Here is a 57,671-nt window from a genome sequence, read left to right as displayed (position 1 = left end):
ATCACGTTATTCCATTATGCAATTTTAATGAATGCATCAGTTTGAATTGAAGTCATTGTTGTTGATTGAGCCTGCTGCGTTACCGTTTTTTCAACTGGACGATAAAGCGGGCCCTTTAATCCACATCCCATTAATGTCAACGTAACAAAAAGGACAAAGAGTAATTTTATAATTGATTTCATACAATATCCGCAATTCTTTCTATTTTTTAGAATGCTATCTATATTACACGATAGGCACAATGCTGCAAAGCGCAAATAATAACACCTAAACAAACAGATATACAAAATTGGGAAACTGTGCTGTTTTATCAAAATTAGCGTTATGCTCCACCGTTAAATTATATTAGTGGAGCATAATGTATTTTAATTGCAGATGATGAGTTCACTATTGATTTTCTTTAACTCTAGAGTTTTGAAAATAAAGGATAATTAGCTTTTTCTCCAATTGCTTTTAAGCGTTTTTGGGCGGTAATTATGTTGTCTTGCCATTTTTCATCTTTTGCCCACATTTCAATCACTAAGGGTGCAACATAATTCATAGCACGGAGCGTATTGAAAATAGCGTTAAAATCAACATCTCCTTCACCAATAACCAGATCCCTAAACTGTCCGAGATAATCGGCTTTAACTTTGAAGGTATCTTTTAGATGAACTTGGACTATATGATCACGGCTTAACATAAGTTCAGTGCAAGTATCATAATTCCAACCAGTAATATTACCGACATCAGGATAAGCCATAAAGTAAGGAGAGTCGATATTTTTTTTTAGGATTTCGAATTTACTTAAACTGTTAAGATAAGGCGTATCCATAATTTCAACCGCTAACATCACCCCTGCTCTCTCTGCTTGCTTAACTGCCCACTGCATACCTTGAATAAAGCGCTGATGCGTTTGTAAGTCAGCCGGTTCATAATAAACATCATAGCCAGCTAGCTGAATCACTCTTATTCCTAACTTATAAGCTAGCGTAATGGCTTTATCCATGATGATTTTAGCTTCATTGCGGATATCATTATTGGCTGAACCAAATGGATATTTACGATGTGCACTTAAGCACATGGAATGTAGGGGAATTCCGATTTTTTCACATTGATGCCTGAGTGAATAGATCTCATCGTCAGACCAATTTAATCTGGCACGGCGTTCATTCGATTCATCGATCGAAATTTCGATAAAATCAAATCCTAGGTTTTTAGTTACTTGTAATTTATCTTGCCATGATAACTCGTTAGGTAAGGCTTTTTCATAAATACCAATGCGAGGCGTATTTTTGGCTTGATACAGTGTTTCTGATATATCTTTACTTTGACTTTGCGACATTGTGATAACCCATATTTTATATAAAAAGAGATCATGCAGTCAGTTTCTTCGACTGCATGCGGTTGTTACCAATATTTTGCAATCTGTTCTCTTAATGCATGCGCAGTTTTTTGACCGTTTTCACTAGCCAAAGCACGTCCAGCAATAAACGCTTTGGTTTTAATACCCGCAAATAGATGTATATCTTCAGGTACAATGCCGCCTGTAATTGACAGTTCTAACCCTAAATCAGAAAGTTGACGCATTTTAATTAAATCATCCTCACTCCAGCCAATACCAGCAAGTTCAGCATCGCGTGACCGATGATATATTGCTTGCTTAATGCCTAATTTCCGCCACGCTTTCGCATCATCTAATGTCCAATGACCATATAATTCAATTTGAATTTCGCCTTTAAATTCATCAGCCACTTTTTTACATGCTTCAACGGTTGCAATGTGAGCTGCGGCTGATACTGTTAACCAATTTGCGCCGGCTGAAAACGCCATTTTTGCCAATATCGCACCACCGTCAGTTGTTTTTAAATCACAGACTAAAATATGATTTGGATAGAGCTCTCTTAGCCTTTTTACACTTTGCATGCCTGCACCAAAAGCAAGAATGGTGCCAACTTCAATGATTTCGACAAATCCTGCTACATTTTTCGCCACATCTAAGGCTGGTGCTAATTCGGTTTGATCTAACGCAATTTGTAATTTTGGTGTTGACATGTTTTTCTCCTTATCTCTTTTATTTTTGACCGTAGTAAGCATTCGCACCATGTTTGCGAAAGTAGTGCTTATCTGATAAAGTTTGTTGAATTTTAATTGTCTGATTTAGTTGGCGGGTTGCCAATGCCATCATGGCGATTTCTTCAAGTACAACGGCATTATGTACAGCATCAAAAGCACTTTTACCCCAGCAAAATGGCGCATGTCCCGAAATCACCGCTCCTGGCATTGCGACAGGATCAAGCCCACGGCATTTAAATTCTTCAACAATAACTAACCCGGTGTTTTTTTCGTAGTCAGTTGCAATTTCGCTATCGGTCAATTCACGTGTGCAGGGCACATCGCCATAAAAGTAATCAGCATGTGTGGTGCCTAAAGCAGGAATATCTAATTCAGCCTGAGCCCAAATGGTTGCATAACGTGAATGCGTATGTACAACACCACCAATATCAGGAAACGCTTTATACAGTTCGATATGCGTTGCAGTATCGCTTGAAGGATTCAACCTCCCTTCAACAATGTCGCCCGTTAATGAAACCACCACGATATCATCAACGGTCATATTGCTATACTCAACACCAGAAGGCTTAATGGCAATAACCGCTTTAGTGCGATCAATTTCAGACACATTACCCCACGTAAAGGTGACCAAATTATATTTTGGTAACAATAAATTAGCTTGTAAGACACGTTTTTTTAAAGCTTGATACATAACTCAACCTCCGCTCAAAGCCTGATCAATAACGGCATAAACATCTTCTTTTGAGTTACATCGCCTCAATTTGTCAAGATCAACACCAGTTTCGCTATTTTCATCATCTAAGATTTGGGTCACTTCCATTAATCCTTCCATATGCTGATCAGACGTACTACCAGCAAGCGTTACTAAAACATCCACTGGTTCATCTTCACCTTCAAAATAGACGGGATTTTTTAAGGTAACTAAAGCAAACGCAGTTCGATTTACGCCGTCTTCAGGTCTGGCATGCGGCATAGCAAAATTTGGTGCAATAATAATGTAGGGTCCCATTGTTTTAACGCAGTTAATAATGGCATCGTAATAGGACGGCTCTATCGCTTTTGATGCAACTAACATATCCGTGCCTAGCTTGATAGCTTCTTGCCAGGTTGCAACATCTGCTTTGAGCAAAATAGAGTTATTCTCAATTAATGATTCTTTTAAAGCCATGTTGTACTCCTTTTTTTATTGGAAAATCTATTTAGAAATTACTTGATTAATCAGCTTAATAAGCTCATCACCAAAAGTTTGTGGATTAAGCATATTTTGTACACCTAACGCATACTGACCTTCATTAACTTCAATTTCATGAATAAGATGTTTTGAAGCAACAATAATATCGACATTAGGAAGACGTGATTTATAATCAGTCACTGCACAAGAGTCCATTTCATTCGGGATTCCTTTTTTATTTAAGTAATTGGCAATTTTCATTTTCATCATCATTGAGGAACCTTGGCCACTACCACAGACAGCCAAAATGCGAACTGCGCGATCTTTGCTTGTATCGATATCATCCATTTTTTCAACTACAGCTTTATTGATATCTTGATGTTCATCATTTATCTCTGGTTGATTTTTTTGCATGGCTTCATCCAAACGTAACTGTTTAGCAGCAAAGAACATATAAAGCATGGCTAATGCAATAAGCACATAGATAAATAAATGCGAAATAGATAAACCTTGTAAAATCGGTGGAAATAATATTGCCCAATCAGCCATTCCCATCCAAGAATCAATCGGTGTACCATTTTGTGCAAAAATATAAATGACCCAAGCCGAACCAAACACCTCTATCATGCCCATTACAAAACAAATTTTCATAACGGCCTTCCAACCACCAAAGTGGTTAGCAAAAACACCAATGGTTGCGTTCGAAAAAAACATCGGAATAAAACCAGGAATAATCATGATCGGTGATTTAAAGACAAGTAATAAAGCAATCGCTAAAAATTGTCCTAATGCTCCCCAAATAAAACCAAATACCATGGCATTAGGCGAAAATGCATAAATGGCAGCACAATCAATCGCCAATACAGCATTGGGAATTAATTTTTCTGAAATACCTTTAAAGGCTTCAGACAGCTCAGCAACAAACATACGCACACCACTTACAATCACTTGGATCGCCACAGCAAATTTAAGACCAGTTTCAAAAATATAGATTGTCCAATGAGTTGATCCCGCCATGGTTTGCAAATTATCTAAACCAAAAGAAAGTAAAATAATTCCGAAGAAAAATGTCATAACAATAGTGGTTGCAGCGATACTATCATGAAAAATGTGCAACCATTTAGGTAGTTTTAAATTATCCACCGAATCGTTTTTATTCCCCAGTTTGGGCGCTAATTTAACGGCAATCCATGATCCAATTTGTTGTTGGTGACCAATTGAAAATCCAGCACCACCGGTGACAGCCTCAGTGGGTTTAAACATCATATTCGAAAAGATCCCCCAATAAAGCGCGATAATAACGGCTGAATAGATAATGGTTTCCCACATACTGTAGCCAAAAAGAAAGTAAAATAATGCAATTAAACCGACCTGCTGAAACATAATATGGCCAGTTAACATGATGGTTCGAATACCTGTTATACGTCGAAAAATCACCAACACGATATTAATAGCCAATGCTAACAATACTGCATAACCAACCCATGAATAGTTTTCATGCATGCCATTTTCAACGGCCACCATTGATGCATAGGTATCAATAATAGATCCCTTAATGCCATGATACTCTGCCAGTTTAGCGATAACAGGTTTGAAAGTTGAAACTAACACGCCAGATCCAACTTGTAATAACATAAAACCCACAATGGTTTTGATGGTACCTTTTAAAATTGTTGTTATATCTTTACGTAATAGACAATAACCTAACATTGTTACCAAACCCAGCAACAAAGGCGCCTTTGTCATAACTTGACTATAAAAAATATAAAATACGTTATAGATTACTTCCATATGTTCCTCTCATCAGTTATCGACATTTTTCATTACTCAAACAATACATCTCGAAAATCAAGTTTTATCAAAATTAAAACACATCGATATCTTCCACAATCAAAATAATTCATTCAATGATTATTTTTGATTAATTTGACAACGATCACTTTTCCAAACGATTAATAACCGCACCTGTGACACTCATCACATTTTGATAAAAAAGCACGAGCAAAATTTTAAGTTAAAGTTATTATTATCAATGAATTAGATAACTACTTTAGTGAATTAAATTTTAAAATAATTGACATAAATATAAATGAAAATTATCATCAATTTAAATCACATTTAATCAACAATTATAAAGAGGTTATAATGAACGAGCTATCTCGGCATAACGAAATAGTGGCATTAGTTAACGAAAAAGGTATGGTTAAAGTTACTGAGTTAATTTCACTTTTTGCTATTTCACCCGCAACTGCTCGGCGAGACATCACAAAACTGGATCAAGAAGGACGAGTAAAAAAAGTCCGCAATGGAATTATGCGATTAGAAGAAGTAAAACCAACTTGGGTACCAATTGATAATCACAATACTGACCATTATCACGAAAAAGCACGCATTGCCATACGTGCTGCTAAACTATGCAATAATGAAGAAAACATTATTATAAACTGTGGCTCGACAGCATTTTTACTCGGTCGCGAACTGTGCGGTAAAAATGTCTCAATTATTACTAACTACTTTCCATTAGCGTGTTACTTAATTGAGCATGACCATGAAAATGTCATCATTATGGGAGGATTATACAACAAGACACAAAATATTATTCTTAACCCCATTGCCAATATTACCAATTCTTATGCAGGCAAATGGATGTTTACCAGTGGTAAAACATTAACGCCAACCGGTCTTTATAAAAACGAAATTTTAGGCGCTGTTGCTGAACAGCAAATACTTGAACAAGTCGAAAATTTAGTTGTTGTTGTTGATAGTTCAAAAATTGATAAAAATGCCAATTCAGGCATGCTTTTTTGTCCTGTCAATAAAATCGATATTTTAATTACTGGGAAACAAGCAAATAAGGACGTGATTGAATGCATTAAGGAGCAAGGCGTTAAAGTTATTTTAGTTTAACTATAAATTGTAAAAGGAACAAAGTATGAGTAAAGTGAACGAAATTACCCGTGAATCATGGATATTAAATACATTTCCTGAATGGGGAACCTGGCTTAATGAAGAAATAGAAACGACAGAAGTTAAACCCAACACATTTACAATGTGGTGGCTTGCTTGTACCGGTATCTGGTTAAAATCAGCTGGTAATACAAATATATCTGTCGATTTTTGGTGTGGCACTGGAAAAAAAACACACGCAAATCCATTAATGAACAAACAACATCAAATGATGCGTATGGGTGGCGTGCGTGAATTACAACCAAACTTAAGAACCAGTCCATTTGTTCTTGACCCTTTTGCAATAAAACAAATTGATGCCGTCATGGCAACGCACGATCATGCCGATCATATTGATGTCAATGTGGCTGCTGCTGTCATTCAAAACTGTTCATCTAAAGTTAAATTTATTGGTCCTAAAGCTTGTGTAGAATTATGGAAAAGTTGGGGAGTTCCAGAAGATCGCTGCATTGTTGCCAAAGTTGGCGAAACAATTCAAGTTGGTGACATAACCATTCGTGTATTGGACTCTTTTGATAGAACTTCACTCGTTACTCTACCCAAAGGCGTATCATCTACAGATAAATCTATTTTAGATGGCATGAATGACAGAGCAGTTAACTATCTATTTGAAACAACGGGTGGTTCACTTTATCACTCTGGTGATTCACACTATTCTAATTATTATGCAAAACACGGTAATGATTATAAAATTGATGTTGCATTGCTATCTTATGGCGAAAATCCACGTGGTGTAACAGATAAAATGACTTCAGCAGATATCTTGCGCGCAGCTGAATCACTCAATACTAAAGTCGTTATTCCTTTCCATCATGACATTTGGGCCAACTTCCAAAGTGACCCGCGTGAAATCGAAGTGTTATGGCAAATGAAAAAAGATCGCCTAGATTATCAATTTAAGCCTTTCTTTTGGCAAGTGGGAGGAAAATATACTTATCCAACCGATAAACATAAAATGCATTATCAACATTATCGTGGATTTAGAGATATCTTTACCGATGAGCCAGAATTACCTTATCGCTCATTCTTATAACTCTGCAATTTTATGTTAACTTTAATGTGTGGACTAAAAACAACAGTGTTGAAGCCCACACATAAACTCATTATCTCTAAATGAGTACAACATTAAATATCTGTTCAAAAAATACTGCAACAATTATACATTAATATATTTTTCACGATTTGGCAGCCAACAGTTAACTAATTGTAAGGCGCTTTGCGGATAGTTTGTTTGGATATCATAAGATGCGTGTTGGATTTCACTAATCAAATGCTGATCACGAATCAAATCAACCACTTTAAAATTAGCCGTACCCATTTGGCGAGTCCCTAAAATTTCACCACTACCACGAAGTTCAAGATCTTTTTGGGCAATAATAAAACCATCATTACTTTCACGCATTACTTTCATGCGTGCTTGGGCGACTTTGCTTAGGGGCGCTTGATACATTAATACACAATGAGATACAGCCGAACCTCGTCCAACTCGTCCACGTAACTGATGCAATTGGGCTAAACCTAAACGTTCTGCATTTTCAATAATCATTAAGCTAGCATTAGGTACATCAACGCCAACTTCAATAACTGTTGTGGCGACAAGCAATTGAATTTTTCCGGCTTTAAAGTCTTGCATGACCGATTGCTTTAAATCAGATTTCATTTTTCCATGCACTAACGCAATACTTAAATGAGGTAAACGCGCCAGTAATTCAGCAACCAGCATTTCAGCCGCTTGTGCATCAAGCGTTTCAGACTCTTCAACCAAGGTACATACCCAATATACTTGGCGATTATCTAAACAAGCTTGGTTGACACGTTCAATGATCTCATCTCGGCGAGTATTAGGTACTACAACTGTAGTGATAGGCGTTCTGCCTGGTGGTAATTCATCAATAACTGAAACATCGAGATCAGCATAAACTGTCATGGCTAATGTTCGGGGAATAGGCGTTGCGGTCATAATTAATTGATGTGGATAAAGATTATCTTTAATACCTTTTTCCCAAAGACTTAGGCGCTGATTAACACCAAACCGATGCTGTTCATCAATAATCACTAAACCTAACGAATAAAATTCCACTTGATCAACAAACACCGCATGTGTACCAATTAACAGGGTAATTTCACCATTTAAGATACGCTCATAACGCTGACGCTTATTTTTAGCGGTTAATCTCCCTGATAACCAATCCACAGAAATACCAAGAGGAGCAAACCATTGTTTAAAATTGTGATAATGTTGCTCTGCTAATATTTCAGTCGGCGCCATTAATACCACTTGTCGATTATTTTCTATTGCATTGAGTGCTGCTAGTGCTGCAACTAACGTTTTGCCAGAACCAACATCTCCCTGGATTAATCGCATCATTGGAATTGGTTTTGCCATATCCTGATAAATATCTTGAACCACTCGTTGCTGAGCACGAGTGGGGTTAAAAGGTAATGAAGATAAAAACGGTTTGATAAACTGTTGACTAACATTCATTGCATAAGCTTGTTGCTTTTGATTATCGGTTTTCAACATCAACATGCTTAAATGATAGGCGAGCAATTCTTCAAAAATAAACCGTCTAATTGCAGGGTGTTCCCCATTCGACAATTGCTTTATATCAGTATCTATTGGTGGATTATGAATAATATTTAATGAATCAAAAACAGTGAAATAGCGACTCGCTAGCGGTGTCGGTAAGATTTCTTTTGGTGGGTTACGTTTTAATAGTAGCAGTGCAGTGCGTATCAATTTACGAATAATATTTTGCGTAAGTCCGTAAGTTGTTGAATAGACAGGCGTATATCTTTCTTCATTGCAATCAGAAGCTAACAATTTAGCTTCACGACTATCTTTAATTTTATATTGTGGATGAATTACTTCAGGATAGCTTTTTCCTCTTTTAACCTCACCATAAGCACTTACCCACTTACCTGGCGTTAAACTTGCTTTCATTCCAGCATTGAAATTCATAAATCTTAATATCGCTATTCCTGAGTCATCTTGAATATAACAAACTAACATTTGTTTACGTCTAAAGATCACTTCAGTTTTTATGATACACCCCTCAATCGTGGTATACTCACCGATAGCCACATCACCAATGGCACAAGTCGAAGTGCGATCTTCGTAACGTAAAGGAAAGTGCAACAATAGATCTTTAACAGTATAGACACCTAATGTATTAAACTTTTTTTCTAGACTTTCACCAATTCCCGTTAACTTTATCAGCGGTAACTGGTCAAAAAAACGATTTATCATAATGCCTAATTTATATTTCGTGTAACATTCACTACATCTGGTTGTAATGACATTTTACGAATCAATTCATTAAGTTGCTGAGTATTTTTTACTTCTATCTGCAAAATAACCGTATAAATTTGTCTATCTTTTTCTTCGGTATTTAACCATTGTAGTCGGGTATCGTCATCATTAATAATTGAAAGTATATTCGCCAAAGAACCTTGAGTATTTAAAATATCAATCCAAATTTCGGCTACAAAGCGTTGAGAAATATCTGGCGCCCATTTGAGTGAGATATATTTTTCTGGATTATTTTGATAGCCTGTAACATTTCGGCAAGATTCATGATGCACTGTTAGCCCTTTTTCAGGACTGACATGCCCAATAATGGGATCATTGGGAATAGGATGACAACACTTAGAAAACGTAACCAAGACACCTTCACTTCCAGTGATAACAAGGGTTTTATTTGGCTCTGATTTATTTTGTAACAGCGCTTTATGTTCTAAACCTTTGGCAATAAAATGACTCATAATATTGCCTAACCCAATTTCAGCTAAGACATCATCAAAACAGGACAATTTAGCTAATTCAACCACTCGTTCTTTTTGACTTAATGACAAAGCATTAATACCGCCAGATTTAACTAACGAAAGATTGAGTAAACGTCGACCTAATTCAATTGCATCTTCACGTTTAAGCGTTTTAAGCGCCTGACGAATACGCGACTTTGCTTTGGCACTAACCACAAAATTTAACCAATTCGCGTTAGGTCGACCTTCTGGTGAAGTAATAATTTCAACAGTTTGCCCACTCTTTAATGGTTGTGATAAAGGGTAAGGTTTACGATCAACAATTGCACCAATACATTGATAACCAATATCAGAATGAACTGCATAAGCAAGATCAACTGATGTCGCTCCTTTAGGTAACTGTACAATACGCCCTTTAGGAGTAAAAACATAAATTTCTTTTGGAAACAATTCCGATTTTACGTTTTCAATAAATTCGAAAGAATTACCTACACTTTGTTGCAGTTCTAACAGGCTTTGCATCCAGCGCTGCGCTTTGATTTGTGTGGTCGTATTGTTTAATTCATCCGTTTCATTATATACCCAATGCGCAGCAACCCCCATTTCGGCCATTTGATCCATATCTTCGGTACGGATTTGTACTTCAACCGGAGTGCCGTGTGGTCCAATTAACGATGAATGTAACGATTGATATCCATTTGCTTTAGGAATCGCTATATAATCTTTAAAACGATTAAGACGTGGTTTATACAAATTATGTATTAGTCCAAGCGCGCGATAGCAAGCATCGACATCTTTAACCACAATTCTAAATGTGTAAATATCCATGATAGAATGAAAGTGCTGCTCACGTAGCTGCATCTTTTGATAAATGACATAGATATTTTTTTCAATACCAGTAACTTCTGCGTCAATATGGGCTTCTAATAATCGACCACGTATTTCAAACAAAATTTGTTGAATAAGTTCTTTTCGTGTATTTCTTGCCGTTTTAACTACTTTTTCAAGCACTTTAGCACGATTGGGATGCATTGCAGTAAAGCTCAAAATTTCGAGTTCAGTTTTAATATGATTAATCCCTAAACGATGCGCTAAAGGCGCATAAATTTCGAGAGTTTCTTTGGCAATACGACGACGTTTATCAGGTCTTAAAGCACCTAATGTGCGCATATTATGGGTGCGATCTGCAAGTTTAATTAAAATAACACGCACATCTTCGGTCATGGCAAGCACCATTTTCCGAAAATTTTCAGCTTGTGCCTCTTGTCTGTTACGGAATTTTAACTTATCAAGTTTAGAGACACCTTCAACTAAAATGGCAACATGTTTACCAAATTTATTCGTAATATCCTGAAAGGTGACAGAAGTATCTTCAATAGTATCATGTAAAAGTGCGGCAATGATTGTTTCATAATCAAGCCGCATATTAGCCAAATTTGTTGCGACTGCAACTGGGTGAGTGATATAAGGTTCGCCACTACATCGGAATTGCCCTTCATGTGCATTTTTAGCAAAAAGATAAGCATCTTGTATCGATTCAACTTGTTTAGGTGGAAGATAAAATGCTACAACCTCTTTTAAGCTATCAAAATATTGCATAAGCAATTCCTGTAAAGCTTATTCGTACGAAGGCGTGTTTTCGAGGAGAATCGATTCATGAAGCGTTGCACGCGCTTCTGCCTCTACGTCTTGACGCGTTTGAAAGTCAGCGATATCAAGAATTTGCTTATTGACAAGACCATCTTCAATTTCACGTAATGCAATAACGGTTTCCTTGTCGTTTTCTTCCGGAACAAGTGGTGATTTATTTTCAACTTGTAGTTGACGAGCGCGTCTTGCTGCTACAATAACGAGATCAAAGCGATTACCAATTTTTTCTACTGCATCTTGAACAGTTACACGTGCCATTTTTACCCCTAATATTGTTTACTAAAATGCTTCATTTGAAAGATCCAATATTGTACTTAAATTTGTAGGCAATTGTCTATATTAATATTGCTTTACCTATCGAAATCAAGGGCTCTGAGATAAATAAAAAAACAATCCTTCCGATTTTATTAATGGTCACGATAACTAAATAGATTCATCATCAACTTTACTATTTATTTGTTCCTTACTTTGGACTAATTTAACCGCAAAATAGAGATCATAAGCAAAATCAATATAATTATCATCAAGCTTAATATTCATTTGTTTAAACCAGTTTTTAAGAGTTTTGCGTCGGCCAGATAAGATTAAAATGACGTTTCTTACTTTTAAAGAGTTTACTAATTCATTAATGCCCGACAACACACTCACATCTTTATAAGTAAAGCAAGGAATCGCATCAACAATCACATAATTTATAGACTCATCTGCTTCGTCAATATAACTAATAATTCTTCGTCTAAAATAAGCAATATTGAAATAAGTTAACGGAGAATTAAATCGATAAATCATCGTGTTATTGACTGGTCGTACATCCTGACCTATTGAATGAATGCGACCACTTTCATCAATACCTAGTAATTGATCTTTTGGCCTAAATACGCGGCGTAAAAATAAAAATAGACCTAGCAGTACCGCCAGTGCCATACCTGGAATAATACCAATTACAAGCACTGAAACGAGCGTTGTCAAACTTAAATAAAATGCGTCTCGGTCAAATTTAAAAAAACGGATAATTGTTTGAAAATTGATTAACGACATTGAAGAGTAAATTAAAATCACTCCTAACACGCAAGTTGGAATAAATTGTAAAGGTGAAAGAAAAAACAATACCACTATACCAATTAACATTGCTGCAATAATCGAAACGAGCTGAGTTTTTCCTCCATTGGCATCATTCACAGCGGTTCTGGATGATGTGCCACTAACAACAAAACCTTGGGATAATCCTGCTACAATATTGGCGATACCCAATGCTTTAAACTCAATATCAGCATTGGTTTCGTAGTTATTTTTCGAGGCAAAACTGCGCACCGTTATCATCATACTCACAAAACAGATAATGGCAATATTAAGTGAAGGGACAACTAAATCACGCATTAAACCTTTATCGAAATCAAGCCATGATTCGACAGGTATAAAATCACCGTTCACATTACCAATGATACGAATATTAAAATGATCAAAATTAAACAGCCATGAAAAAAAAGTCATCACAATGACGGCTAACAGCGGCGCTGGATATTGAGGCTTTAAACGCTTTGAAACAATTAAAATTAATAATGTAAAAAATGAAACCAGTGCAGTACCTAGATGAATTTGTAATATTTTAAAAGGAAAATACACAATACGCTCAATCAAATAAGAATAATCATAACTAAAGCCCAATGTTTTGGCTAACTGATCAACCATAATGGTGATTGAAATACCATTCAATAAACCAATTAAAATGGGCTGGCTAAGTAAGTCAGCTAGTGCGCCAAGATGCAGCTTTCCAGCGATGATACACCAGATACCAATCATTATGGTTAATATAACAACTAACTGCCAACGCAAGATTGGATCATTTGCCGCTAACGGCAATACAACGGCAGCAACCACTGCACAAGTGGCCGTATCAGGTCCGACAATCAGCTGTTTAGAAGAACCAAAAAGCGCATATACAATTAAAGGCAAAATGGTCGAATACAGTCCAGCTATAGCACCAACGCCAGTCAATTCAGCATAAGCAATTGACACTGGTAATGAAACAGCAGCAACCGATAAACCTGCCTTAATGTCAAAATTAAGATATTCACGTCTATACTGTAATAGACTGCCTAATCCTGGCATCCATGAATCTATTTTTTGAAAAAAAGCACTGTGAAAAAACCTGCCCATACTGTTCCTTATTTTCCAGCTATGCTCATATTATCAATCAAAATCGAACCACATTGAATATTCGTTCTTGTTTCGATATCATTACCAATTGCTACAATGTTTTTATATATATCTTTAAGATTACCAGCAATGGTAATTTCGCTAACTGGATATTGAATTTGTCCATTTTCAACCCAAAAACCTGTGGCTCCGCGTGAATAATCTCCTGTCACACTATTAACACCTTGCCCCATTAACGAAGTCACAACAACACCTTTATCCAATTTTTTAAGCAAATCATCAAAACCCGCATTAGTTTGGCTTGGTGATACAAACCAATTATGAATTCCCCCTGCATGACCAGTCGAGGTTAATCCCAATTTACGAGCAGAATAATTGCCTAACAAATAAGTTTGCAACACGCCTTGTTCAACAATATTGCGCTTAACCGTTTTTGTGCCCTCACTATCAAAAGGCGATGATCCAACACCTTTTAAAATATGCGGATCTTCATAAATTGTCAGCCATTTAGGAAAAATAGTTTGTCCAACACTATCTAAAAGAAATGACGATTTACGATAAATTGCACCACCACTTATGGCACCAATCAAATGCCTAATGAGTCCAACAGCAACTTCAGCACAAAATAACACTGGAACTTGCATGGTTGCGATTTGCTTAGCGCCTAAATGTGAAATCGCTCTATCAGCCGCTTGCATGCCAACCCAATTTGCTGATTTTAATTCACTAAAATCGCGTGATGAAGTATAGGCATAATTACTTTCCATCTGCCCTGCTTGTTCAGCAATGACTGAACATGAAAGTGAATGTGAACTTGCACAATAACCTTGTAACATCCCCAAACTATTACCATAAACATAAACACCATAGCGACTACTAAAATAGCCGCCATCAGTATTAATTAATTTAGAATGATTGAGCGCAGTTAGCTCGGCTTGTTTGGCCTGTTCAATGGCATTATCAACATTTAAATCACTTGGATAAAACAAATCTAAATCGGGTGGATTAAACGCCATTTGGCTTACATCGCCCAAACCAGAACAAGGATCGGGCGAGGTATATTGCATAATATTAATGGCCATATCCACCGTTTGCAAAATGGCTTGAGAGGACAAGTCATTGGTTGACGCACTGCCTTTACGTTGATCTTGATAAACAGTAATGGATAATGCCCCATCACTATTAAATTCCACATTTTCGGTTTCTCCCATCCGCGTACTTACACTAATACCAGTTGATTGATTAATTGACACCTCAACTGCATCAACACGAGGTTTTGCTTGTTTAATGGCATTAGCAACAATCGCCGATAAATTCTCTTTTTGATGTAAGGCTTCTTTTTTAATCTGTTCAATACTCATTTTATTATTTTCTACAATTCTGCTAGTGATACGTTATAATAAGCCAGAATTGAATATTAGTTAACAAAAGAAATAATATGAATCATAATCAAGAGAAAAACTTAGAACCCAACTTCGCTATTGACACAGAAGATGACGAAATCATCTACGTTAGTAAAAGTGAAATCAAACGCGATGCCGAAGCCCTAAAAAAATTAGGTATCGAGCTTGTCAATTTAAGCAAAAACGAACTGGAAAAAATCCCTCTTGATGAGGATCTTATTTATGCCATTGAACTTGCGCAGAAGATAAAAAAAGAAGGGTATCGTAGACAAATTCAATATATTGGCAAGCTTCTACGTAGCCGAGATATTGAACCTATTAGCCAAGCGCTTGATAAGCTCAAAAATCGCCACAATCAGCAAATTGCTTTATTTCACAAACTTGAAAAGCTACGCGATGACCTGATTGCAACTAGCGATGCTGAAACCATTATGGACTTATACCCAACAGCCGATCGCCAGCAACTGCGCACTTTAGCTCGTTTAGCTAAAAAAGAGCAAGAAGCAAATAAACCCGTCAAATCGGCAAAGCAAATTTTTCAATATTTAAAAGAATTGAGCGATACAAAATAATCTTTATAATGTGCGCTTATTGTTATTAACAAACACATATAAACTTAGATAGAGGATACAAAAATGGGACTTTTAAATGTACCAGCAGGTAAAGAATTACCAGATGATATTTACGTTGTGATTGAAATTCCAGCTAATGCTGATCCAATAAAATATGAAGTCGATAAAGATACCGGTGCTGTATTTGTTGACCGTTTTATGGCAACAGCAATGTTTTATCCATGTAACTATGGTTATATTAATCACACATTATCATTAGATGGTGATCCAGTTGATGTATTAGTCCCAACGCCATACCCACTACAACCGGGCTCTGTTATTCGTTGTCGCCCAGTCGGGGTATTAAAAATGACTGACGAAGCAGGTCAAGATGCAAAACTGGTTGCAGTACCTCACAGCAAACTATCAAAAGAATATGATCATATTAAAGACGTCGATGATTTACCTGAATTACTCAAATCGCAAATCAAACACTTTTTTGAACAATACAAAGCATTAGAAAAAGGTAAATGGGTTAAAGTTGACGGTTGGGACAATGCTGAAGCTGCTCGTAAAGAAATTATTGAATCATTTGAACGAGCAAAAAACAAATAAAATTTAACGCCCGAAAAATAACCACTCAAAAAGCCATAAATATTATTTTATGGCTTTTTTTATTTTTTAAATTTATTAACTTTTCAAATTAGCTAAAGTTGTAACTACACAAATTTTGCTTTTTATCAATTAATATGTAATTTTCTAAAAAATTTGAGAAAAAACTTTACCATAGCTTAAAAAATTTGTGATTAACATCTTGCTTTTGATTATAATTTATGCGGTAATAGCACTGGGTAAACAACAAAGTACAAAATTATGAAAACGACTAACTTTAATAATGTAGATTTGAACGCATTATCATGGTTTTAAAGTTACATAATTAATGTAATGTTAAAGCCCACGCGAGCCAAAAAGGCTAATTATTAATTATTGTTAGGATGTTAGTAAATGAATAAGAAAACAGGTCAAGTAAAATGGTTTAATGAAAGTAAAGGTTTTGGTTTTATTACCCCTGCGGATGGAAGTAAAGATGTATTTGTTCATTTTTCTGCTATTTCAGGTGACGGTTTTAAAACCTTAGCTGAAGGACAACAAGTTGAATTTGCTATCCAAGATAGCCCACGTGGGCCGGCAGCAGCTGAAGTTGTTGTTATTTAATAAATTTAATTATAAAAACGCTCATTTGTAAAAATGGGCGTTTTTTTAGGGTCACATAATTTAATTTTATAAAGCCATAAAAAAAGCGACCCAAGGCCGCTCTTTTAAATCAACTAACTAAAATTTAGTTATTATTTAGCAACTACAGCAATTAAATCTAACACTTTGTTAGAATAGCCAGCTTCATTATCATACCAAGAAACAAGTTTAACGAAGTTATCACTTAATTGGATACCTGCTTTAGCATCAAATACAGATGTACAAACTTCACCTAAGAAATCGGTAGAAACAACGTCATCTTCAGTATAACCGAGAACGCCTTTCATTGGACCTTCAGCAGCTGCTTTGATTGCTTTACAGATATCTTCGTATTTAGCAGGTTTTGCTAAACGGGCTGTTAAATCAACAACAGAAACGTCTGGAGTAGGAACACGGAAAGCCATACCAGTTAATTTACCATTTAACTCAGGAATCACTTTACCTACCGCCTTAGCAGCACCCGTTGATGAAGGGATGATATTTTGAGCAGCACCACGACCACCACGCCAATCTTTATGAGATGGACCATCGACTGTTTTTTGAGTTGCAGTTGTTGCGTGAACCGTTGTCATTAATGCTTCAACGATACCGAAGTTATCATTGATTACTTTAGCTAAAGGCGCTAAACAGTTAGTGGTACATGAAGCATTAGAAACGATATCTTGTCCCGCATAATCTTTATCGTTAACACCCATTACAAACATTGGTGTGCTATCTTTAGAAGGACCAGTTAAAACCACTTTTTTAGCACCCGCTTGGATGTGTTTACGAGCTGTTTCGTCAGTTAAGAATAAACCTGTTGCTTCAGCAACAACATCAACACCCACTTCATTCCATTTTAAGTTTGCAGGATCGCGCTCAGCTGTAACGCGGATTGTTTTACCATTGACAACTAATTTACCGTCTTTAACTTCAACTGTACCATCAAAACGACCATGAGTTGAATCATATTTAAGCATATAAGCCATATATTCAACATCTAATAAATCGTTGATAGCAACAATTTCAATATCTGAACGTTTTTGAGCAGCACGGAAAACAATACGACCAATACGGCCAAATCCATTAATACCTACTTTGATAGTCATAACAATTACCTTCTTTTTAGTGTTTTTAATGTTAAAAATCTTTCCTGTAAACTATCAAATTTTAAAGACTTATTCAAGAAGATTCCTAATAATTAAACACGAATTGATTAAATAGATGAGCCTAAGCGCAGATTAAATAAATTATTGCAAATAAAATCATTGTGTTATTTAACATAACCGCCATCATGATAAGCCTCACTACTATAGTCAAACATCATTCCAAAAAGTTTATATGTGTTATAGATTCAACCGAATAAAAAGTGAGCTAAAACATTTTGCTTTAAACATCCCTGAAAACTACCTTAAAACTAATAACCTCGCTCGGTTGCACGGCCTAAACACGTTAATAATTGTTGATGTTATAATAGGTTAAGATATCTTTTAGCCTTTCGGGTTGTTACCGTTAATTGAACGGATAAATCAGTGATAACTGCAATTGGACTGTCTTTTAAAATAGACAAATATTTTGTGCGGTTATAACGCATCGTTTGTGATTTATTTAAAACAAAGCATCGCCTCGCAAAACCTTCCTGTTTGGCGTGTTAACCTCTCTCAGTTGTTGGCACTTTCTGATGCCGGAATAGTTACTGTATTGACTTTTGGGTGTTGTGAAAATTGGGCTGTTTTTATATAAAAACAGCTTAGATATAATATTAATTATATTTAATTTTTTTCTTGTTTTTTCGATTTCAATTTACATCATCACATACCCTTTTATGTTTTGCGATTTTTAAATTCATTTATTGACACACTTTTCCTTTTAGGGATCATATATAATGATACAATCTTAAAACGCTAAAGCTTTTTTATTAAAATTTATTACAATTTTTATTACCGTTATAAGTACACTTAAATAACAAAATAAGTGATTATTTGACACAAACTAATAAGTAAATAGATTGATTTTTAAAAACGAAAAGAAATAATGCCATGATGAATGAAGACAATTTAACCGACCACACACCAATGATGCGGCAGTATTTAAGATTAAAAGCCGAAAATCCCGATATTTTGCTTTTTTATCGCATGGGTGATTTTTATGAGATGTTTTATGATGATGCCAAGCGTGCCTCGCAGCTTTTAGATATTTCGCTCACAAAGCGTGGCTCGTCAAATGGTGTACCGATTCCTATGGCGGGGGTGCCTTATCATGCGGTTGAAAGTTATTTAGCCAAGTTAATCTCACTAGGTGAATCGGTGGCTATTTGTGAACAAATAGGCGATCCAGCAACAACCAAAGGGCCTGTTGAACGTAAAGTGGTTCGTATTGTTACTCCTGGCACAGTCAGTGATGAATTATTACTAGAAGATCGCAAAGATAATTTACTTGCTTCAATCTGGCAAAATAAAAACCATTATGGCTATGCCACACTCGACATTAGTTCTGGTCGCTTTTATGTTTTTGAATGTGACAACTTTGAGGCGATGCAAGCTGAACTGCAACGTACTAGCCCTGTTGAATTGCTATATCCAGAAGAATTTCAATCCATGCCATTAATTGAAAATCGCCATGGTCTGCGCCGTCGTCCACAATGGGACTTTGATCTTGAAACGGCAAAACAACAGCTTAATTTGCAATTTGGCACCAATGATTTAGTTGGATTTGGTGTAGAAGCATGCAATTATGCACTTTGTGCTGCGGGTTGCTTATTGCAATATGTTAAAGATACGCAGCGCACTGCTCTGCCTCATATACGTTCCATTATCAAGCAATCGACCAATGACTTTGTTGTGCTAGATGCCGCAACCCGTCGCAATCTAGAAATTACCGAAAACCTAACAGGTGGAACACAAAATACGGTTGCAGACATACTCGATAAAACCCAAACGCCAATGGGCAGCCGTATGCTTAAACGTTGGTTACACTCACCAATCCGTAATTTAACAATATTACAAAATCGGCAACAAGCGATTAGTGAATTACAAAATTATATTGATGATGTTAATCCGCTACTAAAACAAATTGGTGATTTAGAGCGTATTTTAGCAAGGCTAGCACTGCGTACCGCTCGGCCTCGTGATTTTGCTCGTTTGCGTGATGCTTATAATCTGCTACCGCAATTACAAAAACTATTGAGTTGCTTAACTTCACCCGCATTAATTGGCTTGCGTGCCAAGATAAATCAATTTGAAAGTATCGCCGATCTATTAACGCGCGCCATTGTTGAAGCGCCACCCGTGATTATTCGTGATGGTGGCGTGATTGCCAGCGGGTATAATGCAGAACTTGACGAATTGCGTAGTTTAGCTGATGGGGCAACCAACTACTTAGAACAGCTTGAAATCCGAGAGCGTGAAACTCTTGGCATTGATACGTTAAAAGTTGGATTTAATGCAGTGCACGGTTACTATATTCAAATCAGTCGAGGGCAAAGCCATTTAGCGCCAATTCATTATACTCGCCGTCAAACGCTGAAAAATGTTGAACGATATATCATCCCTGAACTTAAAGAGTACGAAGATAAAGTGCTCACCGCTAAAGGACGAGCCTTAGCACTTGAAAAGCAACTTTACGAACAGCTATTTGATCTATTAATGCCAGATCTAGCCGATATGCAAATCAGCGCTGAGGCCATTGCCGAACTTGATGTGCTTACCAATTTAGCAGAACGGGCATTAACGCTTAACTACCAAAAACCGACACTATCGACCAATGCTGGTATAGAAATTAAAGATGGGCGACATGTGGTGATTGAGCAAGTTTTACAAACACCATTTATTGCAAACTCGTTATTATTATTGCCAAATAGGCGAATGCTAATTATTACTGGTCCCAATATGGGGGGAAAAAGTACCTATATGCGCCAAGCAGCCTTAATTGTTCTACTGGCTTATATTGGTAGTTTTGTCCCTGCATCTAAAGCAATCATTGGACCTGTTGATCGAATTTTTACCCGAATTGGTGCCTCTGATGATTTGGCATCAGGTCGCTCTACCTTTATGGTCGAAATGACCGAAACGGCTAACATTATGCACAATGCTACAGAACAAAGCCTTGTTTTAATGGACGAAATCGGCCGAGGTACCTCAACGTATGATGGGCTATCTTTAGCTTGGGCCTGTGCTGAGAATTTAGCCAATCAAATCAAATCAATGACACTTTTTGCAACTCATTATTTTGAATTAACCCAGTTACCAGAACATATGCAAGGCGTTTATAACGTCCACTTCGATGCGATTGAACACGATAACAACGTTGCTTTTATTCATGAAGTTTCTGAAGGCGCTGCGAGTAAAAGTTTTGGGATTGCTGTGGCAGGGCTTGCAGGTGTGCCTAAGGCAGTATTAAAACGGGCTAAACAAAAATTGAAAGAGCTTGAAATTATCTCAAAACAATCTGCTAACAGTGGTGTTGATAAATCGCAACTTTCTTTAATTGACAAACCTGAACCGTCAGAAGTGGAAGAAGCGTTAAAAGAGATTGACCCCGATGCTTTAACACCAAAACAAGCATTAGAGATGTTATATCAATTAAAAAAATTGCTATGATCTGAAATAACGCGATAGCTGTTGTATCGCGTTATTATCCATCTAAAAAAGATTTACAGAAGTTATTCAATAAAACACCATCAGATAGTATTTTTTGGCGGTTAAATTTCAATACTTGACGGTGTCTACAATTTAACGCAACTCAACCATGCATTAAGCCCAATTTTTCTTTTTGGACGTTTTACCTATACCGGGGTTCAGACTGTTTGTGGGATCAAGCTCTTGATAGAATTTTTTTAGATCGGCATTAGCGTGATACAAGTGCCCCACATTATGCTCTGCTGGATATTGCGCACCACGCTGATCGAGTAATGCTAAAATCTCTTCCTTGACTTTATCACAATCTACACCTTTTTTAGCAATGTAGTCTTGATGAAACACATAACAGAAAAAATGCCCATAATACATTTTATAAATAAAGTTTTGATCGATGTTTTCTGGCAGTGTTTCAAACCAATCGGTATCATTACGTCGTAACGCAATATCTAACGCAACAATATTTTCTACTGTTTTGCTATGCACGTTGCGATAAGCTGTTGCTGCGCCAGCGGCTGCAAAACGGTGTAACATTGCTGCTTCGGCTTCTTTTTCATTACACAAAAAATAATTGCCATTTTTATTTTGAAAATAACCTTTTAAAAAAGTTTCGGCTTCAGCAATCCCATCATCCGCCATTTTTAAAATAAGATGATGTTTATAACGATCACGATAATCACGTAATGACTTGGGTAAATGATTGGGTAAAAATTTGCAAGCAAAAATAGAAAACCGATCCGAAAAATTTTTAGGGAAGAATGGGATTTTCGCCGTAACACGATCAACCAAATTTTTAAAAACAAACATGCGAGGCATCCTATCCGTACCTAAATTTTTAATGGCTAAAAAGGTCGGTTTTCCATATATAGCGGCAATATCAAAAGCCACACGGTGCATATATTCGCCCGACACAGGCAATGTTTTAAATTGACTTAAAATGTGACGACGAATACCATTTAATTCTTCAATATCATTGGTGCCAATATAAAATACGGCTGATTTTTTCTCTAACGGGAATGTATCAAGGCGCACAGCAAACACCATCAATCGCCCCGCACTACCTGATGCTTCATAATGACGGGCGGGATCTGCATTAAAGCGAGCGGGTGTATCAGCATCAATTTTACGAACATGCTCACAATAATGATGATCATGACCTAAGCCTGCATCACGTTTAATCTCTTTATCGGTATAAGTATGATTTTGTAGGTTCTGTAAAATCGTTTCAGGATCATCCCCGAGTTCAATCCCTAAATGATTCACTAAGCGCAACTGCCCTTGCTGGTCTAATTGCGCAAACACCGCCATTTGGGTATACGCAGGACCACGTTGAATCAGTGCGCCACCCGAATTATTACACACACCACCCATTACTGAAGCACCAATGCAAGATGAGCCAATGACCGAGTGCGGTCCACGATGATATTTTTTTAATTCCTTTTCTAAACGAAAGAGCGTGCTACCTGGCAAGCAAACAACTTGCTCACCATTTTCTATCACTTTAATCCCATCTAATCGACGGGTACTGACAATAACAATAGGCCGATCATAATCATTACCATCGGGGGTAGAGCCACCGGTTAACCCCGTATTGGCTGATTGAGTAATAACAATAACATTCGCTTCCACACACGCTTTTAATACTTGCCATTGTTCAACTAACGTCCCAGGCAGCACAACGGCTAACGCATCACCTTCGCCAAAGCGAATACCTTGGCGGTAAGGTAACGTGCGCGCAGGATCGGTTAAAGTGTGTTTAGCACCAACAATTTTTTGTAACTTATTAATAAATACAGCTGACTCGTGGCTATTCATAGAGATTTTCCTTTGCAATGTTAAATGGCGTTGGTGATTTTGTAATCAATACATCTTAATTGAATCACCTACAATTTACTATGCAATTTTTAGTCAACAACAAGACAGCTAGCTTTATAATTTATTATTATAAACAACAAGATATAAAAAATAGTTGTTTATTTATGAATAAAAACAACGAAGATAGGTTTATACTATCAATCATTAAGGTCACATAATCTTCAATGACAAGCCCTTGCGTTCTTTATAAGATACAAAAAACAACAAAATAAAAAACAAATAAAATCAATTTACTAACTGAATTTTTTTATCCGTACCTGTCTATCCTCTTGACTAAAAAAAGTCCACGCCACAAATCGGCTTACTTTTTGCCCTTGCGCCATGGGCACAATTTTACTATCAGCCACTCTAACCGCTGTTAGCTGTTTTTTTATCAATTCTAATGACGATTTTTTAGAGACTAGCGAAGTAAACCACAAACATTGCTTTTTAAAGGCGACGCTTTCATTAATCATATTAGTAATAAAAGCACTTTCACCACCTTGGCACCACAGTTCGGCATGTTGCCCACCAAAGTTAAGAACAGCTTTTTGGTTTGGATTGGTTAACTTGCCCAAATTGGTTAGTTTTTTTTGGGTGCTTGCTAACGCATCTTGTGCCGAAGCATGAAAAGGCGGATTGCACAGTGTTAGCATGTAAAATTCGTTACGTTTAATAATATGCTTAAAAATCGCTGTACTGTCTTTTTGCAATCGGCACTGCACTGCCCCATTCAAGATACGATTAGCTTGGCAAATTAACGACGCCACTTTAATGGCGGTAGGATTAATATCGCTACCCACAAAAGTCCAGCCATATTCAGCTCGCCCAAGAATTGGATAAATGACATTAGCACCAACACCGATATCTAAAACGCGAATTTGCTTACCTATCGGAATGTTATTTTGGTTGTCTTGTGCCAATAAATCGGCTAAATAGTGAATATAATCCGCTCGCCCAGGAATGGGTGGGCATAAATAACCATCTGGAATATCCCAATAATTCATCTGATAATGATAATATAACAATGCTTTATTTAATATCTTGACCGCCAACGGATCGGCAAAATCAATTGATAAATTACTATATTGATTCTGATTTACATATTGAGACAGCTCCGGCGCTATTTTGATAAGTTGCGCAAAATCATAACCTGTTCGGTGTTTGTTTCGGCAATGTAAGGGGGACTTTTTTAATGGCGTTTGCACGATTTTCCTATTATTCAAAATCAAATAATCGCTATTATAACGGCTTAACTGCGATATGCGAAAACCGAAGTAATAAATTAATCAAGATAATTACTTTAGGCATTTTTGTTGTACTTTTTCAACCGAAAAACGTTCAGAAAAGGCATTGATTTTATTGAAGTTTTTTTGCAAATTATTATCTGGAAAACTTCAATAAAATCAATACTTTTTCTGACAACTTTTTAGGTTATTTTTATATCATTAAACTCCGGATATAACGATGATTACCTAATCACCACATTCAAAAATCTTAACATTCGATAAATTAAAAACACTTTGTTATAATCCCCATCACTTTAAAACCAAAAAAACAAATCCACAATGAAAGCCCTTGTACCTCTTATCATCTTAATCTTCATGCCTTTTGACCTTTTTGCAGCGGGTTTTAACGGTCATGATTTATCACTCTTTTGGGGTATTCCTTTTGTGGGAATTTTGCTTTCAATTGCATTAATGCCACTATTTTTGTCGCGACTTTGGCATCATCATTATGGCAAAGTTATTATTTTTTGGACGATGCTATTTTTGCTGTTTACCTGGTATTCATTTGATTTACCAACCACCGTCAATCTTACCGTTCATGCAATAATAGCCGAATATATTCCTTTTATTTTGTTGCTGCTGGCACTGTTTACCGTCTCGGGCGGAATCTTGATTAAGAGCGATGTGCTTAGCACCCCCAAGCAGAATGTTGCTTTACTAGCAATAGGCACACTATTAGCGTCGATCATGGGCACAACAGGCGCAGCCATGTTAATGATTCGGCCGTTGATCCGAGCCAATCGTAATCGAAATTATTCTATTCACACTGTTATCTTTTTTATTTTTTTAGTAGCTAATATTGGCGGAGGATTAACCCCGCTAGGTGACCCACCATTATTTATTGGTTTTTTAAAAGGCGTTAATTTTGGATGGACTGTTAAGCATATGCTGTTGCCGGTTCTACTTAGCTCATTACTATTATTAGCAATTTATTATGTTATTGATTACCACTACTTTCGTTTGCAATATGGTAATTTATCAGAACAGAATTCCATTTCAAAATCCAAAAACGTTAAAATTTATGGAAAAAACAATATTTTCTTATTAATAGCCATTATTGCCTGTGTGCTAATGTCTGGCATTTGGCATTCATCAGTTAGTTTTACCATCTTAGGTACGCCTATTGCTTTACCCAATTTAATTCGCGATAGTTTATTTATTATCATTACCCTCATTTCAATGCTAATCACCCCTAAACAGGTACGTGCAGGTAACGAATTTAATTGGGAACCTATCATCGAAGTTGCTAAACTATTTATAGGGATCTTTATTACTATCGTTCCGGTACTGACCATGTTACGAGCAGGTAGTCATGGTGCATTAGCCCCAATCGTATCACTGGTAACCAATACGCAAGGTGAGCCAATCAACAGCATGTACTTTTGGTTATCAGGTTTACTTTCTGGCTTTTTAGATAATGCGCCAACCTATTTAGTCTTTTTTAATCTAGCTTCGGGCGATGCCTCGACCTTAATGACCGTGCTAGAAAAAACCTTACTCGCTATTTCGATGGGTTCGGTTTTTATGGGGGCGCTTAGTTATATAGGTAATGCACCTAACCTTATGGTCAAAAGCATTGCATCGCAAAATAAAATTAACATGCCCAGCTTTTTTGGCTATACGAAATGGTCGGTATGCATTTTAATTCCGGTGTTTATTATCGATAATTTAGTGTTTTTTGTGCTACTTTAACTTGGGCAGTAGTCACTCATTAAAGCTATTGTGATACCAAAAAACGCCGTCCTGTATTCACCCGAAATTAGGTAGTGTGTGGCTTAATCCAATCAAGTATAACCCAAGCTTAATTTTTTACCTTTAGTCATGTCATTTTTGTTAAATAGAATTTAAATAACTAGTAATGATTGCCGTGTTTAATTGTTTACTATCTACTTCCTTAGGCGTGAGGCATGACACAGTGTTTAAAATATTGGTGCGTGATATTACCGAATACACATTATTCATTTTAGCCGTTTTACACTTTATGTATAAATCTTGGTATAATGCCGTATTTCTACCTTTACTTGAGAGTTATGTATGTCAAATCAATTAAAAGCAATGATTCAATATCTTCTTCCTAAACAGCTATTAACCGTTATATTTGGGTGGCTGGCAAAAAAACAGTTAGGTAAAGTGACGACATGGATGATTATGGGCTTTTGTAAACTGTATAAAGTCGATTTGAGCGAAGCAAAAATTAACAATGTTCAAGAATTTAAAACCTTTAACGACTTCTTTGCTCGCGAATTAAATGAAGATGCACGCCCAATTGATGCTACGGATAGTGCAGTAGTTATGCCAGCTGATGGAGTAATTAGTCAGTTTGGAACTATTCAAGATACACTGTTATTACAGGCTAAAGGGCATTTTTATTCTTTAGAATCACTGCTTGCTTGTCATCCTGACATGCTCAAGTTTTTTAAAAATGGTTCATATGCAACCACTTATTTATCACCTAAAAATTACCACCGCTTTCATATGCCTTGCGATGGTGTTTTGCGTGAGATGATTTATGTACCTGGTTCGCTGTTTTCCGTCAATAAGGCAACAACAGAAAGCATTCCGAATATTTTTGCACGTAATGAACGTGTAATATGCCTTTTTGAAACTGAATTTGGACCAATGGCGCAAATTTTAGTGGGGGCAACCATTGTCGGTAGCATCGAAGTACCATGGGAAGGAATCATTACGCCACCGCGCGAGGGTGTCATGAAACGTTGGACATATTCAGGTGAAGTCAAATTACAAAAAGGGCAAGATATGGGTTGCTTTAAATTGGGGTCAACAGTGATTACGTTATTTGCATCAAATACAATTGAATTTGAAAGCCATCTTAAAGTGGGTGATGTTACCCGTGTCGGTCAAAAATTAGCAAGTAGGATATAACTTTATGTGGATTCGTGGTTTTTTATGCTTTGCTGCTGTGTTGTTTTCTTCACTAACCTTTGCCGAAGAAACCACGCCCATCATGAATAGTGAGAATGATCTTGCGCAAGTTGTTCATCAATTGAGTGATAAAAATGATGAGCTGCGACAAAATATGGAGTTACAAAAAGCCCATTTAACTAGCATTGTTAATGAGCAAAATAATATCACTACGCAAATTTCCCATGTGCAAAATACACTGGCAACGCTTGACGAGCAAGGTGAGTGGTTGAGCTTTTCGACCGCACTGGGCGAAACCTTGCGTCAACAATTATTGCGCTTACCCGAAAAACCTAAATCACAAGCACTTGATGCTGAAATTGCCGAAGCAAAAGCCCAACAACTTAATTATAGTAATATTTTAACTACCTTAGATACTTACCCAACCTTAACAAGCCCGCTTAATAGTGTGAAAGAGGCTACACAATATCGTCGTTTGCTTCGGGAACAGACTGAATTACTTAAAACACTTATTTCGGGAACCGATACCACCATTTTAGAGTTGACGAAATTAAAAATTGCTAATAAGCAATTAACTAATGCCATTGACGAAGTGAACGATGCTGCTCACCGGTATTTCTTTTGGGTGGCAGATGTCAATCCAATATCGTTGAGTTATCCGATCAATTTAGCGAAAGATGTGATTTATTTCATTTTTTCTATCGATACTCTTTCGCAACTTTATAATGCCAGTGCAGAAGTACTGAGTGCACCCAAACCGTTGTTTTTAATTATTTTGTCATTACTATTTGTGTTTACGCATTTTAAAATGCGCACTAAATATAATACCTTTTTAACTAAATCTGCTAGCCGCGTGGGTAAAGTGACGCAAGACAGTTATTCTTTAACGCTAAAAGTAGTTATCTTTTCATTAATTATGGCGTTACCGGTGCCAATTTTGTGGGCAGTATTTGGTTATGCATTGCAAATTAATTGGGATTATCCTGTTGCATATGCATTAGGTTATGGTGTAAATGCGGCGGCACCTATTTTGTGGGTGTTTATTATTTCAGCACATTTTGCGTCATCCAATGGGTTGTTTATTAGCCACTTTGGCTGGTCTCAACGTAACGTGCGTGCGGCAATGAAATATTATCAGCTTTCGATTTGGCTTGTGATTCCACTGGTGATGATAGTAATGAGTTTTGACGAGTATAATAATCGTCAATTTGCTGCCACAATTGGTCGCACAGCTTTTATTTTTCTGTGCTTTGCTTTAGTATTTATGACTAACGCCATCCATCGCGCTGGCGTGCCTCTTTATATTGATAAAAAAGGAACAGGCGATAATTTATTAAGTCATATTTTGTGGTTTATCTTATTAAGTGCTCCTTGGCTTGCCATTATTGCTGCTTGTTTGGGCTATTTATCAACGGCGCAAGTGTTATTAGGCCGCCTTGAAGCATCAGTTATTATTTGGTTTGCGCTATTGGTTATTTATTACATGATTCGTCGTTGGATGTGGATTCAAAAGCGTCGCATTGAATTTGAACGCACCAAGCAACGCCGTTTAGAACGTATGCAACGGGCAAAATCACAGGAAGATGATCTTAATTCACTGAACGAAAGTGTCGATGAACCGGTTATTAATTTAGATGTCATTAGTGCCCAATCTTTACATTTAGTCAGATCCATTATTATGATGATTGCGCTCATTAGCATGATTTTGCTATGGTCTGAACTGCATTCGGCTTTTGCTTTTATGAATAATATTAAGCTGTGGGGAACCAGTGCCATTGTTAATGGTACCGAAATTGAACAATACATCACTCTTGGTGCGGTATGTATTGCTATTTTAGTGATGACAATCACCGTGCAACTCGTCAAAAATCTACCTGCTTTATTGGAGTTAGGCATTTTACAGCATTTAGATTTAGCCCCAGGAACAGGTTATGCGATTTCAACCGTTTCAAAATATATTACCTTAATGATAGGGTGTATGATTGCGTTTTCGTTTATTGGTATCGACTGGTCTAAAATTCAATGGTTAATTGCTGCACTAGGTGTTGGGTTAGGTTTTGGTTTGCAAGAAATCTTTGCTAATTTTATCTCTGGTTTAATCATTTTATTTGAAAAACCAGTACGCATTGGCGATACTGTGACAATTCGCGATTTGACCGGTAATATCACCAAAATTAATACCCGCGCAATTACCATTGTTGATTGGGATCGTAAAGAAATTGTGATGCCCAATAAAGCCTTCATTACCGAACAATTGGTGAACTGGTCGTTATCAGATTCGATCACTCGGATTGTATTAACCATTCCCGCAACTATCGATGCTGATAGTGATCTGGTAATCAAACTTTTACAACAAGCCTCAGATGAATGTGAATATGTGCTTAACGATCCTGAACCTCAAGTATTCTTAGTGGATATCCAAGAAGGCATCCAGTTGTTTGAATTACGGGTTTTTGCTGCTGAAATGGGACACCGAATGGTACTTCGAAGCACCATACATAAGCTGATACTTGAAGCTTATCGTAAACATCATTTGACGCTACCATTCCCACCATTGCAAACCAATTTAGAAGCATTGGGGCGCAAAAGTGGACGTCGTAGTTATACCATCGGCACGCTTTAGCCAAAGAGTGTTTCTAGCCAAGGCACACCAAACGCACCTGGTGCAAGCAATACAAATGCCCAAACTGGCGCAGAAGCAATATTAGCTAAATTAAATTTGGTGGCTGGCATGTGCATTGCGCCAGCTATTAATGGCACAATTGCGCGTAGTGGTCCAAAAAAACGACCAATAAATACCCCAAATGTTCCATAACTTTGAAAAAATTGTTCGGCACGATAAACTAATTTCGGGTGCTTATTAAGTGGCCATGAAGCAATAACTTGTTGATGATAGTGTTTTCCTAGCCAATAAGACAGTAAATCCCCAAAAACTGCACCCATCGAAGCGGCAACGAATACCGGCACAAACGATATTGCTCCCCCACCGATTAAAGTCCCTGCTCCTAATAAAATGGCCGTTGCTGGAACCACAAGCGAGATGATTGCCAATGATTCACCAAAAGCTAATAAAAATATAATTGGCAATGCCCAAACTTGGTGTTGCTCAATAAACTGCATAATGGCCTGTGTGATTTCGTGTAATGACATAGGGTTAGCTTGTAATTATAAATTGATTATGGTGAACTATTTTACCATAATATTAATTGCTTAACGCTGAGCACGCTATCTATTGATAAAATTTTACATGGCGTTAACGTTTCTAAGGTGATTAACGTTTGAGTCTGTGCTTATAGTAGTTAGTAGTCTTAATTATAACCCAACTAACAAGAGACAAAACATGGCGATCGGTATTGAATCAATTCTAGTACGCAAATTTAAAAACAGTGAAATGCAAAGATCTCAACCTGATGTACTAGCTATCGAAAAGCCAGTTGCGTTAATTTATAACGGTATTTCGCATGTCGTGATGATGGCAACCCCCAAAGATTTGCACTATTTTGCAATGGGATTTTCGTTAACTGAAAATATTATTCAATCGGTTAATGATATTTATGGCATTGATATTATTGATACCCCAAAAGGTATAGAAGTACAAATTGAACTTTCGTCGCGACGCTTTAGTGAACTGAAAGAAAAGCGCCGTAATTTAACTGGGCGTACAGGTTGCGGTATTTGTGGCACTGAGCAGATAGAGCAAGTTTACCAAGTCCCCCCCACTTTGCCACGAATAAATCAAATTAAATTAGCAGATTTTAGTGGCAGTTTAAATGACTTATCGCAAGTTCAACAAGTCGGTCAACAAACGGGTTGCACACATGCGGCTGTGTGGCTAGATCTGAAAGGCCAATTTATGGCGGGGTTTGAAGATATCGGCCGGCATGTCGCGCTAGATAAATTGCTTGGTTTTAGAGCCATGCAATTACCTAACAATCCTAACTATCAACATGGTGTGGTCTTGGTTTCAAGCCGAGCTAGCTACGAAATGGTGCAAAAAACGGCCAAGTGTGGTGTGGAATTTTTGTTAGCGGTTTCGGCTGCAACTTCAATGGCCGTTGATTTGGCTAAACAGTGTCATTTAACTTTATTGGGATTTTTTAGAGGTGATAAAGGGGTAATCTATTCTGGTGATGATCGCCTAGCTTAATGACGATTTTAGTATTAACCCATATTGATGGATCAAATTAATTTTTATCTTAATAAGTTGAATAATAAAAATAAAAAAACTCACTATTTAATTCACTCTAAGATATCGCAATTCGTATCTTTCTTTATTAAGCGAAAATCTTCATAATATACATCACACAGCAGAAATTACTTTTTTTAATTATTTTATAAGTTTATTGTCTAACTGAACTAATTAATCGGTTCAAACTGTTTATTTATTCATTCTATTTTACTTTATAACATTTAATTTTTTGAAAGGATACTATCATGCATCAAACTTCTGATATTCAACAAGCCGTTAACTATATTCAAAAACACACAGACAAAAAACCCACTATTGGGATTATTCTAGGTTCAGGCTTAGGACCTTTTGCCGATACACTTAAAGATGCGGTTCACATCCCTTATGACACAATACCACATTTTGCCAAATCAGCAGCAGTAGGCCATGCTAATGAATTAGTCATTGGCAAATGTGGTGATAAAACCATCGTAGCAATGAAAGGACGCTTTCACTATTATGAAGGATTTTCATTAGATCAAGTTACTTTTCCTGTTCGTGTGATGAAAATGCTTGGTGTTGAAAAATTAATTATCACTAATGCATGTGGTGCAGTCAATACCAGTTTTAAACCGGGTGATTTAATGCTCATTACCGATCACATTAACCTTACTGCTAACAACCCGCTCATTGGACCAAATAATCCTGATTTAGGTGTGCGTTTTTTAGATGTGAGTGAGCTTTATAACAAGCAATTACGCTCAACAGTCCTTGATGTAGCTAAAGAACTTAATATTAACTTACAACAAGGTGTTTATGCGTGGTGGACAGGTCCAACTTATGAAACCCCTGCCGAAATTAGAATGATTCGCGTTTTAGGTGCCGATGCAGTGGGTATGTCAACCGTACCGGAAGCAATCATAGCTCACCATTCAGGCATTAAAACCATTGGCATTTCGTGCTTAACCAATATGGCTTGTGGAATTTTAGATCAACCATTAGGGCACGAAGAGGTCATTGAAACGGCAGAACGCGTTAAAGCAACCTTTTTACAACTTATTACAAAAACGATTGAACGCTTTTAAGTGATACTTTTATATTTGGTTTTCTATAAAAAGTTCACTTTATTTTAGGAATAAACAATGGACATACAAAATAGATTAAAAATAATGATGTTTTTCCAATATTTTATTTGGGGAAGTTGGCTTGCCACTTTTGGTGCTTATTTATTTAATACTTTACACTTTTCAGGTTTTGAAGTATCGATGATTTTTAGCACGAAAGGTTTAGCGGCATTAATTACGCCATTTATTATTGGCATTATTGCCGATAAATTTTTACAAGCTAAATATCTTTATCTATTTTGCCATTCGGTTTGTGCTATTGCGCTTTTTTATGCTGCATCAATTAACAATTCAGCCATTTTATTTTGGGTAATGTTAGGCAATGCACTAGCATTTATGCCGACTATTGCATTATCTAATTCAATTAGTTATCACTGCTTAGATAAATATAATTTAGATACTGTCACTGTCTTTCCTAAAATACGAGTATTTGGTACAGTAGGCTTTATTATCGCAATGTGGACTGTTAGCTTATGCAAATTCGAGTTGAGCAATGCTCAACTCTATATTGCTTGTGCAGCCTCGATTTTACTTGTGATTTATAGCGCGACATTACCCAATATTGCTGTATCTAAAAGTCAAAAACAATCTTGGATTTCTTATTTAGGGTTAGATGCTTTTGTGTTATTCAAAAAACCGGTAATGGCTGTATTTTTTCTTTTTTCTATGTTACTTGGCGCAATATTACAAATCACCAATACTTTCGGTGGCGCTTTCTTGCATGATTTTGGTAAAATTTCAGAATTTAAAGATAGTTTAATTGTACAATACCCAGCTATCTTATTATCTGTTTCACAAATGGCTGAAGTTGCCTTTATCTTGACTATCCCATTTTTCCTCAAAAAATTTGGCATAAAAAAAGTCATCATGATAAGCTTAATTGCTTGGACACTTAGATTTGGTTTATTTGCATTTGGCGATCCAACACCTTTTGGTTTTGTGCTGCTAATACTTTCAATGATCGTCTATGGGTGCGCATTTGACTTCTTTAATATTTCAGGCTCAATTTTTATTGAAAAAGAAGTCAGTTCAGATATTCGAGCTAGCGCTCAAGGACTATTTATGACAATGGTTAATGGTATTGGTGCTTATTTTGGTTCAATTTTAAGTGGTATTGTTGTTGATATGTGTACGCACGATGGCAACAAAGATTGGCAAACAATTTGGTTAATTTTTGCTTTATATGCACTTGTGTTAGGCATTGTTTTTTATTACTCATTTAATTATGACCATACTAAAAGCAAATCTGCCGCATAATCACTTATCCGTTTTGATTCGTTTTTTAATTTAACTTGTTAAAAAGTCTCAGTGGTCGTTTGAAATACACCTCCCTGAAGACTTTTGTTGTATTTTTGTGTCGATAATTTTCGACAATGTTATTTTTAGTGTGACGAGATTTTGATATGAAAGATAATTTTTTAGGTGGTTTTCTGGTTTTTCTAGGCGCATGCAGCTTTGGAGTGCTATCTTCAATTGTAAAAACAGCTTATAAAGCGGGCTATACATTAGGCGAAGTCACGGGTATCCAGTGCTTTTTAGGTATGCTAATGTTGTGGAGTATCCACTTTATTGTTAAAGCTGTACACAAACCCAAAGTATCTGTATCAACTAACACTCCATTAGCAACATCGACAATTCAACGTCCTGAATCAACAAAGAAATGGAAGGTTTGTGCCGTTGGTCTCTTTCCTGGATTAGTAGGTATTTGTTATTATCAATGCGTTCAGTTAGTACCTGCATCAATTGCGATTATTTTATTAATGCAATATTTGTGGATCAGCATTATTATTGATTTTGTTATTTTCAAAAATAAACCTACCATTATCCAAATTGCAACAGTAATTGTGATTATTTTGGGTAGTAGCTTAGCGGCAGGCATGTTTAACCAAGATATTAGTTTAAATTTAAAAGGTTGCTTTTTTGGCTTTTTAGCTGCACTGATGTATTCGCTCTTTATTAGTACTAGCAGCAATATTGGTAATGAATTACCTAAACTTGAAAAAAGTGCTTTAATGATTACTGGCGCATGTTTTGTTACTTTTTTGATTTTTCCTCCTTTGTTTTTCTTCAAACTTGATATTAGCGATAAACTGTATCAATTAGGATTTTTGTTAGCACTACTTGGAACGGTGTTGCCACCTTTTTTATTTTCGGTCGGGATTCCTAAAATCGGTATTTCATTAAGTGCGATTCTTTCGGCTGCTGAACTACCTGTTGCAGTAACCTGTTCATTTTTTTATTTGCATGAATCGGTCTATTTTAACCAATGGATTGGAGTGATCATCATACTGCTAGCAATTACTTTACCTAACTTAAAAAATATAAAAAAATGAGTTAGTTCTAGATTAGAAGGTGGGAATAATCCTGCCTTTTATTGTATTTTTAGTGATTTCAATTCAAATTTAATTGCTATTTGTTTTCAATCCAATATAAATTCCTTTAGTTCATTGGAAGTAATGTTTTAACCATTGAATAAAAATATCGGCTTTCGGGTTATGCTTGCCTTTTGATTTGCAAATATAATAACGTTTTGAACACGGCGCTTCCATTTCGGCAAATGGTGTTACTAATTGTTCTGATTTTAGATACTTGCCAATAACTTGCTTTCTCCCCATGGCAAGCCCCACATGGTTAATCGCAGCCGCAACTGCATAATCAAAACGATCAAAAAAGATATTTTGCAGTATGTTAAAGTCATAACTTAAGGAATAATAATTCCCCCAATTGTTCCATTCATCAAAGTTAGAATCGTAGCCATTATTTTGATTGTCATGTAATAAAACGCAGTGTTTTAAATTATCGACGTTATTATATAAATTATGCTGCTCTGCATAATAAGGGCTACAAACTGGTACGATTGTTTCATCCATTAGGTGATCACAACTAAGATCACCATTATCAAGATCATTATAATATATGGCTAAATCAATACGATGTTGATTAAAATTGATAACTTTGTTTCCGGATAAGACATTTAACGAAATGAAGGGATATTGTCTTGCAAATTGTGATAATTTTGGAATTAACCACGCTTGTGTAAAAGCCGAACTTGAATAAATGGTTAATTGATTTGAGAGTTCTTGATTTTTAATTTCTAATATTTCTTGATTCAAACTATTAAACGATTTTTTAACTACATTAAATAAATTCTTACCATCGTGAGTGAGTTCAATGCGCCGATGAAACCGTTTAAAAAGTTTAATATCGAGCTCTTCTTCTAATTTATTAATTTGATGACTCACTGCACTAGGGCTTATACAAAGCTCTTCTGCGGCTAATGCGAATGATAAATGACGTGCTACTGATTCGAAGGTATATAATTTTGCTAATTGATAACGATTAATAATGCGATTTTTATTTAAAAACTTAAATTTGGTCCCATAGTACATTATTTACTCTCCCTGGCGCGCCTTAAAAAATAATAGATAATCTAAGACACTCAAACTTACATCTCCAAACAAATTTATTGTTCTATCTGTTTAAAATTTAACATTCTTGAGCTATGTCACATTTTTGAATCAATCTAGTTCATCTTAAGGTCAATATTAATCATTTGTCAAATACTTAACAAAAACTTCTAATAACGTTGGTATTTTGATTTAATAATAATGTGAAGTAAAACATTATCTGTTATTTAAAACCATAAAAGACATCTGAATTTTTTAATTGGTTTATTTTTATAAAGTATTTACTTCACTTTAATTGATACAGATAGTTATTGGGGTTTATTTGGTAAAATTGCAAAAGAGAAGTAATGATGCTTAAAGGTATTGAAAAGCTAGTCTATCATCACCATATCTATAAACATCTTGTAAACCTTTAACCAACATTGCTAATGTTTAGCCCAAAAATAAGTGATTTTATAAATTTTACTATTTTTAAAACATTAGCAATAAAAAAATAAAAATTATTGTGATAGATTCCTCATCTTTACCTTGTATGTATTTATGAGATTTCAGGAAGAATCTTTAACAAAAAAATTATTTCTAACAACATTATTGACCTCCCCAAAATAAATGTATCATTAAAAAATAATGAATATTCTGAAATGACATCAAGTTACTATTTATAAATCCGTCATTCACTATTGAAATTTTTTAGTCAAGCATTAAGTAAAAGTTTTTTGTAGTATTGATTAATCTCCCATGATTAAAATTTAAACATGGTTTATAAGTAAATAAGACAATTTATTATAGTCTAACCAAGGAAAATGATTAAATATTTTATATTATTAGTGTATTACACAGTATGTTCAAATTGTCTTCCCATTTGGTATCGCTTACCAGTAGTAATAATAAAGAAGACAATAATAAGTATCTAGCTGTTTGCAAAAATACAATAGTTTATTGCGTTTTTGCCAAGCAGAAGTTGTTACTAATGGTGTTTTATTTTTTAAGTTTTTGTGCTTTGAAAATTTAAATCCATTAATTTGAACAACGAACAGAAAATAAAATTAAATATCTTAACTATTTATTTTAACATTAAAGCTTTATGTTAACCTGAAACATCTTTACATAGAAAAGTAACAATCGCTTTTCGTTATTAAAGGTCTTGTTATCTTTTTATCTTAATTAAAAAGGAAGTTACAGAATGAAGACATATAAAAAACCTTTATTTACCTTAGTACATAGTAATAATTCAATACCTGAACATAGAACACTGGCTTATTTGGATCCTACTTTAAATTATTATACCGATCATATCGACGAAATTATTGCCTTACGTGTTAAAGAGCTTAAATTACATCATTCTGAATATAGGGAATATCACGATAATAATAGAGGCAATAATAAAGGAGGTTTTTCTTTTGTTTTTCGAGAGATATTTGAATCAGAACATCATAAAAAACAAATTGGCATACTGAAAGATGAACTCGCTATTGCCAAAGAATCTAATAAAGTAAAGGAATTACTAAATACTCGAATAAAAGCAATTGCTAATGTTTATCCTGAATTGCAGTTTAATTTTAATGATATGCAAGTTTTACCGACTAAAGTAAAAGAGTACCTTTTTGCTCCACCTTTAATCTTAACTGAAGATAATGCGATTATGCTTTGGGATGATTAAAAAAATATTTACTTAACAATAATTAATAAAAGCCATAATTTACAGGGTTCTTCCCTGTAAATTATATTTCATTTCAATCATTTTTATGTGTAAAAGTTAATTAATAACAATTTTACTTAGTGATTAACTATTAAATGCACTTTCGCCGTGACTGTTAATATCTAAGCCTTCTCGCTCATGCTCCTCTGAAACACGCAAGCCAACACAAAGATCTGCAATTTTATAAGCAACAAAAGAAATAACTGCTGTCCAAATTACACACGTTATAATGCTCATTAATTGAATCCCGACTTGGCTTATCATAATAATGCCTTCGGCATAACCAATACCACCTAATGATTTTGATGCAAATATGCCGGTTAAAATACAGCCCACAATGCCACATACACCATGTACGCCAAATACATCACAGGTATCATCAACTTGTAGAATTCTTTTGAGTGTTGATACCCCCCAGACACCAGCAAAACCACAAATAAGCCCAATTAACATAGCTCCACCTACACCAACAAAGCCTGCTGCGGGTGTTACGCCAACTAACCCTGCTATTACACCTGATGCTGAACCTAGGCATGATGGTTTGCCTCGTAAAACCCATTCAGCTAATGTCCAAGCTAAAACCGCAGCAGATGTTGCTGCAATAGTATTAATAAAGGCTAAACCTGCAATTTCATCAGCATGCGTTGATGATCCTGCGTTAAAACCAAACCAACCAATATAAAGAATTGCTGCGCCAAGATAGACATAAGGTAAGTTAAATGGTTTTAGTGGCTCACGGTTATAACCAAGACGATTTTTAATTAAATAAGCACCGACAATTCCAGCAATTGCCGCATTAATATGCACAACCGTACCACCAGCAAAATCAAGCGCACCTTCATCGCCCAAAATTCCGCCCCCCCATACCATGTGTGCCATGGGAATGTACGAAAATGTAAACCATAACGCCATAAAGCTTAATACAGCTGAAAAGCGCATTCTTTCTGCGAAGGCACCTAGAATTAAGCAACAGGTAATACAAGCAAATGATCCCTGAAATGCCACCCAAATGAGTTCATAGATCGATCCCGACACATCCTTAATACCAATACCCATTAATAGGAGGTGGTTAAAGTTGCCATAAAACCAGTTACCTTCACCAAAAGTAAGTGAATAACCATAAACAATCCATAACACAGTTATGAGCGAAAAGGTGACAAGGACTTGAGATAACATCGATAACACGTTTTTGGAACGTAATAAACCGCCATAAAACAGAGCAATACCAGGCACAGACATAAAAAGTACTAAGGCAGTACAGATCATCATAAATCCATTATCGGCTTTATCAACTATGCCGGCTTCATCAGCAAAAGCAGAACTTGAAAATAAAATAGCTAAAGAAAAAATAAATTTTTTCAACATAACGATATCCTTGACAGTAAGTTACAGTGCTGTGTCATCGATTTCTCCAGTACGTATACGTACTACATGCTCAATTGTAGAGACAAAAATTTTACCATCGCCAATTTTGCCCGTATGTGCTGCTTTAGCCACGGTACTAATGACTTCGTCAAGCTGATCGTCACTAATGGCTAAGTCAATTTTAACTTTAGGTAGAAAATTGACATTATATTCGGCGCCACGATATAGCTCTGCATGGCCTTTTTGTCGTCCAAAACCTTTGACTTCGGTAACGGTTAATCCAGTGATACCTATGTCGGATAAAGCTTCTCGAACTTCTTCTAATTTGAACGGTTTTATAACTACGGTGACTAGTTTCATCAATCGCTCCTAATAAATATGAGATTACAAAATAAATGATGCAAAGAGCATGCCAAAAAATAACTTGTATTAAATGGAGTTATTGAAGCAAAATTTATAAAAGAAAATAGAAGGCAGTTGCTCTAAAAATTTAGGCTTAGTCGTATAGTTTGTCTAAATAAAAATATTAGTAATTAAGATTTTTTTGAATATATGATTATCTTATAGTGCACTAATATGGTGCTAATGCGTATTATTAGTGCCAGCTATTAATCAATTTCTACGAGTTAGAATGTCACCATTAGCTTGCGATATTCGTCATAAGCAAAGTGATCAGTCATCCCGCTAATATAATCTTGTAATAAGCGACACCGGTAATAAAATTCCTTGCAATCATAATCTGTGTTATCTTTATGCAGTTTGCTAATTGCTTGTTTATAAGCGACACAATGCTTTGATGATAATTTATGATATAAGCGCGTTTCAATGAGATAATCTTTGTGATATTCATCTCCAACCAACTTTAAAAAGTCATCAGATGACATATCAAGCAGTGGGCTATAAATATCGAGCAATCCGCTAATAATTCGGTATCCTTGCAGTTCAATATTTTCGATCGACTCATGATTAAATATATGCTTAGATCCCACTGTTTTAAAAATATTGAGTAATTTATATTCGGCACCATGATCTTCAAGTAAGGCATGATCAAAATCCCCGTCATAAATTTCTTCAATATTTTCAATAAATCGTTCGGCTGCGTGCGGTACCAGCTTGCCAATGGTATTGACGCGTAAGTACATAAAAAATTGATCGATGCCGATTGCATTGTATTCATTTTCCTCTAGTTTTTTGTAAGAGTCATTGACAACAGTATCAAACAGATCACCTTTTGTAATCGGTCCCCATTCCTCAGCTAAATATGAGTAAAGCTGTTTTGCGGTTAAGATTTTCTTTTCAACCGCATCTTCAAGATCGGCAATACAGTATGAGATATCATCGGCAGCCTCCATAATGTAAGTTAATGGATAACGATGAAATGGTTTGATATCAAGTTGTTTATAAAGTTCTTTAATAAATGGTTCTTCTGATAAATAATAGCCCGGTTTTTTCATTAAATAAGAAAATTTAACTGGCACCGGCTTAGACCAATAAGCTGGTCTAGAATATTTCAGAATCGAGGCAATTTGTGAATAAGTTAAATTGAGGCGTAATATAGTATGCACTAAACGAATTGCTTGGGCGTTACCTTCAAAATTTGATAAATCTTGGCGAATTTTGGTTTTAAGTTCTTTTATTTGGTCATCATCGTTATCATTGCTTTCAAGCACTGGATAAACTGTCGATTTGCCAAGACCTAAGCGTTGTGTAAACCATTTATTAATAGCGGTTTCACCAAAATGACCAAACGGCGGATTACCTATATCGTGCATTAAACAGGCCATTTCAACTAAGCTTTCAATCACCATTATACAATTATCAAGCCCATATTCTTCTAATTTTCCAGCTTTGCCTAGGCCGCTGTTGATTTCTTTGACAATGTAACGGCCCACTTGTTGTACTTCCATAGAATGAGTTAGTCTTGTTCTGACCACAGAATTACGTTCTAATGGGAAAACTTGCGTTTTTTGTTGTAGGCGACGAATGGCGGCTGAGTTTATGATGCGTCCACGATCGCTTTCAAAACAACATACTATTGAGTACTCATCAGATGGGGGGTCACGCTGTTTGCTAGCATAACGTTGATAATTGATTTTTTGATTAAAGTTGATCATAGCTCCATCCTTAATTTAATCACCTGAATTGATTTAGGCTCTTAAATCGTTAATTTTTGTTTTGCCCATTCAATACTTTTTTGATAATCATTAGGTAATAGCGGTACTAAATCCTCTAATGCTTCTAACAGTTTATTTGATTGGTTATGAGTTAAATTTAAATGCCCTACTTTGCGCCCTACTCTAACTTCTTTTTCATACCAATGTAGATGAACTAAATTAATAGATAGCCAATTAAGATTTAATTCTGTACCAATTAAGTTGACCATAATCGATGGCGCAAAGACATCAGGCTTAGGGAGTGGTAATCCTAATATTGCACGTAGATGCAATTCAAATTGGCTTATCGAAGCACCATTTTGCGTCCAATGCCCGCTATTATGTACACGAGGAGCAAGTTCGTTGATCAATAACTCTTCACCAACAATAAAGCACTCCATTGCCATTACGCCAATATAATTTAATTTATGCATGATGGCAGATAGCATTTGCTCAGCTTTTATTTGTAATGAAGGGGATTCGTTCGGTCGTACAACACTTATTTTTAATATACCATCTTGGTGGAAGTTATTAGTAAGTGGATAAAATACTGTTTCACCTTTTGCATTACGCGCACCCACTAATGACATCTCTTTCTCAAATGGAATGGCCTGTTCAACAATGGCGTTTTGATAGATTTCATCAGGTACAATTATTGGGTTATTCATAACAATACGCCATTGCCCTCGTCCGTCATACCCACCCGTTCTGCGTTTAACAATTAATAGATCACCCAGCTCACCAAATAACTTTGGCCAATCTTGGGGATGATTAAGCGCAAACCATTTAGCTGTAGGTAAGCCAAATTCATCAAACAGCTGTTTTTGAGTTAAACGGTCAGCAATAAGTGGAAAAACATCCCGATTGATAAAATGGGGATGCTTGGCTAAAATCTGTGTAAATGGGGTATCAGACCATCGTTCAATTTCAGCTGTTATTACCGACTGTTGATATGGAATAACTGTCGGATCGACATCCTGTCCAACTGGATAGACCTTAATACCTAATGGTTCACCAGCTTGCTTAAGCATTCGCCCTAATTGGCCGTTCCCCAGTACACAAACAGATTGAAGTTTCATGTTATGCATTCACTCTTGGATCAGGCTGATTTAATACCTCATCAGTTTGAGTTAATCGCCATGTTGATAAGCGTTGATAAATATCTCTATCATGTAAAGCAAGAATCTGCGCAGCAAGTAATGCCGCGTTAGCTGCGCCAGACTTACCGATTGCTAAACAACCAACCGGAATCCCTTTCGGCATTTGAACGATAGAATAGAGACTATCTATGCCATTTAGTGCGGCACTTTGCACGGGAACACCTAACACGGGAACTAATGTTTTAGCAGCTAACATGCCAGGTAGATGAGCTGCACCACCCGCACCAGCTATGATTACCTCAAAACCTTTTGGCTTAGCATCTTCAGCAAAGCGAAATAACTTATCGGGGGTACGGTGAGCAGAAACGATTTCAACATGATAGGGAATAATCAATGCATCAAGAATATCGGCAGCATATTGCATGGTAGCCCAATCAGTCTTAGAACCCATGACAATCGCAATTTTAGGTTGAGTGTGCATGACAAATGTTTGAACAATTAAAATAGGATGTGTGTAAAGTATACACCAAAAATGAGTTAATTGGGATAGTAAGGATTTTACCTCTTGCCACTAAATACGCCTGATACGAGTGATATAATTATAAAAATACCGCCGAATAGTACCGGCGGTAATGGAAAAGTTAAGCTTTTATTGCAGCCTCGATTTGAATGTCGATATAGGTTCCTTTTTCATTAACCTTGCTTATACTACACAACCTACTGGTTTAGTGTCTTATACCAACCCTCCATTTTATTCTTTGCTCATTGCAGTAAAGACACTTTTATTGATTAAAAATAACGTTGCATCCAATACGCGATTTATTGCTGTTAGCGCTAGCCAATATTTTGCCGATTTCAGCTAATGCACTTTTGGTTTATATACAAGTATCATTTTTAAGATCAGCAAGATCATAGGCGTAATAAATGACATTATTATGAATCACAGCTTCAGGCCACCGATCATCTAGATCAATTTGTATTATTGTCATCATATTTTCCTTATTTAGATGCGTCATTAAGATACTTTAATAAAATCCGCACGCAATTTTTTTATTTCATCACGTAGTACACCCGCTTTTTCAAACTCCAGATTTTGAGCCGCTTCATACATCATTGCTTCAAGTTCTTTCACTTTTGCCTGTACGTCTTTAATAGAGACATAATGATAAGGTTTACCGGGTTCAAATGCTTGTACTTTAGCTGTTGATTTCTTGGTACTTAAACCTGCCTCTAGTACGTCTTTAATTTCTTTACGTACTGATTTTGGTGTGATGCCATGTGCTGTATTAAAATCTTCCTGTTTTTTACGACGACGAGCAGTTTCCTCAATTGTTTTTTGCATAGCTGGAGTAATTCTATCAGCATATAATATTGCTTTACCATTCACGTTTCGAGCTGCACGCCCTACCGTTTGGATAAGGGAGCTTTCGGAACGCAAAAAACCTTCGCGATCCGCATCTAATATTGCTATTAACGAAACTTCAGGTATATCTAAACCTTCTCGCAATAGGTTTATTCCCACTAGCACATCCACTTTACCTAAACGTAGATCGCGAATGATTTCCATACGTTCGACCGTGTTGATATCTGAATGTAAATATTTAACATTGACATCATGTTCTGACAAATAATCGGTTAAATTTTCTGCCATACGTTTAGTTAGTGTGGTCACCAAAACGCGTTCGTCGTTGTTAATCCGAATTTTGATTTCGGATAATAGATCATCAACCTGTGTCGAAACGGGTCGAACTTCGATAATGGGGTCCAATAACCCTGTAGGTCTAACGACTTGTTCAATAATTTCGCTACCTGATTTTTCAATTTCGTATTTAGCTGGTGTTGCCGATACATAAATGGTTTGTGGCATGATGTTTTCAAATTCTGAAAACTTTAAAGGCCTGTTATCTAGCGCTGATGGTAAACGAAAACCATATTCGACCAAATTAAGTTTTCTCGAACGATCGCCATTATACATAGCCCCTATTTGCGGAATAGCTACATGCGATTCATCAATAAACAACAAGCCATCAGCAGGTAAATAATCAAATAATGTTGCTGGTGGGTCACCCGGCTTACGCTGAGCTAAAAAGCGGGAATAGTTTTCGATGCCAGAGCAATACCCCAACTCGGTCATCATTTCGATATCAAATAATGTTCGCTGAGTTAAACGTTGTTCCTCTAGTAGCCGATTGTTATCTAACAACACTTTTTGACGCTCTTTAAGCTCTTGTTTAATTTGTGCAATAGCATTTTCCATAATGTTTCTTGGCGTTACATAGTGCGTTTTTGGATAAATTGTTATTCGCGATACTTCATTTATGCTATTGCCTGTAAGTGGATCGAACATAACAATACGATCGACTTCGTCATCAAATAACTCTACGCGCACTGCCAGTTCATCTGAATCAGCAGGAAAGATGTCTATTACATCGCCACGAACACGAAACGTACCACGACTAAAGTTGATTTCATTACGTGTGTATTGCAATTCGGCCAAGCGAGTTAAAATTGACCGCTGATCGGTGATAGTGCCTTTTGTTAGGTGCAATATCATCGACATATAGGTTTCTGGTGCACCTAGACCATAAATTGCCGATACCGAAGCAACGATCACCACATCACGTCGTTCGAGTAACGATTTAGTGGCTGAAAGGCGCATCTGCTCTATATGCTCATTGATTGAAGCATCTTTTTCAATAAATGTATCGGTTGAAGGTACATAAGATTCAGGTTGATAGTAATCGTAATAAGATACGAAATACTCAACCGCATTTTTAGGGAAAAAGGCCTTCATTTCGCCATATAACTGAGCGGCCAACGTTTTATTGGGCGCTAAAATAATTGTTGGACGATTATGCTTAGCAATAACGTTTGCCATGGTAAATGTTTTACCCGATCCCGTTACACCCAACAATGTTTGATGAGCAATCCCATCTTCAATATTTTGATTAATTTTTCTTATTGCTTCAGGTTGATCACCAGCTGGCTTGAATTCGGAACATAATTTAAATTTTTTCATCACATCACAACCTAATATTTTACCTATTAATAAAAATTATCCCCAAAAGGACTTGACCTTTTAAAATCTTCTATTTTTCGTTCTATTAACTTTCTTGTTTATAAAAAAGGTAACTAATTTACAACTTGATTTATGATAACTAGTTGATAAAAAACAAAAAATATATTCATGGTTAAGTTACAGTCAAATTAAGAAAAATCCTGATGCTTACTGAGGTTAGCGCTTTTTTCAATAAACTACTCACAGAGTTATCCACAGGCAACGGGGATAACTTCATAAGTATAGTCTTTATAAACTTTTTTCAATTATCAAGATAAATTTTCAAAAAAAAATCCCTTTTCTTTTAATGTTTATTCCTATTTTTAACCTAAGTTTTAATAGGTTTAACTAATTGTTTCACTTAGCTGTTCAATTTTGTATTGATAGCTATGATCGAAGTTGGGAACAAAAGTTAATCGGTGAGTGATACATTTTGGCGCATCTTCTGCGTGATGGGACACAAATAGCAACTGCGTGTTCCCTTCACTAATTAAACGATCTATCCAACGTTTTACTAATTCTCGATTAAGATAATCAAGCCCTTGTAAGGGTTCATCTAAAATAAGCAGAGTCGGATGTTTGACCAAAGCTCTAGCAATTAAGACTAATCGTTGTTGTCCCCAAGAAAGTGATTGAAACGGTTTATCTGCTAGCGCTTTTAATCCTAATAATTGTAACCATTCATCAGCCAATTTGGCTTGTTTATCACTGGTCGCCTGATAGATACCAATCGAATCAAAATAACCAGATAATAATACAGTTTTAACACTAGAACTAACTCTATAATCTAAATGTAAGCTACTACTGACATAACCAATATGACGCTTAATATCCCAGATTGTTTCACCAGAACCACGTTTACGTCCAAATAAAGTCAGATCATTGCTATATCCTTGTGGATGATCACCGGTAATTAAATTTAATAGCGTCGATTTACCTGCACCATTAGGCCCAACAATTTGCCAATTTTGTTGAGCTTTTACTTGCCAAGTTAATCCATTAATAATTGCTTTATCACCATAATGAACATAGCCATTGTTTAATATGACACGATCTAATTGCTCAGTTAATTGAGTTGGTGGTTCGTCAGCTTCTGGTAATGGTAGATTGGGAATATTTTCCAAATCAGTTAATTGCTTAACTGTTGTATCGTTTAATATTGTGTCCTTTGTATCAATTTTCAATAGTTGACAATCGGCTAGTATGCCAATATTTTCGATAAAAGTAGGAATTTCACTAAATCGATTTAAAACAAGAATAATAGTAATACCTTGCTTAGCAAGATCAGATAGTATTTCGGCTAAATTTTCACGTGACGCTATATCTAAACCATCAAAGGGCTCATCTAATATCAGAAGCTCTGGCTGCTGCATCAAGACTCGACAGATTAAGACTTTACGTGTTTCACCAGTTGAAAGATATTTAAAACGTTTGGTTAATAGATGTTCTATCCCAAATTGTGTTGCTAATTGTTGACAACGTGCTTGATTAAAGGTATTTTCTTGAATGATTTGCTGAGTAGTTAATCCAGTATCATTCTCGCCTTTGCTTAGCAAATCAGTATTATTACGTTTCCATTCATCATCAAACAGTTTTTGTAATTGTTCAAACGATATATGAGCTGTAGATTTAAATTGATTGATTACTTTGCCTGATAATAATGTTTGTTCACCGCTCAATGCTTTAACTAATAGGGATTTACCACTACCATTACGCCCCACAAACGCAATATTGCTGCCTTGATTGATTGTCAGCGATTCAATGGTAAAAACTTGGTAGTCACTAATTTTAAAATGTGCGTTTTCTATTTGTAGCATGATAACCTCATATTGCTAAACTAATGTCGCAACAATAATATGTTGTGGATGAATAAATAACGTAGTTTGTTTACCTACGGTTAGGGCTGATTGTTTAACTTCATCAGCCAACTTGCTAGCATAAAACACGACGCCAGAAGATAATGAAAAAGCAATTTCGCTCCATTTACCATCAGTCGTGATTTTTTCAACAGAAACTGATAAACAGTTCTCGTTCCCGATTTCATCTTCATTTTGGAATTCAATCAGCGGGGCTTTAATAAGTAACAAGACGGTTTTATCAATACTCAAATTTAACCGATCGATACTCGACTGTGTAATGTAAACTGTTAACTCAGTTTGATTATCACAGAGTAGTACAGTAATAAAACCAGCAACATCGCTTGTTTGAATCTGCTTAACTGTACCATATAACTGATTTCGTGCACTTGTTTGCAATGATAATCTTGCAGTAGCTTTTAAAATATCATCCAATGGGACCTTATCATCACTCAATATGTTAAATGCAGTTTGTTGCAGCTGAGTTAATAGATCATAAAGTTGAATAAATCTAACAGCATAAGCACTCAACTTAGTGCCGCCGCCTTTTTTACCGCCAATTGCGGTAATTAAAAAAGGTTTAGGCGCTAATTTGTTAATTTCATTGACAGCATCCCACGCTGTTTTATAGCTAACGCCAATTTGCTTGGCAGCCTGACTTAATGAGCCGGTTTGTTCAATTGCTTTTAACAGCATAATGCGCCGTGGATCAGTAAATAACTGTTGCTGAATATTCAACGTTAATAAAATTTCAGGAGAGAACATAATTTAACACCATGCACAACCAAGCTGGAGGAGATAAGAGTGATTATTGTAAACGCTTTTTAGTATTCCATCAAAATATGCTACAAATCTTATTGATTGCTGTCTGGTATCAGTTTAGTTGTACTTTATAAATAAATTTTGCTAATATCGATATATATTTTTTTATATAGCGGTTGTTAGGTAATTTACTTAACCAGTGAAGATATTTCATCACAGCCAAATATCGACAAAAACATGAATCATCAAAATTAACTTATTTTTATTGTGAGAAAATAATGAAGAAATTGATTGGAATTATTGGTGCTTTGGCAATGATAGCGATGGCTTTTTCAGCAATAGCAGCTGAAAAATTGACGGTATTTGCCGCATCGTCATTAACTAATGCGATGCAAGATATTGCAACGGCTTATAAAACTCAACATCAAGATGTGGATATTGTATTTTCGTTTGCTTCGTCATCAGTATTAGCGAAACAAATTGAACAAGGTGCTTCAGCCGATATATTTATGTCAGCCGATCAAAAGTGGATGACTTACCTTATTGAGCATAATATAGCGAAGAATAAACAAGACCTCTTAAAAAATGCATTAGTTCTTATTGCCCCAAAAAGTTCACCATTAGATAACGTCTTAATTAATACCAATACCAATTGGCAAGCGATTTTACCTAAAGACGAAAGAATCGCTATTGGCGATCCTGATCATGTTCCAGCTGGACTTTATGCAAAAGAATCACTCACTAATTTAGGAGTATTTGACCAATTGAGATCACAATTGGCCCCAGCTAGCAATGTGCGGGACGCTTTGATGTTAGTTGAGCGTAACGAAGCCGCCCTTGGCATTGTCTACAGCACCGATGCCAAAGTAAGTGATAAAGTAAATATTATTGGGGCCTTCCCTACAGATACATTTAAGTCAATTGTGTATCCCATCACGTTATTAAATACAAAGGCAGTTGATTTTTACCAATATTTAAACTCACCACAAGCTAAAGCCATTTTTGAGAAGTATGGATTTATAACAAAATAATTTAATAAGTAAGTCATGTAATAAAATATGCTATTAACAGAATTTGAATGGCAAACCTTGATACTTAGTTTAAAGATAGCCTTCACGGCAATTGTCTTTAGTTTACCAATAGGTGTTTTAACGGCTTGGGTATTGGCACGTTGTCACTTTTTTGGTAAATCACTATTTGATAGTATTGTACATCTTCCACTTGTTTTGCCACCGGTTGTTTTAGGTTATTTATTGTTAATAACCATGGGGCGACATGGTGTTATTGGTGAGTGGTTAAATTACCATTTTAATATCAGTTTTAGCTTCAATTGGCAAGGTGCAGCTTTAGCTTCAGCTGTGGTTGCATTTCCCCTAATGGTACGTTCGATTCGTTTAGCCATTGAATCCATTGATATACGTCTTGAAAACGTTGCTCGAACTCTTGGAGCCCATAAGTGGCGAGTATTTATCACCATCACATTACCTTTAGCCTTTCCTGGGGTTTTAATGGGAATAGTACTCGGCTTTGCACGTTGTTTAGGAGAATTTGGGGCAACAATTACATTTGTATCAAATATTCAAGGTGAAACGCGGACCTTACCACTCGCAATGTACACATTTCTGCAAATCCCTAATGGTGAACAAGGTGCATTACGACTTTGTGTTATTTCGATTGTATTGTCACTCATTGCCCTTTTTTTATCCGAATTATTAAATCGATGGCATAAGAAGAAGCTAGCAGGATAATTAAGTATGTTAAAAATAGATGTTAGAAAAAAATTTGCTTCGTTTTCATTTCAATTCAACTATGAAATAGATTGTCAAGGTGTTACCGCTATTTTGGGTGTTTCTGGCTCGGGAAAATCAACGTTAATTAACCTTATTAATGGGTTAATTAAACCTGATCAAGGTTATATTCAACTACATAACGTACCTTTGGTTGATTGTGATAATCGTCTTTTTGTTGTTCCAGAAAATCGGCAGATTGGTACCGTTTTTCAAGATGCATTACTCTTCCCTCATTATAAAGTGATTAAAAATTTAACTTATGGTGCTAAAGACTTCAATTCTTCAAAATTTGACGAAATCGTGAATGTACTTAATATCCACTCATTATTAAATCGCTATCCAGCAATGTTATCTGGAGGCGAAAAACAGCGGGTGGCAATCGGTCGAGCACTATTAACCAATCCTCTATTGCTACTGATGGACGAACCGCTTTCCGCCCTTGATATGCCCAGAAAAAAAGAGCTGTTAACTTATATTGATGAGTTAGCCAATGATTTAAATATACCGATTATTTATGTAACACATAATATTAATGAAGTTAAAAAGATAGCTAATAATGTAGCAATTTTAGATCAAGGCAAGCTGATTGAGTTTGGTAAAGTCGAGCAAGTTTTACAAAGTGATTATTTGAAAGGATGGTTATAAAGAGCTAAAGTATTACTATTTTGTTCTTGTTTGATATATGTCACGCCATCATGCCATGCCCCCAGCACGATACGCGTTGCACGGTTGTCTTCAATTTGAAAATGATGTGTAGCTGGTTTGTGCGTATGCCCATGCACCATAATATCCGCATTATATTTCATCATTATTTCAACCACCGCTTGTTGATTGACATCCATAATGGTTTCAGATTTAATTTGATTATGATGGCTACTTTTTTGCCGTAACTTAGCCGCAATTTTAAGTCGAACAAAGCGTGGCAGTAATAAAAACAGTTTTTGTAACCATTTATTATGCATAACTTTTCGGAATTTTTGATATTGATGATCATCAATACAAAGTAAATCACCATGTAAAAAAATAATATTTTTTTCTTGATTGGGCAAACAGTTAATTTCTGGCAATAAAATCATATCACACTGCTGAGCATATCTTTTACCTAACAGAAAATCACGATTACCATGCACAAAATATTTTTTGATATGACGTTTTGATAAGGCTTGTAATGCCTGTGCAACTTGGTAATATAAGTTTGTTTCTACATCATCCCCAACCCAATAGTCAAACAAATCACCTAAAATATACAGTTCGCAATTATCGGGTAATGTGTTTAAAAAAGACAGAAAGCCTGCGGTTATACCCATATAACCATCAGGCTCATTATCGGTTAGATGAATATCAGCGATAAAATAACGAACAGGATTATTCAACCGTAACACTCGTAATAATGACATCTTCCACAGGAACATCTGAATGCATACCGCTACGCCCTGTTTTAACGACTTTGATTTTATCAACCACATCAAGCCCTTCGACGACTTGTGCAAAAACACAATAGCCATAGCCATTAACATCCGCAGAGCGGAAATTAAGATAATCATTATCAACCACATTGATAAAAAACTGTGCTGTCGCAGAGTGTGGATCAGATGTACGTGCCATTGCTAATGTGCCACGATTGTTTTTTAATCCGTTATCCGCTTCGTTTTTGATCGGATCTTTCGTTTTTTTCTGCTTCATGCCTGGCTCAAAACCGCCACCTTGAATCATGAAATTATTAATAACACGATGGAAGATTGTGTTGTTGTAAAAACCGTCTTTGCAATATTCAACAAAATTTTTAACGGTTTCTGGCGCTTTGTCGTCAAAAGTTTTGATTTTAATATCACCTAAATTAGTGTGAAATGTAATCATGACATGTTCCTTATTTTTTATTTAATGTACATCTTTAGAGCAAAATTTAGTGAGCCTTAATCAATTTGACTTACTTACTAAATTTTTCACATGCTTCAAGCGTGTTACTCATTAACATAGCAACGGTCATTGGACCAACACCGCCAGGCACAGGCGTTATCCAACCTGCCCGTTTAACGGCAACATCAAACTCCACATCGCCGGCTAGTTTACCATCTGGCAAGCGATTGATACCAACATCAATCACGATTGCGCCTGGTTTTATCCACTCACCCTTAACATAATTAGGAATGCCAACTCCTACAACAACGATATCCGCATTACTCACATGTTTGGCTAAATCAATAGTACGACTATGAGTAATGGTTGTTGTGCAGCCTAATAACAATAATTCTAATGCCATTGGACGACCTACAATGCTTGATGCACCAACCACAGTGGCATTTAATCCTGATAAATTAATACCGGTTGACTCAAGCATTTTAACCACACCATATGGTGTGCATGGTCGTAAAATCGGATCGCGTTGTAATAAGTGGCCAATATTGTAAGGATGAAAACCATCAACATCTTTACTTGGATCAATACGTTCAAGCACCTTAGTTTTATCAATATTATCAGGTAAAGGAAGTTGCACTAAAATACCATGTACATCTGATCGTTGATTGAGTTCGTCAATTAATGTCAACAATTCATCAGTAGTCGACGTTGGGAAGTCATATGCAAATGAAATAAAACCAACATCATCACAAGCTTTTTGCTTATTTTTGACATAGATTTTTGATGCGGGATCTGAACCCACTTGAATTACTGCAAGCCCAGGAACAGATAGACCTTTTTCAATACGTGTGTTAACTTTATTAGCAATGTCAGTTCGTATTTGTTGTGCTAATTCTTTTCCATCAATGATATGTGCAGTCATAAGCTTCCGTTTAGCTATCCGAATAAAGGTACTATTTTCGCAAAAGTTTTTATTAATGTCTATTTACTTGTAAGGTGATTAATTAAGTTGAGCTAATATTTGTTTGTATTGCGCATCAATATCGGTAATAACTGAACAAATATGGGCATCAAAAGCTTTTAATTTAGGTTTTTGAGCTTTCCACTCATTTTTAGAGATTTGTTTGATTGCGCCTAAATTTTTAAAGAAATCGAAATGTAAAATACTGCCCCCCACCACATTATAAAAAATACGTTGACCGATATCTTCTCCATCTTTTTTTAAATTATTAAAATTTTGGTAGAAAAATCGTGTATTACCATTTTCAGTAATAATCGAAGCATGTAATAACTTGACTAAACGTTTATAGAATTTGTCTAATTCATTTTTAAGCCCATTATCATCGCCCAATTGATTTTTTATTGCTTGTTCAAAAGTTATTTTAACCTCTAACAAAAGGTTTAAATATTGTTGTTCTAACTGTGGTAACTTTTGTCGTAAATCTTGTTGAAATAGAGCCAGTTTCTTTTGTAATAAAGGATTAAGTATTGCTGATTTTTTATTTAAGACGACATTGCCATTTGGAGTGATGTTTAAATCATTTTTTTTATTAAAAATACGTACACTTTCTTTGCTTATCGTAATATCATAACTGGGTTTAATCTCACACTCTTTTTTAGCTGCAAAGACAGAGATAGGTAACAATAAAGCAATCAATAATAAATTTTTCAACATATTTATATCCAGTTGGTTAATTAATATAGATTATAACTTCTACTAGATAATAAACATAATAAAGTTGAACGCATGCTGTAATATAATTAAAAAAATTAAATAAAATCAATAACTTTCCTGACCGATTTTTATAGAAATACAATTACCTTTCTGTCACGGTAAAAGGAGGTTGTGAAATTGTGAAAAAATAAGCAACCAAATTCAAGTTTTTAGCCATAAAGCTAGTTGACTTTCCAAATCCTTTATCAATAGATATAATCTATTTAACCAACTATATTTAACCTCTTTTTTTTCTTTAAAAGTGAAGTATAGTAAGTACATGTTTGAAATAAATAATAAAGGTGAAAAAATGTATACTGTAATTTTTGGCCGTCAAGGTTGTCCTTATTGTGTCCGCGCTAAAGAACTAGCCGAAAAGCTTTCTCAAGAGCGTGATGATTTTTCTTATCGTTATGTTGATATTAATGCTGAAGGTATCACTAAAGAAGATCTTTCTAAAAGTGTTGGCAAACCTGTTGAAACTGTGCCGCAAATCTTTATTGATGAAAAACCAATCGGTGGCTGTACAGATTTTGAAGCGTATGCTAAAGAACATTTAGGCTTATTTAAAGAATAACCAGAAATGAGTTTATAAAAATTAAGCCACCATTTGGTGGCTTTTTTAATGTTTATTTATTATTAACGACCTGGTAGTTTTTTCCAAGTAACCTCATTACGCAAATAAGTTGGCTCGACCTCTTCAACATCAATCACGTCATTCTTTTGCCATTTATTCCTAGCAATAATAATGAGATCTTGTGCGTGAGGTAATAAAATATCACTTTGTCTTATACCATTAATCATATCTGGATAAGTTTGCCAACCAGTGCCAGCACAATAACCATTTTTATTAATATTATTCACTTTTTCTATTACTCTTTCGGGAGCAATCACGCATTCTGGAATAACCGCTTGCCATTGGTTGTTTTCATAATGATATTGTCCTAAGTAAACTTCGCTCATTCTTGCATCGATTGCGGTAATCACATCCGTCGCCTGCTTTGTCCGATACGCACCTTGAGCTAAGGTCAATAGCGTTGATACACCTATCATCGGCTTATCAATTCCTAATGCTAAACCTTGTGCTATACCAATGCCAATTCTAACCCCAGTAAAACTCCCTGGACCTTGACCAAAGGCAATTGCATCAACTTGAGAAAGCGAACAATCGGATTGTTTAAGAATACTATCGATCATGGGTAAGATCTGCTTTGTATGATCGCGAGCAGATATTTTAAAATCGTGTGTAATTTCATTACGATAAAGTAAAGCTACTGAACAAGCTTCTGTGGAGGTATCGATGGCTAAAATAGTACTCATTCTTTTTCCTAAATATATTAGTTTTATCAATTAGTTTTTAGCTAATAAAAAATTAATCACTTTATTTATATCTCGTGTTCTTGGCGATGGTGGCAAACTATTAATAAATGTTGCACCGTAAGGTCGCATCACTAAACGATTATCACAGATAATAACCGCACCCCGATCGTTGTGATGACGAATTAATCGCCCAACCCCCTGCTTTAAGGTGATAACCGCTTCAGGTAATTGCACTTCGTAAAATGCATCACCGCCTTGCATTTGGCAATCCTCCATGCGAGCCTTAATTAAAGGATCATCTGGAGATGTAAAGGGTAATTTATCTATAATAACACATGACAAGGTATCCCCCCTAACATCAATACCTTCCCAAAAGCTGCTTGTTGCAATTAATAATGCATTACCACTATAAATAAACTGTTCAAGTAATTTAACTTTACTCGTTTCACCTTGGACTAACACTGGTAACTTTGTTAGCTCTCGAAACTGTTTAGCTAAAGCATTCATCATCGCATAAGAAGTACATAGAAAGAAGCAACGCCCCTTGTTAGCTTCAATGACTGGCAGTAAAATATCGGCCAGTTTTTCAGCGTTACCTCGCTCATTTGGTGATGGAATATAACGGGGCACACACATAACCGTTTGATTCAAATAATCAAATGGACTTTCTAAAATAAGTGAATCTGCATCAGATAATCCTAAACGTTTGGTAAAATAATCTAACTGATTATTGACTGATAGCGTTGCCGAAGTAAAAATCCAACTACCTTTGCGCTGTGTTAATAATTCGGTAAATTTATCAGCAACCGACAATGGTGTTAGCGCAAAAACAAAATAGTTATGGCTACTTTCATACCAATAACTAAAACCAGTTACATTTGTCTCCTGCAACCGTTTTAATAGCATATTATATTGATTAATTCGTTCAAAACAGTTATCTAAGGTTGAAGAACGTCCGACTGCCAATAGCAATACTTCTTGACAAAAATTTAAAGCATCGAAAAGATAGGATAGCTCTTTTTTTATCGCTTCTTGGTTAAACAAAAACCGTAAGTTACCTTTTGGCGGTTGTTGATTAATGACAAGGCGTATATCTTGAGTACATTTTTGTAGTTTATCTGCACATTGCTGTAGTTGTGACATATCTTTAACTTCAGTGCGATAACAGAGATTAATTTCTTTTGCTAGATCAAATAATTGACGGCTACTTAGCTGTTGTCCGAAATAATGACAGGCAAGATCGGGAAGTTGATGAGCCTCATCAAAAATCATTACCTCAGCTTGAGGAATAAGTTCACCAAAGCCTGTGTCTTTAACAACAACATCAGCTAAAAATAAATGATGATTAACAATAACAATATCTGCATTTAACGCCCGTTTACGCGCTTTCACCACATAACAATCATTATAATGTTCGCAGTCGCTACCCAGACAATTATCATTAGTACTGGTTAATATTGTCCAAATTGGATTGTCTTCAGTGACTGTAGTACATTTGCTTATATCACCATCTTTGGTTTTAATTGACCAATTTTTAATACGAGCTAAATCAACACGTAATTCTTTATCAAGATCGCCTGCAGCTGCATATTGATGATACATTCGCTCTAAGCAAAGATAATTGGAACGACCTTTAAGTAGGGATATCTTGCCTGTATAATTTAATGCTTTTTTAATAATTGGCAGATCTTTGCTAAATAATTGTTCTTGTAAATTTTTAGAGCCAGTTGAAAGTATTACTTTTTTATCGCTACGTAATGCAGGGACTAAATAAGCAAAGGTTTTACCTGTGCCAGTTCCAGCTTCAATAACAAGAGAATTTTGTTTTTTTATGGATTCGGAAACTTTACTTGCCATGTTTCGTTGTGGCTCTCTTGCCACAAATCCATCAATCGCTTGAGCAAGCAAACCATTCTCTGCAAAATCATCAATCACTTAAAATGCACCTAATAAAAATAAGTTTAAAATACCAATAAACTTGAAAACTAATTTTGGAATTATACAATGTTATGAAAACAACAAGCCGTTAATTGAAATAACGATTTATTGTTGCAACGGAATTGAATCGCTAATAACTTTTAAACTGTTAGAACTATAACAATAACTAAGTAAAAAAGATATATAAGAATACTAGCAGTTCAAAGGGCTAAATAAAAATAAAGTGTATGAATCTAATTATTTAATCAATAAATTTTCTCTTAAGAAGTAATAATATAATCACTTGAATGTACGGTTTGTTAACAACAAAAATTCATACACATCTCTTTGTAAATTTCACTCTTAAATAAATTCAATAATGCATTATTGATAACAAATGTTTCTTTTCTTTAAACATCATTCGAGAATAAGCTCGGATTGAGGATATTTTCTTTCGAGTATATAAAGACAGTGAATCATCTGTCCACAGAGACTTTTCCAAATAAGAGTCAAATAATATAAAACGATATAGCTGTTGCCAAGGTTGATTTTTAATTATGTAATGAATCAATACGGTATCATCTGACACATTAGAATTCTCGTTACCATTTATTGATAGCGCCAATAAGTTATTCTATTTTCTTGCTAATATAATTCTTCTTTTACCTACTGCAATATTTAACACGTTTTGATTGGAATATTGGTATTTATCACCATTATTTAATAGCCTTAAAGATTTAAAAGTAATATCTCCCTGACACCAAAATAG

At 35.7% G+C, this 57,671-nt stretch carries 49 protein-coding genes and 1 pseudogene (2 of these 50 cut by a window edge); 18 read left to right on the top strand and 32 right to left on the bottom strand.

All coding sequences use genetic code 11. The features are described from left to right. From lysA to A9G23_RS09930, 7 genes are all read right to left on the bottom strand, one after another. On the bottom strand, positions 1 to 2 hold a 2-nt sliver of the coding sequence (lysA, locus tag A9G23_RS09955) for a diaminopimelate decarboxylase (protein ID WP_065587459.1). The gene continues 1,252 nt to the left of window position 1, outside the view; a 2-nt sliver of its 1,254-nt coding sequence is all that appears in the window; only part of the start codon is in view: it crosses the left edge, with 2 bases visible at positions 1 to 2; the stop codon falls past the left edge of the window. A gap of 12 nt (positions 3 to 14) precedes the next feature. Continuing rightward, positions 15 to 182 (bottom strand): LPS translocon maturation chaperone LptM, encoded by a 168-nt coding sequence (gene lptM, locus A9G23_RS11310; protein WP_081297029.1) that lies wholly within the window; start codon positions 180 to 182, stop codon positions 15 to 17. Between the two features lie 224 nt (positions 183 to 406). Continuing rightward, a complete protein-coding gene (locus A9G23_RS09950; protein ID WP_442899751.1) occupies positions 407 to 1,288 on the bottom strand; it encodes an L-ribulose-5-phosphate 3-epimerase in 882 nt (293 codons plus the stop codon). 101 nt (positions 1,289 to 1,389) lie between these two features. After that, the gene (locus A9G23_RS09945; protein ID WP_065587457.1) at positions 1,390 to 2,034 is read right to left on the bottom strand and encodes a 3-keto-L-gulonate-6-phosphate decarboxylase UlaD; all 645 of its coding nucleotides are present in this window, start codon (positions 2,032 to 2,034) and stop codon (positions 1,390 to 1,392) included. A 19-nt stretch (positions 2,035 to 2,053) separates the two neighbouring features. Continuing rightward, the gene (locus A9G23_RS09940; RefSeq protein WP_065587456.1) at positions 2,054 to 2,746 is read right to left on the bottom strand and encodes an L-ribulose-5-phosphate 4-epimerase; all 693 of its coding nucleotides are present in this window, start codon (positions 2,744 to 2,746) and stop codon (positions 2,054 to 2,056) included. Positions 2,747 to 2,749: 3 nt separating this feature from the next. Further along, entirely contained in the window at positions 2,750 to 3,223 is a 474-nt protein-coding gene (locus A9G23_RS09935) for a PTS sugar transporter subunit IIA (RefSeq protein WP_065587455.1), read from the bottom strand. Between the two features lie 27 nt (positions 3,224 to 3,250). After that, positions 3,251 to 4,972 (bottom strand): PTS ascorbate-specific subunit IIBC, encoded by a 1,722-nt coding sequence (locus A9G23_RS09930; RefSeq protein ID WP_442899750.1) that lies wholly within the window; start codon positions 4,970 to 4,972, stop codon positions 3,251 to 3,253. 399 nt (positions 4,973 to 5,371) lie between these two features. On the opposite strand from A9G23_RS09930, the gene ulaR reads away from it, so the two are divergent. Together ulaR and ulaG are read left to right on the top strand one after the other, a co-directional pair. Then, complete coding sequence (gene ulaR, locus A9G23_RS09925; RefSeq protein WP_065587453.1) at positions 5,372 to 6,133, top strand: HTH-type transcriptional regulator UlaR; 762 nt, start codon at positions 5,372 to 5,374, stop codon at positions 6,131 to 6,133. Between the two features lie 25 nt (positions 6,134 to 6,158). After that, a complete protein-coding gene (ulaG, locus tag A9G23_RS09920; protein ID WP_065587452.1) occupies positions 6,159 to 7,226 on the top strand; it encodes an L-ascorbate 6-phosphate lactonase in 1,068 nt (355 codons plus the stop codon). Positions 7,227 to 7,349: 123 nt separating this feature from the next. Here ulaG and recG read toward each other — a convergent pair whose 3' ends face one another. From recG to pmbA, 5 genes are all read right to left on the bottom strand, one after another. Beyond that, positions 7,350 to 9,443, bottom strand: coding sequence for an ATP-dependent DNA helicase RecG (gene recG / locus A9G23_RS09915; RefSeq protein WP_065587451.1), 2,094 nt, complete (start codon positions 9,441 to 9,443; stop codon positions 7,350 to 7,352). A 5-nt stretch (positions 9,444 to 9,448) separates the two neighbouring features. Continuing rightward, on the bottom strand, positions 9,449 to 11,557 hold the full coding sequence (spoT, locus tag A9G23_RS09910; RefSeq protein WP_065587450.1) for a bifunctional GTP diphosphokinase/guanosine-3',5'-bis pyrophosphate 3'-pyrophosphohydrolase: 2,109 nt from the start codon (positions 11,555 to 11,557) through the stop codon (positions 9,449 to 9,451). Between the two features lie 18 nt (positions 11,558 to 11,575). After that, entirely contained in the window at positions 11,576 to 11,866 is a 291-nt protein-coding gene (gene rpoZ / locus A9G23_RS09905) for a DNA-directed RNA polymerase subunit omega (RefSeq protein ID WP_065587449.1), read from the bottom strand. Between the two features lie 165 nt (positions 11,867 to 12,031). Beyond that, positions 12,032 to 13,765: a SulP family inorganic anion transporter gene (locus tag A9G23_RS09900; protein WP_218058795.1), complete on the bottom strand. Its 1,734-nt coding sequence runs from the start codon at positions 13,763 to 13,765 to the stop codon at positions 12,032 to 12,034. An 8-nt stretch (positions 13,766 to 13,773) separates the two neighbouring features. Beyond that, a complete protein-coding gene (gene pmbA / locus A9G23_RS09895) occupies positions 13,774 to 15,126 on the bottom strand; it encodes a metalloprotease PmbA (protein WP_065587448.1) in 1,353 nt (450 codons plus the stop codon). A 77-nt stretch (positions 15,127 to 15,203) separates the two neighbouring features. Here pmbA and yjgA point away from each other — a divergent pair, with 77 nt between their 5' ends. The 3 genes from yjgA (at position 15,204) to cspE (ending at position 16,934) form a co-directional block, all read left to right on the top strand. Beyond that, on the top strand, positions 15,204 to 15,740 hold the full coding sequence (gene yjgA / locus A9G23_RS09890) for a ribosome biogenesis factor YjgA (RefSeq protein ID WP_065587447.1): 537 nt from the start codon (positions 15,204 to 15,206) through the stop codon (positions 15,738 to 15,740). Between the two features lie 63 nt (positions 15,741 to 15,803). Continuing rightward, a complete protein-coding gene (gene ppa, locus A9G23_RS09885) occupies positions 15,804 to 16,334 on the top strand; it encodes an inorganic diphosphatase (protein ID WP_065561528.1) in 531 nt (176 codons plus the stop codon). 390 nt (positions 16,335 to 16,724) lie between these two features. Continuing rightward, entirely contained in the window at positions 16,725 to 16,934 is a 210-nt protein-coding gene (gene cspE, locus A9G23_RS09880) for a transcription antiterminator/RNA stability regulator CspE (protein WP_025315032.1), read from the top strand. 131 nt (positions 16,935 to 17,065) lie between these two features. On the opposite strand, the gene gapA is transcribed toward cspE, so the two are convergent. Continuing rightward, the gene (gene gapA / locus A9G23_RS09875; RefSeq protein WP_065587446.1) at positions 17,066 to 18,061 is read right to left on the bottom strand and encodes a glyceraldehyde-3-phosphate dehydrogenase; all 996 of its coding nucleotides are present in this window, start codon (positions 18,059 to 18,061) and stop codon (positions 17,066 to 17,068) included. A 930-nt stretch (positions 18,062 to 18,991) separates the two neighbouring features. Between gapA and mutS the strand changes: the two genes are divergently transcribed. Further along, entirely contained in the window at positions 18,992 to 21,550 is a 2,559-nt protein-coding gene (gene mutS / locus A9G23_RS09870; RefSeq protein WP_065587445.1) for a DNA mismatch repair protein MutS, read from the top strand. Between the two features lie 153 nt (positions 21,551 to 21,703). Here the strand turns inward: mutS and dld are convergent, their stop codons facing one another. Together dld and rlmF are read right to left on the bottom strand one after the other, a co-directional pair. Then, positions 21,704 to 23,401: a D-lactate dehydrogenase gene (dld, locus tag A9G23_RS09865; RefSeq protein WP_065587444.1), complete on the bottom strand. Its 1,698-nt coding sequence runs from the start codon at positions 23,399 to 23,401 to the stop codon at positions 21,704 to 21,706. Positions 23,402 to 23,694: 293 nt separating this feature from the next. Then, the gene (gene rlmF, locus A9G23_RS09860; protein WP_218059510.1) at positions 23,695 to 24,648 is read right to left on the bottom strand and encodes a 23S rRNA (adenine(1618)-N(6))-methyltransferase RlmF; all 954 of its coding nucleotides are present in this window, start codon (positions 24,646 to 24,648) and stop codon (positions 23,695 to 23,697) included. A 360-nt stretch (positions 24,649 to 25,008) separates the two neighbouring features. On the opposite strand from rlmF, the gene A9G23_RS09855 reads away from it, so the two are divergent. From A9G23_RS09855 to mscM, 3 genes and pseudogenes are all read left to right on the top strand, one after another. Further along, positions 25,009 to 26,421, top strand: a complete 1,413-nt coding sequence (locus A9G23_RS09855) for a sodium:proton antiporter (RefSeq protein WP_065587443.1) — start codon at positions 25,009 to 25,011, stop codon at positions 26,419 to 26,421. Positions 26,422 to 26,763: 342 nt separating this feature from the next. Continuing rightward, on the top strand, positions 26,764 to 27,612 hold the full coding sequence (gene asd / locus A9G23_RS09850; RefSeq protein ID WP_065587442.1) for an archaetidylserine decarboxylase: 849 nt from the start codon (positions 26,764 to 26,766) through the stop codon (positions 27,610 to 27,612). A 76-nt stretch (positions 27,613 to 27,688) separates the two neighbouring features. Next, positions 27,689 to 30,235 (top strand): annotated as a pseudogene (gene mscM / locus A9G23_RS09845) (miniconductance mechanosensitive channel MscM); the annotation flags it as partial. Here the strand turns inward: mscM and A9G23_RS09840 are convergent. After that, a complete protein-coding gene (locus A9G23_RS09840) occupies positions 30,232 to 30,762 on the bottom strand; it encodes a DedA family protein (RefSeq protein WP_065587440.1) in 531 nt (176 codons plus the stop codon). The pseudogene mscM and the gene A9G23_RS09840 overlap by 4 nt on opposite strands. A 190-nt stretch (positions 30,763 to 30,952) precedes the next feature. Between A9G23_RS09840 and fdhD the strand changes: the two genes are divergently transcribed. From fdhD to A9G23_RS09820, 4 genes are all read left to right on the top strand, one after another. Then, positions 30,953 to 31,759, top strand: coding sequence for a formate dehydrogenase accessory sulfurtransferase FdhD (fdhD, locus tag A9G23_RS09835; protein ID WP_065587439.1), 807 nt, complete (start codon positions 30,953 to 30,955; stop codon positions 31,757 to 31,759). A 287-nt stretch (positions 31,760 to 32,046) separates the two neighbouring features. Then, on the top strand, positions 32,047 to 32,865 hold the full coding sequence (locus A9G23_RS09830) for a purine-nucleoside phosphorylase (protein WP_065587438.1): 819 nt from the start codon (positions 32,047 to 32,049) through the stop codon (positions 32,863 to 32,865). Positions 32,866 to 32,922: 57 nt separating this feature from the next. After that, the gene (locus A9G23_RS09825; protein ID WP_065587437.1) at positions 32,923 to 34,161 is read left to right on the top strand and encodes a nucleoside permease; all 1,239 of its coding nucleotides are present in this window, start codon (positions 32,923 to 32,925) and stop codon (positions 34,159 to 34,161) included. Between the two features lie 146 nt (positions 34,162 to 34,307). After that, positions 34,308 to 35,237 carry an EamA family transporter gene (locus tag A9G23_RS09820; protein ID WP_065587436.1) on the top strand — a complete coding sequence of 310 codons (930 nt, stop codon included), beginning with the start codon at positions 34,308 to 34,310 and terminating at the stop codon, positions 35,235 to 35,237. Between the two features lie 111 nt (positions 35,238 to 35,348). Here the strand turns inward: A9G23_RS09820 and dsdC are convergent, their stop codons facing one another. Then, positions 35,349 to 36,293: a DNA-binding transcriptional regulator DsdC gene (dsdC, locus tag A9G23_RS09815; protein WP_065587435.1), complete on the bottom strand. Its 945-nt coding sequence runs from the start codon at positions 36,291 to 36,293 to the stop codon at positions 35,349 to 35,351. Positions 36,294 to 37,494: 1,201 nt separating this feature from the next. On the opposite strand from dsdC, the gene A9G23_RS09810 reads away from it, so the two are divergent. Further along, a complete protein-coding gene (locus A9G23_RS09810; RefSeq protein ID WP_065587434.1) occupies positions 37,495 to 37,971 on the top strand; it encodes a hypothetical protein in 477 nt (158 codons plus the stop codon). 123 nt (positions 37,972 to 38,094) lie between these two features. On the opposite strand, the gene amtB is transcribed toward A9G23_RS09810, so the two are convergent. The 8 genes from amtB to A9G23_RS09765 form a co-directional block, all read right to left on the bottom strand. After that, positions 38,095 to 39,375, bottom strand: coding sequence for an ammonium transporter AmtB (gene amtB / locus A9G23_RS09805; RefSeq protein WP_065587433.1), 1,281 nt, complete (start codon positions 39,373 to 39,375; stop codon positions 38,095 to 38,097). Between the two features lie 21 nt (positions 39,376 to 39,396). Next, the gene (gene glnK / locus A9G23_RS09800) at positions 39,397 to 39,735 is read right to left on the bottom strand and encodes a P-II family nitrogen regulator (protein WP_065587432.1); all 339 of its coding nucleotides are present in this window, start codon (positions 39,733 to 39,735) and stop codon (positions 39,397 to 39,399) included. A gap of 266 nt (positions 39,736 to 40,001) precedes the next feature. Then, a complete protein-coding gene (dgt, locus tag A9G23_RS09795; RefSeq protein WP_065587431.1) occupies positions 40,002 to 41,489 on the bottom strand; it encodes a dGTPase in 1,488 nt (495 codons plus the stop codon). A 41-nt stretch (positions 41,490 to 41,530) separates the two neighbouring features. Continuing rightward, positions 41,531 to 42,607 (bottom strand): 5-(carboxyamino)imidazole ribonucleotide synthase, encoded by a 1,077-nt coding sequence (purK, locus tag A9G23_RS09790; protein ID WP_065587430.1) that lies wholly within the window; start codon positions 42,605 to 42,607, stop codon positions 41,531 to 41,533. 1 nt (position 42,608) lies between these two features. Further along, the gene (gene purE / locus A9G23_RS09785; protein ID WP_065587429.1) at positions 42,609 to 43,109 is read right to left on the bottom strand and encodes a 5-(carboxyamino)imidazole ribonucleotide mutase; all 501 of its coding nucleotides are present in this window, start codon (positions 43,107 to 43,109) and stop codon (positions 42,609 to 42,611) included. 534 nt (positions 43,110 to 43,643) lie between these two features. Continuing rightward, positions 43,644 to 45,650 carry an excinuclease ABC subunit UvrB gene (gene uvrB / locus A9G23_RS09775; protein ID WP_065587428.1) on the bottom strand — a complete coding sequence of 669 codons (2,007 nt, stop codon included), beginning with the start codon at positions 45,648 to 45,650 and terminating at the stop codon, positions 43,644 to 43,646. Positions 45,651 to 46,030: 380 nt separating this feature from the next. Further along, positions 46,031 to 47,503: a molybdate ABC transporter ATP-binding protein ModF gene (gene modF / locus A9G23_RS09770; protein WP_065587427.1), complete on the bottom strand. Its 1,473-nt coding sequence runs from the start codon at positions 47,501 to 47,503 to the stop codon at positions 46,031 to 46,033. Positions 47,504 to 47,518: 15 nt separating this feature from the next. Beyond that, positions 47,519 to 48,307, bottom strand: coding sequence for a TOBE domain-containing protein (locus A9G23_RS09765; protein WP_065587426.1), 789 nt, complete (start codon positions 48,305 to 48,307; stop codon positions 47,519 to 47,521). A gap of 275 nt (positions 48,308 to 48,582) precedes the next feature. On the opposite strand from A9G23_RS09765, the gene modA reads away from it, so the two are divergent. From modA to modC, 3 genes are read left to right on the top strand one after another with little or no spacing between them, the layout of a single operon-like run. After that, positions 48,583 to 49,335 carry a molybdate ABC transporter substrate-binding protein gene (modA, locus tag A9G23_RS09760; RefSeq protein WP_065587425.1) on the top strand — a complete coding sequence of 251 codons (753 nt, stop codon included), beginning with the start codon at positions 48,583 to 48,585 and terminating at the stop codon, positions 49,333 to 49,335. Between the two features lie 27 nt (positions 49,336 to 49,362). Further along, a complete protein-coding gene (gene modB / locus A9G23_RS09755) occupies positions 49,363 to 50,052 on the top strand; it encodes a molybdate ABC transporter permease subunit (RefSeq protein WP_065587424.1) in 690 nt (229 codons plus the stop codon). Between the two features lie 6 nt (positions 50,053 to 50,058). Beyond that, positions 50,059 to 50,739: a molybdenum ABC transporter ATP-binding protein gene (gene modC, locus A9G23_RS09750; protein WP_065587423.1), complete on the top strand. Its 681-nt coding sequence runs from the start codon at positions 50,059 to 50,061 to the stop codon at positions 50,737 to 50,739. Here the strand turns inward: modC and A9G23_RS09745 are convergent. The 4 genes from A9G23_RS09745 to A9G23_RS09730 form a co-directional block, all read right to left on the bottom strand. Beyond that, complete coding sequence (locus tag A9G23_RS09745; RefSeq protein WP_065587422.1) at positions 50,718 to 51,491, bottom strand: UDP-2,3-diacylglucosamine diphosphatase; 774 nt, start codon at positions 51,489 to 51,491, stop codon at positions 50,718 to 50,720. The two genes, modC and A9G23_RS09745, sit on opposite strands and share 22 nt — an antisense overlap. Further along, on the bottom strand, positions 51,460 to 51,951 hold the full coding sequence (gene ppiB / locus A9G23_RS09740) for a peptidylprolyl isomerase B (RefSeq protein ID WP_065587421.1): 492 nt from the start codon (positions 51,949 to 51,951) through the stop codon (positions 51,460 to 51,462). Before ppiB ends, A9G23_RS09745 begins: the two co-directional genes overlap by 32 nt. A gap of 70 nt (positions 51,952 to 52,021) precedes the next feature. Next, on the bottom strand, positions 52,022 to 52,873 hold the full coding sequence (gene folD, locus A9G23_RS09735; protein WP_065587420.1) for a bifunctional methylenetetrahydrofolate dehydrogenase/methenyltetrahydrofolate cyclohydrolase FolD: 852 nt from the start codon (positions 52,871 to 52,873) through the stop codon (positions 52,022 to 52,024). Between the two features lie 78 nt (positions 52,874 to 52,951). Further along, the gene (locus tag A9G23_RS09730) at positions 52,952 to 53,626 is read right to left on the bottom strand and encodes a DUF2884 family protein (RefSeq protein WP_065587419.1); all 675 of its coding nucleotides are present in this window, start codon (positions 53,624 to 53,626) and stop codon (positions 52,952 to 52,954) included. A gap of 349 nt (positions 53,627 to 53,975) precedes the next feature. Between A9G23_RS09730 and A9G23_RS09725 the strand changes: the two genes are divergently transcribed. Further along, positions 53,976 to 54,242 (top strand): GrxA family glutaredoxin, encoded by a 267-nt coding sequence (locus tag A9G23_RS09725; RefSeq protein ID WP_034912061.1) that lies wholly within the window; start codon positions 53,976 to 53,978, stop codon positions 54,240 to 54,242. Between the two features lie 62 nt (positions 54,243 to 54,304). On the opposite strand, the gene tsaB is transcribed toward A9G23_RS09725, so the two are convergent. The 3 genes from tsaB to A9G23_RS09710 form a co-directional block, all read right to left on the bottom strand. Next, on the bottom strand, positions 54,305 to 54,985 hold the full coding sequence (gene tsaB / locus A9G23_RS09720; RefSeq protein ID WP_065587418.1) for a tRNA (adenosine(37)-N6)-threonylcarbamoyltransferase complex dimerization subunit type 1 TsaB: 681 nt from the start codon (positions 54,983 to 54,985) through the stop codon (positions 54,305 to 54,307). 30 nt (positions 54,986 to 55,015) lie between these two features. Further along, entirely contained in the window at positions 55,016 to 56,920 is a 1,905-nt protein-coding gene (locus A9G23_RS09715) for an ATP-dependent DNA helicase (protein WP_065587417.1), read from the bottom strand. A gap of 616 nt (positions 56,921 to 57,536) precedes the next feature. Next, positions 57,537 to 57,671, bottom strand: partial view of a glycosyltransferase gene (locus tag A9G23_RS09710; protein WP_141669940.1) — the 3' end only. 135 nt of this gene lie beyond the right edge of the window; the window shows 135 of its 270 coding nt (coding positions 136–270); its start codon lies off the right edge, out of view; its stop codon occupies positions 57,537 to 57,539.

Source organism: Gilliamella sp. App4-10 (assembly GCF_001690495.1).
Lineage (GTDB): Bacteria > Pseudomonadota > Gammaproteobacteria > Enterobacterales > Orbaceae > Gilliamella > Gilliamella apicola_G.
Note: the sequence above shows the minus strand (reverse complement) of the source record. Positions and strands in the feature narration are given on the sequence as shown.

What these genes read in the sequence shown, in the direction of transcription:
- lptM (WP_081297029.1), bottom strand. Translation starts at nt 182, where the DNA reads ATGAAATCAATTATAAAATTACTCTTTGTCCTTTTTGTTACGTTGACA.
- A9G23_RS09945 (WP_065587457.1), bottom strand. Translation starts at nt 2,034, where the DNA reads ATGTCAACACCAAAATTACAAATTGCGTTAGATCAAACCGAATTAGCA.
- A9G23_RS09940 (WP_065587456.1), bottom strand. Translation starts at nt 2,746, where the DNA reads ATGTATCAAGCTTTAAAAAAACGTGTCTTACAAGCTAATTTATTGTTA.
- A9G23_RS09935 (WP_065587455.1), bottom strand. Translation starts at nt 3,223, where the DNA reads ATGGCTTTAAAAGAATCATTAATTGAGAATAACTCTATTTTGCTCAAA.
- A9G23_RS09930 (WP_442899750.1), bottom strand. Translation starts at nt 4,972, where the DNA reads ATGACAAAGGCGCCTTTGTTGCTGGGTTTGGTAACAATGTTAGGTTAT.
- ulaR (WP_065587453.1), top strand. Translation starts at nt 5,372, where the DNA reads ATGAACGAGCTATCTCGGCATAACGAAATAGTGGCATTAGTTAACGAA.
- ulaG (WP_065587452.1), top strand. Translation starts at nt 6,159, where the DNA reads ATGAGTAAAGTGAACGAAATTACCCGTGAATCATGGATATTAAATACA.
- recG (WP_065587451.1), bottom strand. Translation starts at nt 9,443, where the DNA reads ATGATAAATCGTTTTTTTGACCAGTTACCGCTGATAAAGTTAACGGGA.
- spoT (WP_065587450.1), bottom strand. Translation starts at nt 11,557, where the DNA reads ATGCAATATTTTGATAGCTTAAAAGAGGTTGTAGCATTTTATCTTCCA.
- rpoZ (WP_065587449.1), bottom strand. Translation starts at nt 11,866, where the DNA reads ATGGCACGTGTAACTGTTCAAGATGCAGTAGAAAAAATTGGTAATCGC.
- A9G23_RS09900 (WP_218058795.1), bottom strand. Translation starts at nt 13,765, where the DNA reads ATGGGCAGGTTTTTTCACAGTGCTTTTTTTCAAAAAATAGATTCATGG.
- pmbA (WP_065587448.1), bottom strand. Translation starts at nt 15,126, where the DNA reads ATGAGTATTGAACAGATTAAAAAAGAAGCCTTACATCAAAAAGAGAAT.
- yjgA (WP_065587447.1), top strand. Translation starts at nt 15,204, where the DNA reads ATGAATCATAATCAAGAGAAAAACTTAGAACCCAACTTCGCTATTGAC.
- ppa (WP_065561528.1), top strand. Translation starts at nt 15,804, where the DNA reads ATGGGACTTTTAAATGTACCAGCAGGTAAAGAATTACCAGATGATATT.
- cspE (WP_025315032.1), top strand. Translation starts at nt 16,725, where the DNA reads ATGAATAAGAAAACAGGTCAAGTAAAATGGTTTAATGAAAGTAAAGGT.
- gapA (WP_065587446.1), bottom strand. Translation starts at nt 18,061, where the DNA reads ATGACTATCAAAGTAGGTATTAATGGATTTGGCCGTATTGGTCGTATT.
- mutS (WP_065587445.1), top strand. Translation starts at nt 18,992, where the DNA reads ATGATGAATGAAGACAATTTAACCGACCACACACCAATGATGCGGCAG.
- dld (WP_065587444.1), bottom strand. Translation starts at nt 23,401, where the DNA reads ATGAATAGCCACGAGTCAGCTGTATTTATTAATAAGTTACAAAAAATT.
- A9G23_RS09855 (WP_065587443.1), top strand. Translation starts at nt 25,009, where the DNA reads ATGAAAGCCCTTGTACCTCTTATCATCTTAATCTTCATGCCTTTTGAC.
- asd (WP_065587442.1), top strand. Translation starts at nt 26,764, where the DNA reads ATGTCAAATCAATTAAAAGCAATGATTCAATATCTTCTTCCTAAACAG.
- A9G23_RS09840 (WP_065587440.1), bottom strand. Translation starts at nt 30,762, where the DNA reads ATGTCATTACACGAAATCACACAGGCCATTATGCAGTTTATTGAGCAA.
- fdhD (WP_065587439.1), top strand. Translation starts at nt 30,953, where the DNA reads ATGGCGATCGGTATTGAATCAATTCTAGTACGCAAATTTAAAAACAGT.
- A9G23_RS09830 (WP_065587438.1), top strand. Translation starts at nt 32,047, where the DNA reads ATGCATCAAACTTCTGATATTCAACAAGCCGTTAACTATATTCAAAAA.
- A9G23_RS09825 (WP_065587437.1), top strand. Translation starts at nt 32,923, where the DNA reads ATGGACATACAAAATAGATTAAAAATAATGATGTTTTTCCAATATTTT.
- A9G23_RS09820 (WP_065587436.1), top strand. Translation starts at nt 34,308, where the DNA reads ATGAAAGATAATTTTTTAGGTGGTTTTCTGGTTTTTCTAGGCGCATGC.
- dsdC (WP_065587435.1), bottom strand. Translation starts at nt 36,293, where the DNA reads ATGTACTATGGGACCAAATTTAAGTTTTTAAATAAAAATCGCATTATT.
- A9G23_RS09810 (WP_065587434.1), top strand. Translation starts at nt 37,495, where the DNA reads ATGAAGACATATAAAAAACCTTTATTTACCTTAGTACATAGTAATAAT.
- amtB (WP_065587433.1), bottom strand. Translation starts at nt 39,375, where the DNA reads ATGTTGAAAAAATTTATTTTTTCTTTAGCTATTTTATTTTCAAGTTCT.
- glnK (WP_065587432.1), bottom strand. Translation starts at nt 39,735, where the DNA reads ATGAAACTAGTCACCGTAGTTATAAAACCGTTCAAATTAGAAGAAGTT.
- dgt (WP_065587431.1), bottom strand. Translation starts at nt 41,489, where the DNA reads ATGATCAACTTTAATCAAAAAATCAATTATCAACGTTATGCTAGCAAA.
- purK (WP_065587430.1), bottom strand. Translation starts at nt 42,607, where the DNA reads ATGAAACTTCAATCTGTTTGTGTACTGGGGAACGGCCAATTAGGGCGA.
- purE (WP_065587429.1), bottom strand. Translation starts at nt 43,109, where the DNA reads ATGCACACTCAACCTAAAATTGCGATTGTCATGGGTTCTAAGACTGAT.
- modF (WP_065587427.1), bottom strand. Translation starts at nt 47,503, where the DNA reads ATGCTACAAATAGAAAACGCACATTTTAAAATTAGTGACTACCAAGTT.
- A9G23_RS09765 (WP_065587426.1), bottom strand. Translation starts at nt 48,307, where the DNA reads ATGTTCTCTCCTGAAATTTTATTAACGTTGAATATTCAGCAACAGTTA.
- modA (WP_065587425.1), top strand. Translation starts at nt 48,583, where the DNA reads ATGAAGAAATTGATTGGAATTATTGGTGCTTTGGCAATGATAGCGATG.
- modB (WP_065587424.1), top strand. Translation starts at nt 49,363, where the DNA reads ATGCTATTAACAGAATTTGAATGGCAAACCTTGATACTTAGTTTAAAG.
- modC (WP_065587423.1), top strand. Translation starts at nt 50,059, where the DNA reads ATGTTAAAAATAGATGTTAGAAAAAAATTTGCTTCGTTTTCATTTCAA.
- A9G23_RS09745 (WP_065587422.1), bottom strand. Translation starts at nt 51,491, where the DNA reads ATGTCATTATTACGAGTGTTACGGTTGAATAATCCTGTTCGTTATTTT.
- ppiB (WP_065587421.1), bottom strand. Translation starts at nt 51,951, where the DNA reads ATGATTACATTTCACACTAATTTAGGTGATATTAAAATCAAAACTTTT.
- folD (WP_065587420.1), bottom strand. Translation starts at nt 52,873, where the DNA reads ATGACTGCACATATCATTGATGGAAAAGAATTAGCACAACAAATACGA.
- A9G23_RS09730 (WP_065587419.1), bottom strand. Translation starts at nt 53,626, where the DNA reads ATGTTGAAAAATTTATTATTGATTGCTTTATTGTTACCTATCTCTGTC.
- A9G23_RS09725 (WP_034912061.1), top strand. Translation starts at nt 53,976, where the DNA reads ATGTATACTGTAATTTTTGGCCGTCAAGGTTGTCCTTATTGTGTCCGC.
- tsaB (WP_065587418.1), bottom strand. Translation starts at nt 54,985, where the DNA reads ATGAGTACTATTTTAGCCATCGATACCTCCACAGAAGCTTGTTCAGTA.